General features: G+C 46.0%; 55 protein-coding genes (1 of these 55 running past the window's edge). 27 read left to right on the top strand and 28 right to left on the bottom strand.

Going from position 1 to position 57,671, the window contains the following annotated elements; all coding sequences use genetic code 11:
• The 4 genes from Q1Q15_RS15480 to Q1Q15_RS15465 all read left to right on the top strand — a co-directional run.
• Positions 1 to 907, top strand: partial view of an AarF/UbiB family protein gene (locus Q1Q15_RS15480; RefSeq protein WP_300461835.1) — the 3' portion only. Its footprint begins 794 nt before the window's first position; only the last 907 of its 1,701 coding nucleotides appear in the window; its start codon lies beyond the left edge, outside the window; it ends in the stop codon at positions 905 to 907.
• Between the two features lie 184 nt (positions 908 to 1,091).
• Positions 1,092 to 2,501: a GAF domain-containing SpoIIE family protein phosphatase gene (locus Q1Q15_RS15475; RefSeq protein WP_300461832.1), complete on the top strand. Its 1,410-nt coding sequence runs from the start codon at positions 1,092 to 1,094 to the stop codon at positions 2,499 to 2,501.
• Positions 2,464 to 3,822: a GAF domain-containing protein gene (locus Q1Q15_RS15470; RefSeq protein WP_300461829.1), complete on the top strand. Its 1,359-nt coding sequence runs from the start codon at positions 2,464 to 2,466 to the stop codon at positions 3,820 to 3,822. Before Q1Q15_RS15475 ends, Q1Q15_RS15470 begins: the two co-directional genes overlap by 38 nt.
• 213 nt (positions 3,823 to 4,035) lie before the next feature.
• Complete coding sequence (locus Q1Q15_RS15465) at positions 4,036 to 10,743, top strand: Ig-like domain-containing protein (RefSeq protein ID WP_300461826.1); 6,708 nt, start codon at positions 4,036 to 4,038, stop codon at positions 10,741 to 10,743.
• A gap of 45 nt (positions 10,744 to 10,788) precedes the next feature.
• Here Q1Q15_RS15465 and Q1Q15_RS15460 read toward each other — a convergent pair whose 3' ends face one another.
• The 4 genes from Q1Q15_RS15460 to Q1Q15_RS15445 are packed head-to-tail and all read right to left on the bottom strand — an operon-like array spanning position 10,789 to position 16,359.
• Positions 10,789 to 12,015 carry a glycosyltransferase gene (locus tag Q1Q15_RS15460; RefSeq protein WP_300461824.1) on the bottom strand — a complete coding sequence of 409 codons (1,227 nt, stop codon included), beginning with the start codon at positions 12,013 to 12,015 and terminating at the stop codon, positions 10,789 to 10,791.
• 2 nt (positions 12,016 to 12,017) lie between these two features.
• On the bottom strand, positions 12,018 to 13,301 hold the full coding sequence (locus Q1Q15_RS15455) for an HlyD family type I secretion periplasmic adaptor subunit (protein ID WP_300461821.1): 1,284 nt from the start codon (positions 13,299 to 13,301) through the stop codon (positions 12,018 to 12,020).
• Positions 13,302 to 13,306: 5 nt separating this feature from the next.
• Positions 13,307 to 14,977, bottom strand: coding sequence for an ATP-binding cassette domain-containing protein (locus Q1Q15_RS15450; RefSeq protein WP_300461819.1), 1,671 nt, complete (start codon positions 14,975 to 14,977; stop codon positions 13,307 to 13,309).
• A gap of 50 nt (positions 14,978 to 15,027) precedes the next feature.
• Entirely contained in the window at positions 15,028 to 16,359 is a 1,332-nt protein-coding gene (locus tag Q1Q15_RS15445) for a TolC family protein (protein ID WP_300461817.1), read from the bottom strand.
• 175 nt (positions 16,360 to 16,534) lie between these two features.
• Here Q1Q15_RS15445 and Q1Q15_RS15440 point away from each other — a divergent pair, with 175 nt between their 5' ends.
• Both Q1Q15_RS15440 and Q1Q15_RS15435 read left to right on the top strand, forming a co-directional pair.
• A complete protein-coding gene (locus Q1Q15_RS15440; RefSeq protein WP_300461815.1) occupies positions 16,535 to 18,769 on the top strand; it encodes an adenylate/guanylate cyclase domain-containing protein in 2,235 nt (744 codons plus the stop codon).
• 176 nt (positions 18,770 to 18,945) lie between these two features.
• A complete protein-coding gene (locus Q1Q15_RS15435) occupies positions 18,946 to 19,539 on the top strand; it encodes a hypothetical protein (RefSeq protein WP_300461812.1) in 594 nt (197 codons plus the stop codon).
• Between the two features lie 12 nt (positions 19,540 to 19,551).
• Here the strand turns inward: Q1Q15_RS15435 and nth are convergent, their stop codons facing one another.
• On the bottom strand, positions 19,552 to 20,157 hold the full coding sequence (gene nth, locus Q1Q15_RS15430) for an endonuclease III (RefSeq protein WP_363320995.1): 606 nt from the start codon (positions 20,155 to 20,157) through the stop codon (positions 19,552 to 19,554).
• A gap of 43 nt (positions 20,158 to 20,200) precedes the next feature.
• On the opposite strand from nth, the gene Q1Q15_RS15425 reads away from it, so the two are divergent.
• The gene (locus tag Q1Q15_RS15425) at positions 20,201 to 21,202 is read left to right on the top strand and encodes a tRNA 4-thiouridine(8) synthase ThiI (RefSeq protein ID WP_300461769.1); all 1,002 of its coding nucleotides are present in this window, start codon (positions 20,201 to 20,203) and stop codon (positions 21,200 to 21,202) included.
• 63 nt (positions 21,203 to 21,265) lie between these two features.
• Here the strand turns inward: Q1Q15_RS15425 and Q1Q15_RS15420 are convergent, their stop codons facing one another.
• Complete coding sequence (locus Q1Q15_RS15420) at positions 21,266 to 21,751, bottom strand: response regulator (RefSeq protein WP_300461767.1); 486 nt, start codon at positions 21,749 to 21,751, stop codon at positions 21,266 to 21,268.
• Between the two features lie 122 nt (positions 21,752 to 21,873).
• Positions 21,874 to 22,914: a 23S rRNA (adenine(2503)-C(2))-methyltransferase RlmN gene (gene rlmN / locus Q1Q15_RS15415; RefSeq protein ID WP_300461765.1), complete on the bottom strand. Its 1,041-nt coding sequence runs from the start codon at positions 22,912 to 22,914 to the stop codon at positions 21,874 to 21,876.
• A gap of 108 nt (positions 22,915 to 23,022) precedes the next feature.
• On the opposite strand from rlmN, the gene ffh reads away from it, so the two are divergent.
• The 11 genes from ffh to Q1Q15_RS15360 all read left to right on the top strand — a co-directional run bounded on the left by ffh (position 23,023) and on the right by Q1Q15_RS15360 (position 31,466).
• A complete protein-coding gene (ffh, locus tag Q1Q15_RS15410; RefSeq protein ID WP_300461764.1) occupies positions 23,023 to 24,348 on the top strand; it encodes a signal recognition particle protein in 1,326 nt (441 codons plus the stop codon).
• A gap of 16 nt (positions 24,349 to 24,364) precedes the next feature.
• Positions 24,365 to 24,613, top strand: a complete 249-nt coding sequence (gene rpsP, locus Q1Q15_RS15405) for a 30S ribosomal protein S16 (protein WP_300461761.1) — start codon at positions 24,365 to 24,367, stop codon at positions 24,611 to 24,613.
• A 64-nt stretch (positions 24,614 to 24,677) separates the two neighbouring features.
• Positions 24,678 to 24,908, top strand: coding sequence for a KH domain-containing protein (locus Q1Q15_RS15400; RefSeq protein WP_300461759.1), 231 nt, complete (start codon positions 24,678 to 24,680; stop codon positions 24,906 to 24,908).
• A gap of 9 nt (positions 24,909 to 24,917) precedes the next feature.
• Positions 24,918 to 25,430 (top strand): ribosome maturation factor RimM, encoded by a 513-nt coding sequence (gene rimM / locus Q1Q15_RS15395; protein WP_300461756.1) that lies wholly within the window; start codon positions 24,918 to 24,920, stop codon positions 25,428 to 25,430.
• Positions 25,430 to 26,182, top strand: coding sequence for a tRNA (guanosine(37)-N1)-methyltransferase TrmD (trmD, locus tag Q1Q15_RS15390; RefSeq protein WP_300461754.1), 753 nt, complete (start codon positions 25,430 to 25,432; stop codon positions 26,180 to 26,182). The genes rimM and trmD overlap by 1 nt, the downstream gene beginning before the upstream one ends.
• Entirely contained in the window at positions 26,169 to 26,732 is a 564-nt protein-coding gene (locus Q1Q15_RS15385) for an RNA methyltransferase (protein WP_300461752.1), read from the top strand. Before trmD ends, Q1Q15_RS15385 begins: the two co-directional genes overlap by 14 nt.
• Before the next feature lie 46 nt (positions 26,733 to 26,778).
• Positions 26,779 to 27,129, top strand: coding sequence for a 50S ribosomal protein L19 (gene rplS / locus Q1Q15_RS15380; RefSeq protein WP_300461749.1), 351 nt, complete (start codon positions 26,779 to 26,781; stop codon positions 27,127 to 27,129).
• A gap of 21 nt (positions 27,130 to 27,150) precedes the next feature.
• Positions 27,151 to 27,756: a ribonuclease HII gene (locus Q1Q15_RS15375; RefSeq protein ID WP_300461746.1), complete on the top strand. Its 606-nt coding sequence runs from the start codon at positions 27,151 to 27,153 to the stop codon at positions 27,754 to 27,756.
• Positions 27,746 to 28,120, top strand: a complete 375-nt coding sequence (locus Q1Q15_RS15370) for a YraN family protein (protein ID WP_300461743.1) — start codon at positions 27,746 to 27,748, stop codon at positions 28,118 to 28,120. The genes Q1Q15_RS15375 and Q1Q15_RS15370 overlap by 11 nt, the downstream gene beginning before the upstream one ends.
• A complete protein-coding gene (gene rsmI, locus Q1Q15_RS15365; RefSeq protein ID WP_300461741.1) occupies positions 28,113 to 28,979 on the top strand; it encodes a 16S rRNA (cytidine(1402)-2'-O)-methyltransferase in 867 nt (288 codons plus the stop codon). Before Q1Q15_RS15370 ends, rsmI begins: the two co-directional genes overlap by 8 nt.
• Before the next feature lie 234 nt (positions 28,980 to 29,213).
• Positions 29,214 to 31,466 carry an inorganic phosphate transporter gene (locus Q1Q15_RS15360; protein WP_300461739.1) on the top strand — a complete coding sequence of 751 codons (2,253 nt, stop codon included), beginning with the start codon at positions 29,214 to 29,216 and terminating at the stop codon, positions 31,464 to 31,466.
• Positions 31,467 to 31,771: 305 nt separating this feature from the next.
• On the opposite strand, the gene sat is transcribed toward Q1Q15_RS15360, so the two are convergent.
• The 15 genes from sat to rpmF all read right to left on the bottom strand — a co-directional run bounded on the left by sat (position 31,772) and on the right by rpmF (position 42,422).
• Positions 31,772 to 33,049, bottom strand: a complete 1,278-nt coding sequence (sat, locus tag Q1Q15_RS15355; protein ID WP_300461736.1) for a sulfate adenylyltransferase — start codon at positions 33,047 to 33,049, stop codon at positions 31,772 to 31,774.
• Positions 33,050 to 33,173: 124 nt separating this feature from the next.
• The gene (locus tag Q1Q15_RS15350; protein ID WP_300461734.1) at positions 33,174 to 33,803 is read right to left on the bottom strand and encodes an HAD family hydrolase; all 630 of its coding nucleotides are present in this window, start codon (positions 33,801 to 33,803) and stop codon (positions 33,174 to 33,176) included.
• 36 nt (positions 33,804 to 33,839) lie between these two features.
• Positions 33,840 to 34,538 carry a DUF1573 domain-containing protein gene (locus tag Q1Q15_RS15345; protein WP_300461732.1) on the bottom strand — a complete coding sequence of 233 codons (699 nt, stop codon included), beginning with the start codon at positions 34,536 to 34,538 and terminating at the stop codon, positions 33,840 to 33,842.
• 121 nt (positions 34,539 to 34,659) lie between these two features.
• Entirely contained in the window at positions 34,660 to 35,280 is a 621-nt protein-coding gene (locus tag Q1Q15_RS15340) for an MBL fold metallo-hydrolase (protein ID WP_300461729.1), read from the bottom strand.
• A 9-nt stretch (positions 35,281 to 35,289) separates the two neighbouring features.
• On the bottom strand, positions 35,290 to 35,721 hold the full coding sequence (gene nusB / locus Q1Q15_RS15335) for a transcription antitermination factor NusB (protein ID WP_300461727.1): 432 nt from the start codon (positions 35,719 to 35,721) through the stop codon (positions 35,290 to 35,292).
• Positions 35,722 to 35,725: 4 nt separating this feature from the next.
• Positions 35,726 to 36,202 (bottom strand): 6,7-dimethyl-8-ribityllumazine synthase, encoded by a 477-nt coding sequence (gene ribE, locus Q1Q15_RS15330; RefSeq protein WP_300461724.1) that lies wholly within the window; start codon positions 36,200 to 36,202, stop codon positions 35,726 to 35,728.
• 48 nt (positions 36,203 to 36,250) lie between these two features.
• A complete protein-coding gene (locus Q1Q15_RS15325; RefSeq protein WP_300461721.1) occupies positions 36,251 to 37,453 on the bottom strand; it encodes a bifunctional 3,4-dihydroxy-2-butanone-4-phosphate synthase/GTP cyclohydrolase II in 1,203 nt (400 codons plus the stop codon).
• A gap of 16 nt (positions 37,454 to 37,469) precedes the next feature.
• Entirely contained in the window at positions 37,470 to 38,135 is a 666-nt protein-coding gene (locus Q1Q15_RS15320) for a riboflavin synthase (RefSeq protein ID WP_300461719.1), read from the bottom strand.
• Between the two features lie 56 nt (positions 38,136 to 38,191).
• Positions 38,192 to 39,292, bottom strand: a complete 1,101-nt coding sequence (ribD, locus tag Q1Q15_RS15315) for a bifunctional diaminohydroxyphosphoribosylaminopyrimidine deaminase/5-amino-6-(5-phosphoribosylamino)uracil reductase RibD (protein WP_300461716.1) — start codon at positions 39,290 to 39,292, stop codon at positions 38,192 to 38,194.
• Positions 39,279 to 39,785 (bottom strand): transcriptional regulator NrdR, encoded by a 507-nt coding sequence (gene nrdR, locus Q1Q15_RS15310; RefSeq protein WP_300461713.1) that lies wholly within the window; start codon positions 39,783 to 39,785, stop codon positions 39,279 to 39,281. The genes ribD and nrdR overlap by 14 nt, the downstream gene beginning before the upstream one ends.
• Before the next feature lie 15 nt (positions 39,786 to 39,800).
• Positions 39,801 to 40,265 carry a cytidine/deoxycytidylate deaminase family protein gene (locus Q1Q15_RS15305; RefSeq protein WP_300461710.1) on the bottom strand — a complete coding sequence of 155 codons (465 nt, stop codon included), beginning with the start codon at positions 40,263 to 40,265 and terminating at the stop codon, positions 39,801 to 39,803.
• On the bottom strand, positions 40,258 to 41,502 hold the full coding sequence (gene glyA, locus Q1Q15_RS15300) for a serine hydroxymethyltransferase (protein WP_300461707.1): 1,245 nt from the start codon (positions 41,500 to 41,502) through the stop codon (positions 40,258 to 40,260). Before glyA ends, Q1Q15_RS15305 begins: the two co-directional genes overlap by 8 nt.
• Positions 41,503 to 41,525: 23 nt before the next feature.
• Complete coding sequence (gene rpiB / locus Q1Q15_RS15295) at positions 41,526 to 41,966, bottom strand: ribose 5-phosphate isomerase B (protein WP_300461704.1); 441 nt, start codon at positions 41,964 to 41,966, stop codon at positions 41,526 to 41,528.
• Between the two features lie 15 nt (positions 41,967 to 41,981).
• Entirely contained in the window at positions 41,982 to 42,215 is a 234-nt protein-coding gene (gene acpP, locus Q1Q15_RS15290; RefSeq protein WP_300461701.1) for an acyl carrier protein, read from the bottom strand.
• 21 nt (positions 42,216 to 42,236) lie between these two features.
• Positions 42,237 to 42,422 (bottom strand): 50S ribosomal protein L32, encoded by a 186-nt coding sequence (gene rpmF / locus Q1Q15_RS15285; protein WP_300461699.1) that lies wholly within the window; start codon positions 42,420 to 42,422, stop codon positions 42,237 to 42,239.
• A 200-nt stretch (positions 42,423 to 42,622) separates the two neighbouring features.
• Between rpmF and gltX the strand changes: the two genes are divergently transcribed.
• On the top strand, positions 42,623 to 44,026 hold the full coding sequence (gltX, locus tag Q1Q15_RS15280) for a glutamate--tRNA ligase (RefSeq protein ID WP_300461696.1): 1,404 nt from the start codon (positions 42,623 to 42,625) through the stop codon (positions 44,024 to 44,026).
• Here the strand turns inward: gltX and amrB are convergent.
• From amrB to Q1Q15_RS15250, 6 genes are all read right to left on the bottom strand, one after another.
• A complete protein-coding gene (gene amrB, locus Q1Q15_RS15275) occupies positions 44,011 to 44,865 on the bottom strand; it encodes an AmmeMemoRadiSam system protein B (protein WP_300461694.1) in 855 nt (284 codons plus the stop codon). The genes gltX and amrB overlap by 16 nt on opposite strands.
• A 171-nt stretch (positions 44,866 to 45,036) precedes the next feature.
• Positions 45,037 to 45,711, bottom strand: a complete 675-nt coding sequence (gene hypB, locus Q1Q15_RS15270) for a hydrogenase nickel incorporation protein HypB (protein ID WP_300461691.1) — start codon at positions 45,709 to 45,711, stop codon at positions 45,037 to 45,039.
• 37 nt (positions 45,712 to 45,748) lie between these two features.
• Positions 45,749 to 46,096 (bottom strand): hydrogenase maturation nickel metallochaperone HypA, encoded by a 348-nt coding sequence (locus tag Q1Q15_RS15265; RefSeq protein WP_300461688.1) that lies wholly within the window; start codon positions 46,094 to 46,096, stop codon positions 45,749 to 45,751.
• 12 nt (positions 46,097 to 46,108) lie between these two features.
• Positions 46,109 to 47,239: a tRNA guanosine(34) transglycosylase Tgt gene (gene tgt, locus Q1Q15_RS15260; protein ID WP_300461685.1), complete on the bottom strand. Its 1,131-nt coding sequence runs from the start codon at positions 47,237 to 47,239 to the stop codon at positions 46,109 to 46,111.
• 8 nt (positions 47,240 to 47,247) lie between these two features.
• The gene (queA, locus tag Q1Q15_RS15255; protein WP_300461682.1) at positions 47,248 to 48,309 is read right to left on the bottom strand and encodes a tRNA preQ1(34) S-adenosylmethionine ribosyltransferase-isomerase QueA; all 1,062 of its coding nucleotides are present in this window, start codon (positions 48,307 to 48,309) and stop codon (positions 47,248 to 47,250) included.
• Positions 48,309 to 48,500 carry a DUF2065 domain-containing protein gene (locus Q1Q15_RS15250; RefSeq protein WP_300461680.1) on the bottom strand — a complete coding sequence of 64 codons (192 nt, stop codon included), beginning with the start codon at positions 48,498 to 48,500 and terminating at the stop codon, positions 48,309 to 48,311. Before Q1Q15_RS15250 ends, queA begins: the two co-directional genes overlap by 1 nt.
• A gap of 171 nt (positions 48,501 to 48,671) precedes the next feature.
• Between Q1Q15_RS15250 and gatB the strand changes: the two genes are divergently transcribed.
• The 8 genes from gatB to Q1Q15_RS15210 all read left to right on the top strand — a co-directional run.
• Positions 48,672 to 50,099, top strand: a complete 1,428-nt coding sequence (gene gatB, locus Q1Q15_RS15245; protein WP_300461677.1) for an Asp-tRNA(Asn)/Glu-tRNA(Gln) amidotransferase subunit GatB — start codon at positions 48,672 to 48,674, stop codon at positions 50,097 to 50,099.
• 13 nt (positions 50,100 to 50,112) lie between these two features.
• A complete protein-coding gene (locus Q1Q15_RS15240) occupies positions 50,113 to 50,754 on the top strand; it encodes a hypothetical protein (protein WP_300461675.1) in 642 nt (213 codons plus the stop codon).
• A 235-nt stretch (positions 50,755 to 50,989) separates the two neighbouring features.
• Entirely contained in the window at positions 50,990 to 52,345 is a 1,356-nt protein-coding gene (locus Q1Q15_RS15235; protein ID WP_300461672.1) for a hypothetical protein, read from the top strand.
• Between the two features lie 420 nt (positions 52,346 to 52,765).
• The gene (ald, locus tag Q1Q15_RS15230) at positions 52,766 to 53,872 is read left to right on the top strand and encodes an alanine dehydrogenase (RefSeq protein WP_300461670.1); all 1,107 of its coding nucleotides are present in this window, start codon (positions 52,766 to 52,768) and stop codon (positions 53,870 to 53,872) included.
• A gap of 95 nt (positions 53,873 to 53,967) precedes the next feature.
• Positions 53,968 to 55,677, top strand: coding sequence for an aldehyde ferredoxin oxidoreductase C-terminal domain-containing protein (locus Q1Q15_RS15225; RefSeq protein ID WP_300461667.1), 1,710 nt, complete (start codon positions 53,968 to 53,970; stop codon positions 55,675 to 55,677).
• Between the two features lie 35 nt (positions 55,678 to 55,712).
• Complete coding sequence (locus Q1Q15_RS15220; RefSeq protein ID WP_300461664.1) at positions 55,713 to 57,134, top strand: aspartate aminotransferase family protein; 1,422 nt, start codon at positions 55,713 to 55,715, stop codon at positions 57,132 to 57,134.
• A complete protein-coding gene (locus Q1Q15_RS15215) occupies positions 57,135 to 57,380 on the top strand; it encodes a MoaD/ThiS family protein (protein ID WP_300461661.1) in 246 nt (81 codons plus the stop codon). It abuts the gene before it with no gap.
• 79 nt (positions 57,381 to 57,459) lie between these two features.
• The coding region (locus Q1Q15_RS15210) for a hypothetical protein (RefSeq protein WP_300461658.1) at positions 57,460 to 57,671 on the top strand (212 nt) is incomplete at its 3' end.

Below are 57,671 nucleotides of genomic sequence, written 5' to 3'. Positions count from 1 at the left end.
GGATGCCATTAAATCGGCCGGACTTGACAGAAAACTGATCACACGACGGGGGGCTGATTTCATCATGAAGCAGGTGTTCGAACATGGATTTTTTCATGCAGATCCCCATCCCGGAAATATCTTTGTCATGGAAAAAAACTGTATCTGCCCCGTGGACTTTGGGATGACAGGCTTTGTGGATCAACTCACCCGGGAGATATTTGTGGATCTGATCCACAGTATTGCCACAAACAACTTTAAACTTACCGCAAGACTGTTATGCGAACTGGCTGAATACGATATCCAGCCAGACCTTCCACGCCTTGAAAAGGACGTGTCTCTATTTGTATCCCTGCACCTTTCAAAGGTATTAAAAGAGATTAAAACGGCAAAAATGGTGACCCAGTTTCTTGAACTGTGTTCAACCCATAACCTGAAAATACCACCGGATTTTTTTTTAATGATAAAAGCCTTTATCTCCATTGAGGGCGTCGCTAAAAAACTGGATCCTGATTTTGATATGATTTCCCATGCCGTCCCCTATGTGACAGCTGCCAAATACAGGAAATTCACGGTGTCAAGGATTGTGGAAGAATTGATGGGCATGGCAAGGGAGTCCTATAAATTACTTCAGATCTTCCCGACAGATGCTGTTGAGATCATGCGCCTGGTTAAATCCGGACGACTCTCTTTCAACATAAAAATTGACGGGCTTGATAAATTGTTGCATACCCAGGATCAGACCAGCAACCGCATTTCTTTTTCCATCATTATCGCGGCATTGATATTGGGGTCGGCCATCCTCATTAATACCAAGGTTCCCCCCATGCTTTTCGGGGTGTCCGTGATCGGTATTGCAGGGTTTATTGCTGCTGCTGTGATGGGATTCTGGCTGCTGTTCGCCATTATTAAGAAAGGACGACTGTGACCCTTTCATCGATGGCTTGAATTTGGTTATCCGGCAGCGGGATAACGCTGCCGGGACCGGCAATAATAGCAGGGATATCTGTTAATTCGCTTGACATGATTTAAGGATTCATCTTACAACAAAAAAGTATTCAGGAGATTCTCAAACTTTGATGCAACCACCTTCAAAACATTAAGGGATATGAATGGAGTTAAAACAACTTCAGAAAGAAATTGCTGTTCTCCGGCATGAAAAAAAAATTCACGATGCCCAGAACCGGATGTTTGAAACATTCATCACCATGGCAAGATCGTCCAAAGAAGAACGGATGCTGAATGTTACCATGCAAAATGCCCTGGATATTGCAGCCCAGATTTCAGGTGCCGAAAAAGCCAGCCTGTTCCTAATGGATAAAGATGGTGTAGTAACAGACAGCATTCTTACCCGGGACCAGGTCAGTCAAAAAAAACGATCCAGCCTGATCGGTAAAGTCATAGACAAAGGTCTTGCCGGGTGGGTAAAACAGCATCTTTCAGTGGGACTGGTAACGGACACAACAACGGATGCCAGGTGGATTACCCTGCCCGGGCAATCCTATATCGTCCGTTCTGCTTTAGCCGTGCCTGTTTTACGACATGATACCTTGTTCGGTATTCTCACTTTAATGCACTCTTTGCCGTCACATTTTGATCAGGCCGCGGTGGACATTGTCCAGAATGCGGCCAATCAAATGGCGTTAATCATTGAAAATGCCCAGTTATATAAAAAACTTGAACAATCAAAAGTCTCCCTTGAAAAGGCCAAACAAGCGATTGAAAAATATTCCACGGCACTGAATGATGAGCTGGAAAAAGGCAAAAAAATTCAAAAAGATTTTCTGCCCCCCTATCTGCCGGAAGTGAAAGACTGTAACGTTTCATCCTATTTTCATTCTGCCCTGCAATTGTCTGGTGATTTTTATGATATGTTCACATTGCCGGATCATCATATTGGCTTTGTTGTGGGAGATGTCAGTGGTAAGGGCGTTGGATCGGCACTTTTCATGGCATTGACCCGAAGTCTTTTGCGTATTTTTTCAGGGTCGTTCACCACCAGCAGCCGTTTAAACAATTGGGCAAATGGCAGTGCTGTTTTTTTACCGGATTATGCGATGAAAACGATTTCTCTGATCAATGAATATATTGCCAAAGAACATGGTGAGCATGGTATGTTTGTGACCCTTTTCTTTGGTATTATTGATCAATTGACCGGTAAGGTGGTTTATATTAACGGGGGGCATGAACCGGCATTTGTTGTGGGAAAAAACAACATAAAACATGTTCTAAAATCAAGCGGTCCGGCACTGGGCCCCATCCAGGGCGCAACCTACGACATCAACACCCTGCAGCTTGAACCGGGGGATATCCTTTTCAGCTATACGGATGGGGTAACGGAAGCAAGATCAGAAACAAGGGAGTTTTATACCCGCGGCCGGATTGAAACGATCATCAAAAATGGATTTGATGATTCTGCAGAAGCGCTTTTGGAAACCATTAAATCAGATTTATTTGCGTTTATCGGAAAGGCACAGCAGACTGATGATATCACAATGCTGGCCATCAAGTGGCATTCATGATCAACCCCATCAAAAAATTGACGGGTATTCGGTAGTTGAGATGATGCAGACAGATATGAAAAGAAATATCGGCCGAAGAATGGAAGATTTTATCGTCAGAAAAGAAATCAAACGATTTCACAAATTATGTGACGTCGGCAAAATAATCACGGCTGAAATTGATATATCCGTCTTATTCCCCCTGGTGATGGATCTGACCAACACCATCATGGGATCCCAGAGAAGTTCGGTATTCCTGCATGATAAAAAGACCGATGAACTCTGGTCGCTGGTTGCCACTGGAATGAAGAAACAGGAAATCAGAATTCCGTCCAATACAGGTGTTGCCGGCTGGGTATTTAACCATAAAGAAGCGCTGGTGATTAATGACGCGTATAGGGACCCAAGGTTTAATGTTGACATTGACTGCAAATCCGGTTTTAAAACAAAAAACATCCTCTGTGTTCCTTTGATTAATACTCAGGGCAACTGTATTGGTGTGCTCCAGGCGTTGAACAATAGCAAAGGCGAATTTACGGATAGCGACAATCTGTTTTTAGCGGCCATATCAGACTATGTTGCCATTGCCCTTGACAATGCCAGATTGTATGATGATGTAAAAAACTACTCGGAGAACCTCCAGGAACAGATTATCATCAATGAATCCCTTGTCAAATTGAAAAATCAGCTGACAAAATTTGTTCCCCAGAGTGTGGCGAACCTGGCTGAAACAGATCCGGAAAAACTGTCCTGCGAAAAAATACCCATGGCAGTATCTGTTTTGTTTGTTGATATCCATAATTTTACGGGTATGACTGAAAATTATGAGCAGCGAATGGTCAATCACATGGTTGAAAACCATTTTTCGAACTATCTCCGGTGTATTTATCACCACGGCGGGGAAATAAACGAGACCTCCGGTGATGGGATCATGGTCATATTCAAGAGTGATACCATTGAAGACTACGCACTTGAAGCGGTCTCAGCAGCCCTTGAAATTATAGAAGAAAATAAGCGGCTCAATCAACAATACACCTATCCCTGGGGAGAAATTCATCTGCACATGGGTATCGGTACAGGTGAAGCCTATGTGGGAACGACACGGATGGAAAGTGCCCTTGGTGAGAGATGGACGTATACGGCATCAGGGCTTGTCACCATTCTGGCATCCAGAATCGGTGCCTTATCTGAACAGAGCAGGCTGTATATCGGGGCTGACACCCACAAAAGAATTCATGAAAAAATTGATTGTGACTTTCTGGGCCATTACAAACTTAAAAATATTTCAGAGAAAGTACCCATTTATCACGTTACCAAGCTCATCTCTTCTGATTGTACATAACGGCAGTTGGTCATAATTGATACCACTTTGTTGAGGATAACACTGCCGTTAAATTGATTTTGAAAAAATAGTACTTTCCATGACAGTTTAACTATGCTATGCCAAAATAAATATTCTGGGCTTAAGAATTTCAATAAAGTGGTGCTACTATTGCTGATACTCCCTGTCGTTAAGCGATATTAGCAAATCAACATCTTTATTAAAGGATCCGTAATGACAGATAATACCGTATCAGGAAAAAGCGTCGGCGTTGTGGTCAGCATTCAGGGACATGTTCAAGCGATTTCAGCGGATGGAATCCGGGAATTGTCAACTGGAAGTGAAATTTTTCAGGGTGAAAGACTTGTTACCCAGGCAGACGGGCAGATCGAAGTTAAATTTATAGACAATACCAGTTTATCCCAGGGCGGGAACAGTGAAGTAAGCATTGATGCCTATGTGTATGATCCTGACGAAGGGTCTAACTCAAATTTGCTGTTACAAATGACCAAAGGTGTTTTCCGAACGGTGACAGGTGAGATTGCCAAACAAAATCCTGACAACTTTAATTTAAAATCCCCCTTGGCCCTCATCGGTATCAGAGGGACTACCGTGCTGGGTGAAGTTTCAGAGGATTCAGAGCGCTGGGGCGTTGAAGAGATCGGAAAAGGCCATGTGCTGGTGGTGCAGGATTCGTTTGGGAATATTCAATTTATCAGCGAACCGACGTTAATCATCGATTTTCTGAAAAATCAACCGATCCAGCCGGCCCGGCCGTTGACGTCGGAAGAATTGAATTTTTTTCAAAAATCGGCGCCTATCTCACCATCGGAGAACAATCAAGGCGACAATGGCCAGGAGGATACAGAAGATGAAGATGGAGACCCCGGGCAGAACCAAGATGGGGATGATGACGGCCAGGGAACCTCAGAACCGGATTCGGAAACAGGAGATACCCAAGGAGATGGCCCTGAACCGCCAACACCCGAACCTCAGATACTTGGATTGATCGATTATACGGATCCGGATGACCCATCTTTTTACAGTGTCATTGAGCCGGACCTGGAACCATCCAATGGAAACACTGACGGGTTGTTTGGTTCCGACACATTGGGAGAAGAAGGGAACGAAGAAGAAATACCACCGGTACCGCCAGTCGTTACGCCTTTAAACAATGAGCCTGTGGCTGAAGATGACCTGAATATATCCACGTATGAAGACCAAAGCATCATCATTGATGTTCTTGAAAATGATACAGATCCGGACGGGGATGCCCTGACCATTGACAGTATTACCCAGGGCGCCAACGGAAGGATTACCATAAATTCAGACAACACACTTACCTATACCCCCGATACAGACTTTAACGGATCCGACACGTTTACCTATACGGTCAGTGACGGAAAGGGCGGGGAAGATACCGCTGCTGTCACTGTCAGTATCACGCCAAACAATCCTCCGGTAGCTGAAGATGACCTGTATATTGACGTCAATGAAGATGACAGTGTCACTATTGATGTCCTTGGAAATGACACGGATCCGGACGGGGATGCCCTGACCATTGGCAGCATTACCCAGGGCGAAAGCGGCACGGTGTCGGACAATGGAGAGGGTTCCCTTGTCTATACCCCTGATACGGACTTTAACGGATCCGACGATTTTACCTATACGGTCAGCGACGGAAAGGGCGGGGAAGACACCGCTACGGTTACGGTCAATGTGGCCCCCGTAAATGATGACCCAGTGGCTGGAGATGATTTGAATATTGACGTCAATGAAGATGACAGTGTCTCCATTGATGTCCTTGACAATGACACGGATCCGGACGGGGATACCCTGAATATTGCCGGTGTTACTCAAGGTGCCAACGGAAGCGTCAGCATCAATTCAGACGACACACTTACCTATACCCCCGAGTTAGACTTTAACGGGCAGGACACGTTTTCCTATACGGTCAGCGACGGCAATGACGGGGAAGACACCGCTACGGTTACGGTCAATGTGGCCCCCGTAAATGATGACCCAGTGGCTGAAGATGACCTGAATGTGTCTACCAATGAAGATGAAAGCATCATTATTGATGTCCTTGACAATGACACGGATCCGGACGGGGATACTCTGAATATTGCCGGTGTTACTCAAGGTGCCAACGGAAGCGTCAGCATCAATTCAGACGATACACTTACCTATTCCCCCGAGTTAGACTTTAACGGGCAGGACACATTTTCCTATACGGTCAGCGACGGCATTGGCGGGGAAGACACCGCTACGGTTACGGTCAATGTGGCCCCCGTAAATGATGACCCAGTGGCTGGAGATGATTTGAATATTGACGTCAATGAAGATGGCAGTGTCTCCTTTCAGGTCCTTGATAATGACACTGATATTGATGGCGATACCCTGAATATTGCCAGCGTTACCCAAGGTACCAACGGAAGCGTCAGCATCAATTCAGACGACACACTTACCTATTCCCCCGAGTCAGACTTTAACGGGCAGGACACATTTTCCTATACGGTCAGCGACGGCAATGGCGGGGAAGACACCGCTACGGTTACGGTCAATGTGGCCCCCGTACCTGATCCTCCAGTGGCTGAAGACGACCTGAATGTGTCTACCAATGAAGATGAAAGCATCATTATTGATGTCCTTGCAAATGACACGGATATTGATGGCGATACCCTGAATATTGCCGGTGTCACTCAAGGTGCCAACGGAAGCGTCAGCATCAATTCAGACGATACGCTTACCTATTCCCCCGAGTTAGACTTTAACGGGCAGGACACGTTTTCCTATACGGTCAGCGACGGCAATGGCGGGGAAGACACGGCTACAGTTACGGTCAATGTGGACCACGCACCTGATCCTCCAGTGGCTGAAGACGACCTGAATGTGTCCACCAATGAAGATGAAAGCATCATTATTGATGTCCTTGTAAATGACATGGATCCGGATGGCGATACCCTGAATATTGCCAGCGTTACCCAAGGTGCCAACGGAAGCGTCAGCATCAATTCAGACGATACACTTACCTATACCCCCGAGTTAGATTTTAACGGGCAGGACACATTTTCCTATACGGTCAGCGACGGCAATGGCGGGGAAGACACCGCTACGGTTACGGTCAATGTGGCCCCCGTAAATGATGACCCCGTGGCTGAAGATGACCTGGGTATTACCACGAATGAAAATGAAAGCATCATTATTCATGTCCTTGATAATGATACCGATATTGAAGGGAATCCGCTGAATATTGCCAGCATTACCCAAGGTGCCAACGGAAGTGTCAGCATCAATTCAGACGACACCCTTACCTATTCCCCCGATTCAGACTTTAGCGGACTGGATACGTTTTCCTATACGGTCAGCGACGGCAATGGCGGGGAAGACACCGCTACGGTTACGGTCAATGTGGACGCTGTAAATGATCCTCCAGTGGCTGAAGATGACTTTGAAATGGCTCGGATGAATGAAAGTACAGACATTTATGTTCTCGACAATGACCATGATCTGGAGGGGGATGATATTTCCATATCCTCGATAGATTTGACCGCTGATGGTAGTTTAGAAATTGATTCCAGCAATTCTTATCTTATCTATACCCCTTACAACTTTGATCCGCTTTTCCCTGTTCATACCTTTGACTATACGATCACTGATGGTGAAAATTTTGATTCAGCTACCGTACAGGTAGAAGTTCATGGACAAATCATCACTGGCGATGATCTTGATAATGTCCTTACCGGCACTATGGCAGATGATGAAATATATGGCAAGGGAGGTGATGATACGCTCTTTGGTAAAGAGAGTGATGATCTTCTCTTTGGTGACAGCGGTAATGACACGTTGTTTGGATACAAAGGCAATGATTTTCTTGAAGGGGGATCCGGTAATGATTTATTAGATGGCGGCGAGGGCCTTCTTGATCAGGCCGATTACCACAATGATCCTAGTGGCATCACCGTTACCATGGATACATCTGACCTAGTGGTCCTAACGGACGGATATGGGTTCACAGACCTCCTGTATGATATTGAATGGATCCGGGGTACGGATAATAGTGATGTCTTTACCGGGGACGGCCGATTCATGATTTATGAAGGCGGAGCCGGCAGTGATACCATCAATGCCGGGGTTGATCCGGATGAAGATGATGGCGGGGTGTCCTTTTGGTATGATCCCTTCCCTGTGAATGACCAGGGGGTTGTCATTGACCTGACGCCAGATCAACTAGGTGTGGTGGAAGTGCTTGATGGCTGGGGGGATACCGATACCCTTCAAAATATCAACGGCGTCGCGGGTTCCCAGGCGAATGACATCTTCCGGGGAATAGATGACACCCATTCCTGGTTTTCGGGTGGCCAGGGAAATGATATCCTCCATGGCGGCAATCTGAGTATGGCGAGTGAGGAGTGGGGTAATATGGCTGTTTATCTGATGGATACGGACGGTATTGACGCCACATTAGCGTATGACGGCACAGATATCACCGGATCGGTTGTTGACGGATGGCAGACGATGGATACGCTTACCAATATTACGGAAATATGGGGATCAAACTTCGATGATGTCATGACCATTCAAAGTGATGGAAGCTTTTGGGGTGAATGGAGATTTGAAGGGGGCGCCGGCGATGACATTTTGAGGGGTCAGGCAAATGAAGATACTATTGCCCGGTATGACGCAGACATCGACGGTGTGTTTGTGGATTTGTTTGACGAAGGCAGCATCAATCCCGGAAACGGATATGCCATCGACGGCTGGGGCGATACCGACATGCTCTTCGACATTCATCATGTTGAAGGATCCGATTTTGATGACACATTGATCGGAAATGACCAGGACAACGCCCTGTTGGGTGGCAACGGAGAGGATACATTTGTCGGCAATGCCGGTGATGATTATATGGATGGCGGTGATTTTGAAGGCAATTATCCGCGGAATACGGCAGATTACCAGGATGACCCGATAAATAGCGCTGATGACTGGAATGGGATTGAAGCCGTTATCCATTATACCCCGGCAAATGATCTTGATACGTTTAACGGCTCCCAGGTTGTGGACGGATGGGGTGATACAGACACACTGAAAAACATTTCCATTATTAAGGGGTCTAACTTTGATGACAGCATTACCCTCACCATAGAGGATCCAAACGATCTCTCAGATGTCAGATGGGAATTATGGGGCATGAACGGCGCGGATGACATTACCGGTACGGACGGAGAACGCGTCAGGGTCATGTATCTGGATGACCCGGATCTAAACGGGGATGGCATCGGTGTCACGGTTGATTTGTCAACGGGAACCGCCGTGGATGGATGGGGAAAAACAGACACGTTAACCCATATCCAGGCGGTCAGTGGGTCTGATTATATTGACACCCTTTTGGGATCGGACAATGATGACGGCTTTATCGGAACCCTTGGGGATGACAGTATAGATGGTTCTATCGGCCGGGATTGGGTCTCCTATAGCTGGATGGACGACAACGGGGATTTTAATGGGGTCAGTATTGACCTGGCTGATAATTATGCCGCAGGCTTTGATTCCCTTGGAAATTCCCTGTTCCAGGATGCTTTACTGAATCTTGAAATAGCCGAAGGATCGATGTTCTCAGATACCCTCCAGGGAAATGCCGAAAACAACTGGCTGGGCGGATGGGAAGGAGATGACACGCTCATTGGCGGTGAAGGGTATGATCGTCTGGCAGGTTCCCAGGGAAATGACGCACTGATCGGCGCAGAAATCGTCGGTACAAGGGGAAGCACATATGCGGTTTACGACAGTGACCCCGATGGCATTGATGCCCATATCAGCTATGATTCTTCCGGGTCTTTTGAAGGGTCCAGTGTCAAGGACGGGTGGGGCGATACAGACAGCTTGTCCAATATTACCCGGATCGTAGGTTCCGATCATGATGACAGCATTTCTTTCGACATCAATGATTATGACGGGACATCAAATATTTACTGGTACGTCTGGGGTATGGAAGGCAATGACGAAATCACTGGTACGGCGGGTGAACGAGTCCGGGCCCTTTATTTTGACGACCCGGATGATGTCGTCATAAATCTTGAAGCAGGAACGGCTCAGGACGGCTGGGGCAATACGGACCTTCTCATTGATATCCAGGCAGTGAGCGGGTCAAACTCTGGAGACGATACCCTCCAGGGAAGACTGATTGATTCCAGTGGATTCTTAGGCTCACTTGGAGACGATACAATTATCGGCGGCACGGGATGGGACTGGTTAGGCTATGGCTGGATGGACCATCTGGATGAGTTTAATGGGGTGAAGATTGACTTGGAGAACAATGATGTCACTGGATATGATGACAATGGCCAGGAGACATTTCATGATGCACTCTTCAGCATTGAAGAAGCCTGGGGATCCGGTTTTGATGACGTGATCCTTGGCACTCAAACCGATAACTGGCTTGCCGGTCAGGCCGGTTCTGATACATTGACCGGAAATTTGGGAAATGATACCTTTTTGTTTACCACGGCCCCGGATTCTGTGGACACAATTTTAGATTTTACAGCCGATGGGGCAAGCGGTGAAAATGATATCCTTCGATTTGAAGAGGGTCGGGATTTAGGATTTTCTGCTAAAGGAGACAATGAATACACGGTGTTTGATGGGACAAACAAGGCGGATCCCACTGCATACCAGATCATCGGTGTAACGGGCGTGGTAGCCAGCGACTGGACGGATGCGGCATCCATTCTTGACGCGGCCGTTGATGCCACCCCAGGGGATGGCACCAATGATGATACCTATTTTGTTCTCAGCAATGGCACAGATGCCCGGGTGTATTATTGGGAAGGGGATGCCAATACCGATAATATGGTGAATGATGCTGAGTTGACCCATTTTGCTGACCTGGATGGATTCAATGATATCTCAACATTGGGTGAAGAAAACTTTCAAATTGTCTAGCCCGTTTTTTCCCATTCTCGTGTGGTATGGGTAAGCAAGCCTTTATCAACCAAACAGGTTGCCCTGTTTGTCCTGATGAATCATTTTTTTAATGATGTCCAGTTGCCGGGGAAGCGTTTTTTCAATGGCATATGTTTTAACAATCGTCTGCCGTGCTTTTTGTTTGACTGCTGTCATAAAAGAGGGATAATCCAGGCAGGCTGAAATCTTTTCACTGATTTTATCCGGGGAAGAAAAATCGGTTATGATCCCGTTCACTCCATCGGTGATCACTTCCTTAACCGGCAACATATCCGGTGCAAGCACCAGGCATTCACAGGACATCGCTTCCAGCAAGGATGGTGAAACCATCAGGGGGGAGTCAAGATAAACATGAACCCTAGACGACTGGAGAAGCATTTTATACGCTTCATGGGCCAGACCATCAATGAAATGAACCCGATGGGGATCCAGTTTAACTTTTTCAAAAATCAATGACTTATACGATGTTTTATTGCCGGATGCATCACCAAAGGATACACGATCTGCACCCACAATGACGGCATGGGCATCTGGTTGTTGTTCTAAAACCGCGGGCAAAGAAGCGATAAACTGTTGAAACCCCTTATAAGGGGCCAACACCGCTGTCGTGTAGGTGATCAATTGTTTAATGTGGGACAAATCCAGGACATCTGTTTTGAATGTTTGATCTGTCGAGGGTTGGAATGCACGGGTGTTGACGCCGTTATGCACGACACTCAATTTTTGATGAAACTCTTTTGGAAATTGTCTTTTTTGCCAGCCGGTGGGACAGATGCCATGATCACAGGCCCACAGGTCAGATAAGATGGACAGGTTTTTGTTTCTCAAGTTCATACGGATGTTCAGGTCGGGTCCGGAAATAGCCGTACTATCATCATGAGGGTTTTCCAGGCTGTGGAACCAGTTAAAAAAGCCCAGGAAAGGAGTATTGGGATAGATATCTTTCACGTAAAAAGATGTGCCGGTACCGGAATGACCGACGATCAAATCAGGCGTATACGCTTGTTTTTTTAGTCCCGCAAGGATATTGGCCACAGCCAGACCAGGGGGATTTTTGGAATGAGGATCATTCTTTTCCCTCCCCGGCAATTGTTCAGAAAAAACAATTTTCTGCACCCCGGGAATCTGACGGTTTTTGTTTGCCGTTGCAGAAGTGAGAAAAAGAATTTTATTGTCCTTATCTTTACCCAAGCTTTCTGCCAAAAATCCAAATTGACCCGGGAAATCGGGATGAATGAACAAAATATTCATACTTAACGCTCCTGCAGAGAAAAACTGAGTGTGTTCATAAAAGGGTCTACAAGATAGTCCAAAACCGTTCGTTTGCTGATATGGATATAGGCAAGCAGGACCATTCCAGGGTATAATTTATATTTTTGGTCGCCGGATTGAAAATAATTTTTTTCCGATTCAATGCGGACATTATAAAACGTCCGTCCATTTTTGTCGGTAAATGTATCCGGACTGATGTTGACAACCCGTCCAGGCAGTTTGTCATATTTGCGGGCATCAGACGTTGGCAATTGTAACAATGCCGTTTGACCTTTTTGAACATATCCGACATCGGATATGGACAGATGGGCCTCAATGATGAGGATTTCTTCCGAGGGGACAATATCGGCGATGGTGTCGCCGGGTTTGAGCACGCCCCCCCTTGTGACCAAATATATTTTTTTTATCACCCCGTTAATGGGCGAGCGAATAATGGTTCGTTTCATGCTGTCTTCAAATTTTTTCAATCGGACAGAGAATTCATTCAGCTCCTGTTTTGCCTGCTTGAGTTTTTCTTCTGTTCTTTCCTTAAACGCGTATGCCACCTCTTTTAAATTCGCCTGGGTTTCCTTCAGGGCATGATTTGCCTCCAACAAGGCAGACAAGTCGTTTTGGATACCCCCTTCAATTTCTTTGGTTTTACGCATGATTTCAAGGTGCTTGTAACGGGTTGTCAAATTTTCATTCAACAGGTCTTGGGACAAGGCAAGCTGCTCTTCAAGTAATGGCAGTTGTTGTCGTTTGCTTTCCAGATGAGATTCAATGGTTTTGATGCGCTGCCGCTTTTGGTCCACAAGCTTGCTCAGTGTTTCAATCTTGCTTTGTACGCTGTTTTTGTGGGCAGCAAACAGACTCCGGGCATCTTTTACCAGGTGGGGATATTTTCGTTCACTGTCTGGAGGAAAGGCAATGGTTTGCTTATCCTTTATCACGGCGGTATACCGTATAATATCCACGGTTAAGGCATCCATTCTCATTTGAATCTCTTCAAGGCTTGCCCCGCTCCTGATTTGCTCAAGCTCAACCAGGGCCTGACCTTTTGTCACCGCATCTCCTTCCCGAATATTTATTTTCCGGATAATACCGCCTTCAAGATGCTGCACATGCTTTATTTTTCCCGTTGGCACCACCTGCCCATCCGCAACACTGACAATATCCAACTCTCCGTGATAGGCCCAATAGATAAAACTGATGCACATCAAGGCCATCAAAACAAAAAAAAGGTGGGTGACACGACTCAGTTTCCTGGCGGTTGTATCGGGCATAAGAATCAGTCTCTTTTTAAGGCTGGCATGGCTGGTATTGTCAATTCAGGTTTGGGTTTAACGTTTAAATTCAAAATCAATGATGCCCCTTTTAATATTTTAGGATCATTGGAAAACACAATGATGGTCTTGTTTGCTTTCATCAGGTCATTCATGATCTGATAAACCGCCTGGATCCCTTTTTCATCCATGGCATCCGTGGGTTCATCCAGTATCACCAACCGGCCATTGGTGACAAGGCCCCGGGCCAGCGACAACCGACGTCGGATACCCAAGGGCAAATTTTTCCCATTATCCGTCATGGGCGTGTCCAGCCCATTTGGGGTCATGTCAAGGAATGACTTTAAATCTACTGCCCTGAGAATATTATTTAACACCGACTCCTCCAGGTCAGGATTTAACAAAAGGATATTTTCTCTTATGGTGCCATTGATGAATGACGGTTCCTGGGGCATATAAATAATTTGTCTTCTCCACCAGGGTGCTGCCAGCTGTTGAAGGTTGACATCATCGGCCAGTATACTCCCTCTTCTTGGCTCCAAAAGACCCACCAGCAGTTTTGCCAAAGTTGTTTTACCCGTACCATTCCGTCCGTAAACGGCCATGGCTTTCCCCGAAGCCATCGTGAGTGTCACAGATTCAAAAACCGGATGGGAGGTATTGGGAAAGGCAAACCCCACATCTTGAAATTCGATCTGCCCGGTATACTCTCTTAGAGACGACCCGGTGGCAGACTCCAGGGGTAACCTTTTCAGCAAGGCAATCTGTTTAAACGCTTCTTTTGCTTTGCCCAGCAGGTAGCTGACCTGGACCAGCCGGGTAATGTTCTGATAGGCCCTTCCCACAAGAATATTGGCACCAATCAACGCCCCCACAGTTAAGTCACCCTGAACCACGATGGTTGCCCCCACCGCATAAATCAATACACTGGTTAAAGAACTACCGGACAGTGTCAGTGTCTGGGACAGCTCTTTTGTATCCGTCATTTTCTCCCGCAACCGACTGATGGTTGACAGCTGGCTCTGCCACATATGTTGAAGAAACCCCCCGGCACTGAAAGCCCGGACAGTATCAAGGGCATTAACGGCAGAATAATTCAGGTTGCGATGGGTTGCGCTTTCGATTAACAGCTGTTCTGAGTTCTGCTGAGACTTCCTGATGCTCAGCCATCCAGTAACCAGGCCGATCATGATGCCCATTACGGCAACCCCGGCCAACGCAGGACTCAACAGATAGGTTGCCCCGATAAAGAGCAGGGAAAAAGGGGCATCAATAAGCGTATTCAACGTTTGAGCGTCATAGGTGCTCTGAAGGGTCTGAATACTATTAAGGACTTCCTGTATCCTTGATCGTGAAAACAGATCAAGGGGCTCTGCCTTTGCCTGGGTAACAATGGTCAGGACATCCAGGGATAACTGGTCATTGACGTCCTGGTTGACCACACTTGCCATCTTTGTTCGCAATATCCTGAACCCGAACTGCAGCAAGATCGCCAGCAACATCCCTGTGGTCAGGGTAATAAGTGTGCCATGGAAGCCATAGCTGACATACCGGTTTAATATCTGTATGACATACAGCGGCATGGCAAGCGCCAGAACAGTTATAAAAAAACTGGCAATAAGAATTTCCATGGCCAGTAACGGTTTTCGGAAAACCCGACGGAGGATTTCTTTCATAGTAAAATTAGCACCCATCACCCCCAGGCATCATCGTTTGGCTGATCCCCTTACTCAAACAGTTGCAGATGGATACTGCCCATTGAAAACAAAAGGTTGTAGGCAGCCATCTTCGTGTCCTGGCGGGCGGCAATGGCGGTGGCAGTGGCATTGATATAATTAATTTCACCGTTAAGCACATCTAAAAGGGACCGTGTTCCCATTTTACGCTCTTTTTTGGCCAGCAATAAAAAATTTTTCACAATCTCTGCCTGCTGGTCTAAAAGTTCACTTTTTTGTTTTAAAATTGATAACTGGTCCCAGCTGTTGCTGACCTGTTCCTGGATGATTCTCTGAACATACTCGGTATGATATGAGGTCGCTTTTCGATTTGCCAATGCCGATTTTAATGCGGCTTTGTCCCCTCCCCCATTGAAAAAATTATAGCTGAGTTCCATACCTGCAGAGGCTTCATTTCTATAACCGATAATACCATCCTCATTGTCTTTTGCCACGGCTTCGGCAAAGAGATTCACTTTTGGATAAAATGCTGTTTTGGCAATATCAATATCTTTTTGGGCCATTTGGGTCGTGTACCGTGTAATCAGCAGCTCAGGGTTTTGCTGCCGGGCTGTGGTAACGGCATCTTCAAGCATAGCCGGCAACTGATTGTCCGGAAACTCAATATCCTCGAGAAATTCGATTTCCCGGGTGCTGGGGGATCGAAAAAAAATGGCCTGGAAGCGATTTATGGCAAAGTTGAGTTCTCCCTGGGCTTCAACTCTCAAGGCCATTGCGCCGGCCAGTTGTGATTTTGCCTGGAGAACATCTGAAGAAAGGCCTGCCCCTTTTTCCACCAGGGTTTTTTCAATTCCTGTTAATTCCTTGATGCGTGCTTCAGACTGTTGGGCGGATTTAAGTCGTTCCCTAGCCCGGATAACATTGATATATGCATGAATACCTTCCAGCATCAACTGCTGACGGCTTGACTCCAAACGGGCTTTGGCCTGTTCAAGCAGCACAGCAGATCTGTCAACGATCCCTTTTGTTTTTCCAAAATCTGTTATCAGTTGACGGGCCCTTAATGTAACATTGTATCGGTTCTCATTTGTATCATTGCTGAACTCCTGATCTATATCTTGTCTGCCACCGTCAGCCATCAGATCCAGGGTTGGATAATAAAGCCCTTTACTCTGAAGATATTGTGCCTGGGCCTGTTCAACCTGACTTTGAAAATTTTTAATTTCTTCGTGATTTTCCTGGAGCTGCATCAACAAATGATGAAGGTTCAATTCAGATGCTAAATTTTTTGTTTTTTGCAACCCATCACTAGCATACCCATTCAATGAAACAAGGGCGATAAATAAAAAAATGACAAAACACTTTAAAATAACTTTATGCATTTTACCTCCTTAGTATTATTTTATCGTAATAATGTTTTTTTATTGAAATAACATTGGGATCAAAATACTATAAATCCCAGCGCATTAAGTTTGTCAAGAACTATCTTTTTTTGACACTATCAGATACCATCGACAAAAGGCAGTATTATTTTTAAAAGGAGAAAATAGAAACTTAGTGATACAAATTGCCCAGCACATATCCCGGTTTTTCAAACAGGCCCACTGGACCGTCATGGCTTTGGGACTTGCTATAACACTGCTGACTGCGGGGATATATATCTTCAAACCGGCATATCTCAACCTTTTGGAATATAAACTCTATGATGTTTTTTTTCAAAAAGTCTATTCAAATGACAAAACACAATCTGTTGCTATTGTTGATATTGATGAATACAGCCTTGAAAAATTCGGGCAATGGCCGTGGCCCCGTTATCGTGTGGCCCTTTTGTTACAGAAAATCCATATGGCCGGCGCCCTTGCAGTGGGAGCGGATATTCTTTTTGCAGAGCCTGACGGGACATCACCGGTTGTGCTGCAAAAAGCACTTAAACGAGATCTCCATATTGATATCCAGTTTTCAGGAATACCGGAGGGACTTCTGGATAACGATCAGCTGTTTGCTAATGTATTGCAAAAAGGACCGTATGTTCTGGGATATTCTTTTGGTTTTGAAAAAAATGGATCTCCTTCCTCGGCACTGTTACCACCACCGGCTTTGAAAGTGGTTGAAATCAAGGCACCAGGCGCAAAACCGGCTCACAACTATCTGTTTAAAGCGTCACATCTGATTTCTCCCCTGCCTGTTTTTTTAGAAAGCGGCAATAATGCCGGTTTTATGAACACCTTAACCGATAAAGATGGGGTGCTCAGAAGAACACCGTTGTTTATTTCCTGGCAAAAAAAAATATATCCACAGTTATCCCTGGCAACCCTAATGACTGCTTTTAAAGACAAACTGCCGGATCCGGTCATCCGGGTAACCCGGGGCGGCATTGAATCCATAAAAATCGGCACCACCGTTATTCCTTTGCAACCCAACGGCGCCATGCTGTTAAATTACCGGGGACCCAGCAATACCTTCCCCTATATTTCTGCCGGGGAAATCCTGGAAGACACGGCAGATAAACAGGCGCTGCAGGGAAAAATCATCTTTTTGGGGACTTCGGCAGCCGGGCTGAAAGATATGCGGGTCTCTCCCCTGGACCAGGTATTCCCCGGTGTTGAGGTTCATGCCACCATTGTGGACAATATCCTGCGGAATGATTTCATCCACAGACCGGACTGGATACCCGGCCTGGAACTTGCCTGCATCCTGTTGTGGGGGGTGATCACCACCCTGCTGATCGGTTGGGCCAGTGCCTTTTTAACCCTGCTCATCACGCTGATACTTGGTTTGGGGGCATGGTATGGTGGTCTATGGAGCCTTGACCGGTTTAATATCTGGGTATCTCCTTTTTTCCCATTAATGGTGCTGATTGAAAATTTTTCAATTTTAACCCTGCAAAAATTCTGGTTTTCCGAAAAAAAAAAGAAATTTTTCCGCAGTGCATTCAGCAAATACGTATCCAAGGCTGTGGTGGATCAACTGGCTGAAAATCCGGAAAAATTGAGCCTTGAAGGGGAAGAGAAACCCATCAGCATTCTGTTTTCCGATATTCGAGGGTTTACCTCACTTTCTGAACGCCTTTCACCGTCACAAGTCACCCTATTGCTGCATGATTATTTTACCCCTGTTACGCGCATTATTATCAACAATCATGGCACCCATGACAAATTTATCGGCGATGCGGTCATGTGTTTCTGGAATGCGCCGGTGGATGTGAAGCATCATGAGGCGTTTGCCGTTAAAACAGCGTTAGAGATCCTGGATGCATTGCCCGATTTGAACAAGGGGTTTGAAAAAAAATTTGGTATTCATCTGGCCATCGGTATTGGATTGCATTCCGGTCGATGCAGGGTTGGGAATATGGGGTCAGCCGATATTTTTGATTATACCATTATCGGTGACAATGTGAACCTGGCTTCCCGATTGGAAAGCCTGACAAAATTTTACGGGGTTCAGCTGATTGTCAGCGAGACCCTTCTCAAGAAATGCCCCCGGGATATTGTCGTCCAGGAATTGGACCTGGTAAGGGTCAAGGGAAAAAACGAGCCGGTTCGCATCTATACGGTTTATTCGTGGCTGAAGGATACCACACCCCAGCGTAAACAAGAGATTGATGCTTACACCGAGGGGTTAAACCTATACAAAAACAAGTCCTTTGTTAAGGGAGAACACTATTTTAGAGACCTTGTCCGTCAATATCCTGAACAAAAACTATATAAGATATATCAAGACAGGTGTGCTTTTTTTAAAACAAATCCACCCGATATAAACTGGGAGGGTGTTTTTACCCATACCAGCAAATAAAGGGTATGCCCATCGTCATTGCGGGTGATGCTATGGACCTGTTTTAAGACGGCTGTTTGTTTTTTCATTGTAATGGTGATAAATTATTTTATAATACAAACGGTCGGGGCATGATAAAGGTATCAACCCCCGTGATGCACGGCGAAGCATATCTATCATTTTAAAAGGAGTCTTCGATGAAAATTACTGACCCGGATGTTATCAAAAACAGTGAAAAGGATCTGATCAAGGCTGTAAGAAATGACCTTGACTTGGAAGTGGTCAAGGAAATTTTAAAAAAAAGGATGGCCGCGGCAGCCCTTTCATCCAAAGGAGGTGAAATCGTTGTTCATCAGAATGAAATTGCCTTTAGACTGGATTTTGATATTCAGTTGAGCGGCAGCCTCATGTTTGACAGGCAAGGCAATTATATTCCAGAGTCAAATGAGACCCGTGATCCTGAAACCCGCATATCAGAAAACCTTGACCTGGTTGATATACCGGACAATACCCCCCCGGAAGAAGACCTTGATAAGGATCTCCTGGATTATGCCCTTGATGATACAGTGGATGGACCCTCCATAAAAATTGAACAGAAGGAAACCTCACAAACAGGCCCTGAAGAAATTGAAGCGATTGAAATTGATATGCTTGATCAACCGGCAGATGCGTCTGAATTGGACCCTGAAACAGGAACAGATGATTTTATCCCGGACGATCTAGTCGATGATGATATCAATGATATCCTCAAGGAAAGCCGTGAATTCTGGGAGTTCAAAAAAGATGAGTAACAGATGAAGATCTTATTTTTTCCCTTTTGCCAGGCAGATCTTAAACAAAGGACACGCTTCACAAAGCGGTTTTTTTGCATCACAGATTTCCCTGCCAAAGTAGATCAATTGCAAGGACAGATCACTCCAGGAATTTTCGGGTATGATCTCCATTAATTCATACTCAATTTTTGTGGGATCTGTTTTATCTGTCAGACCCAATCGCTTTGAAATTCTTAGCACATGGGTATCCACAACGATGGCCTGATGACCAAAAGCTGCTGACAGCACCACGTTGGCAGTTTTCCTCCCCACGCCCGGCAATGTGACAAGCTTGCTGATATCTTCCGGAACGACACTGTCATACCGGTTAAAGATATCAAGGGCACAGGCTTTAATATTTTTAGCTTTATTATTATAAAAGCCGGTGGAATAGATGATTCGTTTGATGTCCCCCAATGCCGCATGACCCAGCCCCTTTGGGTCAGGGTATTTTTCAAACAGCTTTTTTGAGACCTTATTGACTTGTTTATCTGTGCACTGGGCAGACAGTATCGTGGCAATGAGCAATTGAAAAGGCGTGTCATGATCAAGCTGGGTCTTGACAACAGGATACCGTTTCCTTAATATTTTAAGCAATGCGGTTATTTTTGATGCCGTTAAACCCATAGCGTGGATATATATGAAAATTGATCAAACTTCAATACCGATTAAGGGCCTTGGCCTGTGTTCCGGGGGGCTGGACAGCATCCTTTCCGCCCTGGTGCTTCAACGCCAGGGAATTGATGTCACCTGGATTTGCTTTGAAACCCCTTTCTTTTCATCCGAGTCCGCCAGAAAAGCATCCTGTCACACCGGCATTCCGCTGATAACACTTGATATCACAGATGACTATATGGAAATGATGAAAGCCCCTAAGGCCGGGTTTGGAAAAAACATGAACCCCTGTATGGACTGTCACGCATTGATGTTTTCCAAGGCAGGTGACGTTCTAAAAAAACAAGGGTTTCATTTTCTGTTCAGCGGAGAAGTGATAGGGCAAAGGCCCAAATCCCAAAATAAAAATTCATTGCGGTATGTGGAAAAAAATTCTGGTTTTGATGGTCAGATATTGAGACCGTTGTGTGCAAAATTGTTACCCGAAACCCTTGTTGAACAAAAAGGTCTGGTTGACCGGGACCAGCTTTTGGATATCTCCGGCAGATCAAGAAAAATTCAACTGCAGATGGCCCGGGAGTTTGGCATTAAAGACTACCCGTCTCCCGCCGGTGGCTGTCTTTTAACGGACAAAGCCTTTTCTGGCAGACTAAAGGACCTGATGAATGTTCAAAAACTTTTTGATAAAAGAGAGTTGTACTTTTTAAAATATGGCAGACACTTCAGACTTGACTCAAGAACAAAGGTCATTGCAGGACGGTCTGAACAAGACAACACTCATCTGCTCAATTCCTTTGACCAAACCAAGGATGTTTTATTGAAACATGTCAAACTGCCGGGCCCTGATGTAATCCTGACAGGCAGCAATACCTCAGAAAACATCCGGACAGCCGGGATCATCTGTGCAAGCTATACCAAGTCAAAACCAGGAGACCCTGCCGATATAAGGGTCCTGGAAAACGGAACACAAACCGTGATCCGTGTCTCAGCCGTGGAACCCCTGGAATTTAAACATCTGATAATTTAGCCATCCCTTAAGACACCCTTAAAAGAGATGGCCAGGCGTTATTTGAATACCTTGATGGGGGATTTAATAATAAATCATCTTTTCCCAGAACTCTTTCTCGTCCTTGTCCCAGTCCGGCCCGAATTTTTTTTCACAAAATGATCCAAGCCTTTTGTACCAGCTCGTCCATGGATTTTCCCCTTTCTCTTTAGCTGTCAGCACATCAACAAGAAAGGTTTCAATATTGATCATTTCTTCTTTGGGTATATACGAACAGGCACCACCACGATAGGATTTTTTGATATTATCCGGGCTCAGGGCGTGGGCGGTGAGCATAACCGCTACCACATTTTTCTTATTTGCGGTTTCCAGCAACTGGTAGCCGTCAACACCCATGATATCAAGAATTGCAATATCAAAATCCTCGGTCTCAAGAAGGTGATTTGCTTCCTCAAAACTTGTTGCCCTGACGGTGGTACTCATATCGAGTAGTTCTTCCAGGGAATCAAGGACATCCGGTTCATCATCAACAATTAGGATTTTTTTATTTTCAAGGCTGATAGTTGACATTTTTTCTTCCAATCAGTTAAGGGTTACGAACAATAGGTGAACGCATCTTGCGATCCCCTTAAGTATAAATCATATCCCAAAAGATTCAATACTCAAATTTGACTTTATAACTCCATCCGAAACTAAGGCAGCAATTTTGCTTTCAATTGTCCACAGGCCGCCAAGATGTCATCTCCTTTGCTCTTTCTTGTGATCGCTGTTAAATTTCGGTCAAGTAAAATCTGCAAAAAATCGCTGACGGCGTTCTTGGATGGCCGTTTAAAATCACTTCTGCCATGTTCGTTGAAGGGGATCAGGTTCACCTTTGCTTTTATGGGCAACAAAAGCTTCACCAGTCTCAGGGCATCTGTTCGTGTATCATTCACACCTTTCATTAAAATATATTCAAAGGTGATCTTATTTCTGGGCTTCATGGCAAACGTCTGACAGGCGGCCAGCAACACAGGTAATGGATACGTTTTATTAATGGGCATTAATTCGGACCGCATCTCATCGGTGGTTGCATTTAAAGAAACCGCCAGGTTCACATCGGTATCAAGGCCCAGCTGTGTCATTTTCGGGACCAGGCCGGAGGTTGAGACCGTTACCCGCCGGGATGAAAATTTGAGACCATAATCACTGTCGGTTATGATGAATAACGCCTTGATCAGGTTTTTATAATTGGCAAGGGGCTCCCCCATTCCCATAAATACGATATTGGAAAGTTTCAAGGGGTCGACATCCTTTTCAAGCAGGTAATATCGTGCATCCCTCACCTGGGAAATAATCTCAGCGACACTAAGATTCCTGACAAACCCGCCCTTGGCAGTCAGACAAAACTGACACGCCTGGGCACATCCAACCTGGGAAGACACACAGAGCGTGAAATGATCCTTTTCAGGAATCAGGACCGATTCGATATGCTGCCCGTCTGCCAGTCGGAGCAGAAACTTTTCCGTTCCATCAACAGAAACCTGGCGTTCATCAAGGATGAGGCGGTTAACGAAAAAGCAATCCGCAAGTGTCTTGCGCAGCGCTTTAGAAAGATCCGTCATCTGTTCGAATGCATCGACCTGTCGGATATAGAGCCACTTGAATATCTGTCCGGCCCTGAACGGGCGAATGTCTCTGCTCTCAAGCCATACAGCGAGATCATCCCTTGTAAAATCCAATATGTTTTCCATGGTTTTCCCAAATATTTTAATCGGCTAAAATTTATTATTTTCTTGACATACCACGGAATCTATACTAATTTCAATGATTTGATTTGATATTTCGAGGTTGATCTTTTTATGTTTGAAAATTTGAGTGACAGGCTTGATTCGGTCTTTAAAAAGTTAAAAGGTCACGGCACCCTGAATGAAAAGAACATTGATGATGCTCTCAAGCAGGTTCGGATGGCGCTGCTTGAGGCGGACGTCAATTATAAGGTTGCAAAATCCGTTATTTCAGATATAAAAGAGCGTGCTCTGGGCCAGGATGTCATGCAAAGCCTTACCCCGGGTCAGCAGGTCATAAAAATTGTAAACGATGAATTTACCAGAATGATGGGATCTGAACATCAAGGCCTGAATTTTGATGGAAGGTCTCTGGGGTCCATTATGCTCATTGGACTGCAAGGTTCTGGTAAAACCACTACGGCAGGAAAACTGGCACACTATCTTCGAAAAGAAGGCCGAAAGCCATTTCTGGTACCAGTGGATGTATACAGGCCTGCAGCCATTGATCAGTTAAAAAAAATTGGGCAGCAACTGGATGTTCCGGTATTTCAGTCTTCAACTGACATGAAGCCTTTAACTATTTGTCAGGAGGCACAATTAGCCGCCAGGGAACAGGGGTGTGACACACTGATTCTGGATACAGCCGGACGATTGCATCTTGATGAAACCTTAATGGCTGAGCTCAAAGACATTAAAAAAGGCATCAACCCATCAGAGATCCTTCTGGTGGCGGATGCCATGACCGGTCAAGATGCGGTGAACATTGCGGCATCATTTGACAAAGCCCTTGATTTGGACGGTGTTGTGCTAACAAAAATGGATGGTGACGCTCGCGGTGGTGCAGCACTTTCCATAAAAGCCGTTACCGGTAAGCCGTTAAAATTCATTGGGGTCGGTGAAAAATCAACCGCTTTGGAAGCATTTCATCCGGACAGGATGGCCTCCAGAATTCTGGGAATGGGAGACACGCTTTCCTTTATTGAAAAGGCACAGGAAGCCGTTGACCAGAAAGAAGCCAAGGCACTTGAAAAAAAATTAAGAAAAAATGCCTTTACCCTGGAAGATTTCCGGAACCAGATGAAATCTGTACGGAAAATGGGGTCCATTAAAGATCTGATAGGGATGTTGCCGGGTGTAAATAAAAAGCAGTTGAAAGGCTTAAATATAAGCGACAAGGAATTTGTCAGGATTGAAGCGATTATCAACTCAATGACGTCTGAAGAAAGGCGATTATACACCATCATTAAAGGGTCAAGAAAAAAAAGAATTGCCAGGGGAAGCGGGACAACGGTTCAGGATGTCAACAAACTGCTGAAAAGCTATTCCCAGTCCATGAAAATGATAAAGAAATTTAATAAAGGCGGTATGCGTTCATTGAAAAACATGCTGCCATTCTAAGGAGAAAAAAAAGAATATGTCCGTAAGAATCAGATTGACCAGACAAGGCACAAAGAAAAAACCGTTCTACAGAATAGTGGCTGCTGACATTGAAAGCCCGAGAGACGGAAGATTTTTGGAACTTTTAGGCACGTATAATCCAATGATTGAGCCGGCTGCCATTACCCTGAAAGAGGACAGAATAAAATATTGGCTGGACGAAGGTGCCAAACCCTCAACCACTGTCCAGAGCTTATTAAAACGGCAGGGAATCCCCCAGGCATAAGTATGCATGCTGTTTAACAGGCACTCCCGGTATTCTCAATACCCCGTTAAAAGGAGATCTAATTATGAAAGAGTTGGTAGAATACATTGCAAAAGCACTGGTTGATAATCCTGATCAGGTTCAGGTATCCGAAGTGGTTGGAGATCAAACGTCTGTTCTGGAACTTAAAGTGGCAAAGGAAGATCTGGGAAAGGTTATTGGGAAGCAGGGCAGATCGGCAAGAGCCATGAGAACCATTTTAAGCGCAGCATCCACCAAACTTAAAAAACGAACGGTTCTTGAAATCATTGAGTAGGGAAACCACATGAACGATAATGCCGATCTGTTAACCATAGGTCAAGTAACCGGCGTTCATGGGCTTGGTGGCAACATTAAGGTTCGATCTTTTGCAGAATCAGTGGATACTTTCTGCCCGGGCAGAAGCGTGCTGTTAACCGCTGAAGATGACACGGGACAACGATACACGATTCTCAAGGCAATCCCCCAGCGAAAGGGGATTCTTCTGTTGCTTGAAGGGATTGATAACCGGGAACTTGCCGAGGATCTGGTGGGAAAAAAAATTCTCATCGACCGGGCTCAATTGCCGGAACCGGAAGAAGACACCTGGTATTGGCAGGACCTTTTGGGGCTGGATGTGTTTGATGATCAAAAAGGGTATATCGGCAAAATAACCGATATTATTCCCACCGGTGCAAATGATGTGTTGGTGGTAACCGGCAAAATCCGGGAAACACTGGTACCGATGCACAAGCACTTTATCGACTCGGTGGACATTGAAGCAGGGACCGTGAGGACGACATTACCCGAGGATTATTAATGGACTTTACTGTACTCACCCTGTTTCCCGACCTCATCGGACCCTTTTTTGATCATGGTATGATCTCAAGGGGTATTGAGAAAAATCTCATAAAAGGACAGTGTATCAATATCCGGGATTTTTCAACAGACCGCCATAAGACAGTGGATGACCGGCCCTATGGCGGGGGAAGCGGCATGATCATGAAACCGGAACCCCTGCAGGCCGCAGTGGAATACGCCCAAAAAAAAAGCCCTGAATCACGGGTGATATTGATGACCCCCCAGGGGACCCGATTCAGCCAGGAAAAAGCCCAGGAACTTGCATCTCAAAAAACCGGACTTATTTTTGTCTGTGGCCGTTATGAAGGACTTGATGAACGGATAACCACATTGCTGGTGGATGAAGAAATTTCCATCGGGGATTATGTTATGACAGGCGGGGAATTGGCCGCCATGGTGATCATTGATGCCGTCGCCAGGTTAATCCCAGGTGTCCTGGGCAGTTGTGACTCTTCGAAATCGGATTCATTTACAGATGACCGACTGGAATATGCACAATACACAAGGCCGGAAGAATTTAACGGATTAGGGGTTCCCGGGGTATTATTATCCGGAAACCATGAAAAAATAAGGCAGTGGAGAAGAACCTCTTCCCTTCAGAGAACGTTTCTGAAACGACCGGATCTTTTCAGGAAAAGCACACTGACAACGGAAGAAAAAAACATATTAATGCAATGGCGTCGGGAGTTGGGAACCTTTGTTAGCGAGTAACCTTTACGTGGCATTGATCCATTTTCCGGTGATGAACAAACTGGATCAATCCATAGGATCATCCCTGACAACCATTGATTTGCATGATATTGCAAGGGCATCCATCACCTTTGGGGTAAAAGGATTTTACGTCGTAACCCCTTATGACGACCAGGCAACGCTGGCCAAAGAGGTGATTGAACACTGGACAAACGGAGTGGGCGGCAAGCTCAATCCGTTCAGGAAAGCAGCTCTTGAACTTATTCGTGTGACCGCAACCCTTGAAGATGCGGTCACATCGATAGAAACAGAAAGAAAGGAACCAGTGGTCACCATTGCCACCAGTGCAAAAAAAACCGCCGGTTCAATAACAACAAAGGCGTTACAGCTAAAACTTGAGAATAAAGCATCCCATGTGCTTGTTTTTGGAACGGCATGGGGACTGGCAGACGAATTGATTGACACGTGTGATTTTATTTTAGACCCGATTGATGGGGGCTCAGATTACAATCACCTTTCTGTCAGGTCTGCCGTATCAATATATTTGGACAGAATCATTAATGGCAGATAAGATACGTATCCGTTTACCAAAAGGGAAGGATCTTAGGAGAAACAAAATGAGTAATGTAATCGAAAAAATAGAAAAAGAACAATTGCGACTTGATATCCCTGAATTTGATTCAGGAGATACTGTAAAAGTACATGTAAAAATCAGAGAAGGTGAGAAGGAACGTATCCAGATATTCCAGGGGGTGGTGATTAAAAAAACCAAAGGGTATGCCAGCGCTCGTTTTACCGTAAGAAAAATATCCGGTGGTATTGGTGTTGAAAGAATTTTTCCGCTGTATTCCCCTATCCTTGACAAGATAGAAGTCGTTACAAGGGGGCGCGTCAGACGATCCAAGCTTTACTACCTTAGAAACCTTAGAGGGAAAGCTGCCAGGATCAAAGAAAAACGGTTTGCATAACAGCCCCTTAAGGTTTCGCTGATGTGGCAATTTGAACACGAAGCAACTGCCCGGGGATTTAACAGCATAGCAGGTATAGACGAGGCCGGCAGGGGACCCCTTGCCGGTCCTGTGGTTTCTGCTGCAGTGATCTTGCCTCTGGATTTTTTCTGTGAAGGAATTGATGATTCCAAACGGCTGTCAGAAAAAAAAAGAGCCGCGTTTTTTCCTGTAATCAAAGAACAGGCCATTGCTGTTGCCACTGGTATCGCCACCCACAAGGAGATAGATCAGATCAATATTCTCCAGGCCACTTTGCTTTCCATGAAGCGGGCCGTTGAAAATCTATCCCACCCGCCGAATTTCCTTCTCATCGATGGCAAATTTACCCTGGACATGGACATAGATCAGTCTGCTATTATCAAAGGAGATTCGAAAAGCATTTCCATTGCTGCAGCTTCCATCATCGCCAAAGTCACCCGGGATGCCATCATGAAAGACCTTCATGAAACCTATCCAGACTATAATTTTCTCCAGCACAAGGGCTATCCCACCAAAGCCCACAAGCAAGCCATTTTCACGCATGGCCCCTGCCCGGTTCACAGGCGGTCCTTCAAGGGAGTCAGGCAGGTTTTCAATGACCGATGATGGAAAAACACTGGGCCACGCCGGTGAAACAGCAGCGGCTGCTTTTCTCCGGAGTCAAGGGTTTGCCATTCTGGAGACCAACTATCGAACCAAGACTTCTGAAATCGATATTATTGCCCGGGATAAAGAGTATCTCTGCTTTGTTGAGGTCAAGACCCGGCGCAGTTTAAAAAAAGGACTGCCAAGAGAAGCCGTCACCCGATCAAAACAAAAAAAAATTATCCTGGGTGCCTTATTTTATCTTAAACACACCCATCAAATGGACATAAGGGTTCGGTTCGATGTGGTGGAAGTGTATGAAAATAAAGACGGGTTTTCCTTTTATTTAATGAAAAATGCATTTCAGGGCCATCAAAATGGATGACCCAACTTCCTTTGGCACTTTATATGTGATTGCGACTCCGGTGGGGAATCTGGAAGACATCACCTTCCGCGCGGTTAAGGTGTTAAAACAGGTTGACCTGATTGCAGCAGAAGATACCCGGCACTCGAAAAAACTATTGTCCCACTATGACATCAAAACAAAACTTGTTTCCTGCCATGAGCACAATGAGGTCAACAAAATCCCCCATTTCATCACTCACTTGAAAAACGGTCTCAACATTGCCCTGATTTCCGATGCCGGGACACCGACCATTTCAGATCCGGGATACAAACTTGTCACTGCCGTGGCTGGCGAACACATCAAGGTGATCCCCATTCCCGGATGCAGTGCTGCCATTGCCGGATTAAGCGTATCCGGGCTTCCCACGGATTCGTTTCTTTTTTTGGGATTTCTGCCCAAGAAGCACCAGAAACGACACCAGGCAATTGAAGCTGTAAAAAATCAAAGCGCTACCCTCATCTTTTATGAATCTCCGAAACGGATTAAACCCCTTAGTGACGCGATGATGCTTGTTTTAGGGGATCGAAGGGCATGTCTGGCAAGGGAAATCACCAAGCTCCACGAGGAGTACATCAGGGGAACATTGTCGGTAATTATCCAGCAATTAAACCAGAAAGAGACCATTAAAGGAGAATGTGTGTTATTCGTCCAGGGGTGTTCACCTGAAAAGCCTCCGGACAAAGAACGACTGGCAGAAATTATCCTTGCAAGACTGTCCACAACGGATCTGAGCACATCCGGTCTGGCCAGGCAGATTTCAAAGGAAACCCATCTGCCGAAAAAACAGATCTATGAAACCATCCTTACCCTTCAACATCTAAAAAAAACATCCTGTTAATTTTATACTCGCATGCACCTCATTTCCCATTCATCACTTTTCCAATTGTTAGAATTATGTTAGACTTGTCTCAACCTCTTGTAAAATAGGATTAAAAGGGTTATTAGGCTTGAACGCTTAGAATTCAATTAGGTTTATATTAGTCGTTAATTTAACAAATCACTAAATAAAGGCATCTAATCCCACTATCCGGGAAACTATTTTGCCTATTATAACTTCAAAAGAGAGAATATTATGGGTCTTCAATTGTGCTATATCATTATCGGCATGCTGGTCTTATTTGCGATATTTGACCTGATTGTCGGCGTTACCAATGACGCAGTCAACTTTTTAAATTCTGCCATCGGGTCCAAGGCAGCACCGTTTGTTGTCATCATGGCCATCGCCAGCCTGGGCATCCTGGCCGGAGTGACCTTTTCCGGCGGCATGATGGAAGTTGCCAGAAAGGGCATTTTCCATCCCCAACTGTTTACCATGCCGGAGCTGCTGACGATTTTCCTTTCGGTCATGATCGCGGACATTCTCCTGCTGGATCTGTTCAACACCCATGGGCTGCCGACGTCCACAACAGTATCCATTGTCTTTGAACTGCTGGGAGCAGCTGTGGCGGTTTCCATGATCAAAATTATAGCCGCCACTGATGCGTCCATGGAATTATGGGACTATATCAATACCGCCAAGGCCATGGCCATTGCGGGCGGCATTCTGTTATCCATTGTGGTGGCCTTTTTCTCGGGTGCGGTGATGCAGTTTGTTTCCCGGCTGATTTTCACATTTGACTATCAGGATCGGTTAAGAAAATACGGCGCGCTATGGGGAGGCTTTGCCATGACGGCCATCACCTTTTTTATTCTTGTCAAAGGCTCAAAAGGGGCAACCTTTATGGATGCCGGGACAATCACCTGGATCAAGACCCATTCCTTCACCATCATGTTCGGGATCTTTATGGTCTCGGGCACCATTTTCCAGTTTTTGATATCCATTTTTAAGATCAATATTTTAAAACCCATTGTCCTCATCGGTACTTTTGCCCTGGCCATGGCATTTGCAGCCAACGATCTGGTAAATTTTATCGGCGTTCCCCTGGCTGGTCTGAATGCCTTTCAAAATGCCATTGCCTCCAGTGACCCGTTAACTATTCCCATGGTTGCATTAAGCAAAAAAGTCCAGTCCCAGACCTATATCATGCTGGGGGCAGGCCTTATCATGGTGGTCACTCTGTGGCTCTCCAAAAAGGCCAGAACCGTAACAGAAACAGAAATCCGCCTGGGCCAGCAGGATGAGGGCACAGAAAAATTTGAATCTATCTGGCTGTCCAGAAAAATCGTCAACATGTTTGATGGATTATTCGGCACCATAAAACACCTGACACCCCTGCCCTTGAGGAACACCATTTCCCGGCGCCTTGCCCCGATGGCAGAACGAAAAGGGGTTTCCCAGTCGGGAGAACCCTCCTTTGACCTGGTTCGTGCCTCTGTCAACCTGATGGTGGCCAGTGCGGTGGTGTCGTTTGCCACCTCTTTGAAACTGCCCTTATCCACCACCTATGTTACGTTCATGGTAGCCATGGGAAGCAGCTTTTCGGATCAGGCCTGGGGCCGGGAGAGTGCTGTGTACAGGGTCACTGGTGTATTAACGGTCATTGGCGGCTGGTTTATGACCGCTTTCATTGCCTTTGTGGCCGCGTTTATTTTTGCCAATATCTTATCCTATTTAAAAGTCCCCGGATTTTTTATTCTCTTCGCGTTTGCCGGATATATGATCCGAAAAAATCACCACAAACATAAAGAACATGAAAAAGACAAGGAAGAAACCAGTATATATAACCTGCACAATGTTAATGATTTTCAAACATCCGTCTCCCAGACCTTTGATCATCTGGCCGTTCTTCTTAAAGGTATCAGAGAATCCTTTGACATCGTTTTTAATGCGCTCTTTGAGGAAGACCTCGATAAATTGCGGCAGGAAAGGATGCGGGTCAAGCACTTCCAGAACAGCACCAATATTATCATTGCCAATATTTTCAAAGTATTGAGGTTGCTCTCCAAAGAAGACCAGGACACCTCCTATAATTACTACCAGATCATCCGACGGCTTCAAAAATTAACAGATGGCCACCGGGATACGGTGATCCGGTCCAGCATGCACGTCAGTAATCGCCACAAGGGACTGTTGGAAGTCCAGATCATTGAATTAAAAGAGATCCAACGGGTTTTTTTGAATATCTTTGCCCTTGTGGAGACCGCTTTCCGGGACAAGGAAATTGTGGACTGTCAGCAAGCCGTAGAACAATTTCACTACTTGAGGGAACTGGTGGATGATTTTAATGAAAACCAGATTGAAAGGATCAGAAATGATTCCTCAAAGACGCGACTGAGCATCCTTTTTTATGCCATAAGTGGAAATTGTGTCATGATGTCCAAACAGAATGTAAAACTATTGGATATCTTCAATGAATCGTTTAAGTTGAACCAGAAATGTTCATAAATTTGGGACTCAACTTTCGGAACGGGTCATTTTACAGGGGTCACGCTTTTCTTATGGTACATTACCTGTCTGATCATGAAACAATGATAAAAGCGCATTAGAAAAGCCGGACCCCATCCATTAATTAAAGCCAGGGACCCCAGATAAAATAAGGTAAGCAGAAATTCAGCTTATAAAATTTGCGGTCCTAAAGATCGAAAATATCAGTTAGGGACTCGGAAATAAAAAAAGGGGGTCTTTCCTTTTACAAGGAAAGACCCCCTTTGTATGTTTAAAATGGGGTTGCCCTTAACAGAAAGGACAAATTACATTTTAGATCCTTCTGCATGACTCTGAAGTTTAACTTCAACTTTCTCAGTCAAGGACGCATAGTATTTTCTCAGGATAACCAGAACTTCCTCCCGGCCAAAGTGATCCACAACTTCTTCGTTGTTGGACAGGGCATGACGCAATTTGGTTCCGGAAAGGATAACCCTGTCATCTTTACCGTGGGGGCAGGTTCTCATGGAAGCCATGCCGTCACATTTATGGCAGTAGAATGTCCAGTCAATTTTCAACGGTTCGCAAAGCAGTGCTTTTCCGGGTTCTGACGGGGTCGGGATCGTGTCAAAAATTTCCTGGGCCTCAAACAATGTATAGAAGTCACCAACACCTGCATGGTCACGACCGATGATCATTCTGTTCACCCCATAGTTCTGACGGAAAGTGGCGTGGAGAAGGCCTTCTCTTGGACCGGCATAACGCATGTCAAGGGGATATCCACCATTGACGACATGTTCCGGGACAAAAAACCCTTTGATCAATGTGTCAATACATTCAATACGAACGTCTGCCGGAATATCACCGGGTTTGAGATTACCAATCAAAGAATGGATCAAAACACCATCACATACGTCAAGGGCAATTTTGCAAAGATGCTCATGGGATCTGTGCATGGGGTTTCTCAACTGCATTGAAGCAACGTTTGCCCAGCCTCTTTCATCAAAAATAGCCCGGGTTTCAGTTGGCGTCAGATAAACCCCTTTAAATTTTTCCGGGAATTCGCCTTCAGAAAGGACTTTTACAGGACCGGCAAGACAAAATTCTTTTCTGGCCATAACCATCTGAACACCTGGGTGATCTTCCATGGCAATTTTCCAGAACACATCATCCGCAGATTCTTCGCCATGACCTTTATAGACTTTTTCACATTCCCATTTTTTCTCGTCTTCGGACATTTCAAATTTTTCTTCTATTTTCATGGTGGCAAAAATTTCGCCTTTTCTTTCCAGGGCAATTTCATCACCAACATTGATCTGGGCGGCATCATCTTTGGCTGCATCCAACATCACCGGTACAGGCCAGAAGGTACCGTCAGCCAGAAGGAAGTCTGAACAAACACCTTTCCAGTCCGCTTTGGTCATAAACCCGTTAAGCGGGCTGAATCCACCGATTCCCAGCATGATCAAATCGCCTTTAACCTGGGAAGAAATCTCAATTTTTTTGAGACCTGCGGCTTTTTTAAGTTCTGCTTCTAGTTCTGCGCCTTCAAGCTTACAAATTACGAGACCTTTTCCACCGTGCGGTGCTACTAATTTCGACATATTCTTCATTCTCCTTGTTTATGTTTTACTTGTAATAAATGTTTATCCAAACATTTATCTTGAATTCTAAACTGAAAAATCTTGTATCATGTAATGATGATGGATGAATTTGTCAAGAATTTTATTAATTTATCTGTAAAATCTTAGCAATTTCATCCATTGAATTCACATTAACATCTGCCGGTAATGCCGGATTTTTAAATGCGGCAAACCATACCTTTGCATTGACAGCCGCCTGCTGGTCATATTCAGAATCCCCCACAAAAAGGATCTCAACCGGTTTCAGATTAAATTTTTCCATGATAAGCAGCAATTGCTCAGGATCAGGCTTGGGATGTTTAACCGTTTGTGCCGTGACCACAACTTCGAAATAATCTTCCAGGTGAAAGTCTTCCAGCACCTTTTCCATGGTGTTGGTCCGGTTGGTGCCGATTCCCCTGATATACCCGTTATCTTTCAGGGATATGAGCAGTTCTTTCAACCCTTTCTCCATGGTCATATACTGGATGAATTTAGGGTATCCAATGTGTTTAAGGCACTCATAAACACGTGTAAGGTCCTTCATTTCAGAAAAAAGATAGCCAATCGCATCAGTGACCGTCATCATATGCACATTGACAAACTGATCTTCAGTCAAAGAGGGTTTGCCAAAGGCCTGCAACACCTCGTCATAAAATTTTCTGTTGGCAACGGCCGTATCAAACATGACACCGTCACAGTCAAAGACCACTGCTTTTATTTTTGAAATATCCATATTTTTTTTGGGGAGGGGATTAAGGGTTCAATACGCTTAAGAACGGGGTTCCTTTTTTTTAATAAAAATGGCATAGACCCTGATGGTCAGATTTGGTTTGTACGGACTGTCTGTTTTAAGGGTCAGCACATCATACAGATCGCCGGCCGTATCTGACGTACTTTTAATTTTAACCTGCCAGGATTTTTTATCGCCGTTGAGTTCTATCAGCTGGGCTTTAATTCTAGTATTGATCTTCTGTTTCATTTCCAGAATTGAAAAAGGATATTTTTCCGCCGGGGTAATATTGACAACAGCATCCAGAGTGTCACCTGGGTTTCCATTCAGGTAAACCGATCTGGGGCTGATATCCACAACTTTTTCCACCGGTCCTGTGACCGTCAGGTTGAACTTTTTTTTATCCGGATCATTCGTCTTGACCAGGATATTTTTCCTCATGGTCTTTCCACCGTATCCACTGGTTTTAAAGCTCACCATTATCTTGCCTTCCCCGCCCGGGGGAATGTCCCTGTCAAAGGAATGTTTATCACACCCTCAGGGCGGCAAAACATTGTCGATATGAAGCGCGGTATCCCCGATATTTTTAACGTTAAACACATGGGCAATAGGAACCCCTTCGGGCACCGATTCAAACGTAAAAACAGGAACATCAACCAAAACTATGGGTTGCGCCATTCCCTGTTGAACCATACAAAATACGGCAATTGCAATGACGATGATGATTTTCTTTTTCATGGCAAGTCACTTTAGCCTAATCAATTAATATTAAAATCTGTAAGACACGGTATATTGATTTAAAAAAAAAATCAAGTTTGATGGTTTAAGGAAAAACGGGTCCCACCCCTCTTTTGGTCTTTCATCTTAAAAACGGATTCATTCTCCGTTCATTGCCAATGGTTGTTTCCGGGCCATGACCGGTGTACACGAGGGTGTTCTCGTCAAGGGACAGCAGTCGATTTTTGATACTTGAAATCAAGGTATCATAGTCGCCACCTTCCAGATCTGTCCTGCCGATGGACCCGGCAAACAAGGTATCCCCGGCAAACAGGTGACCTGCAGTATACAGGCAGACACCGCCTTTTGAATGACCTGGCGTGTGAATCACTTTCAGGGTGATGTCACCAAATGTAATTTCATCCCCGTCTTTTAAAAGAATATCAGCAGGGGGGGAATCCTCCACAGACATCCCAAACATTAACGCAGACTTTGACAGTTGATTCAACATGGGCTCATCATCCGGATGAATGGCCAGCTGCGCCCCGGTCACTTCTTTCATTCTTTTATTGGCCCCCACATGATCGAAATGACCGTGGGTATTAATCAGGTATTTCACCCGTAATTCGGCTTTTGACAATTCCATCAGGATTCGATCCGCATCATCTCCCGGATCAATAACCACCGCTTCTTTTGTAGATTCACATCCTAAAATATAACAATTGGCCATAATTGGGCCCACTTCAAGTTTCTTTATAAACAAAACAACCTCCTAAGATTTATCCGCTATTTCCAATCCTTCAAGGGATTTGATTCGATCCAGAACGCCATTGATAAATGCGCCGGAATCCCTAGTGCCATATTTTTTTCCGATTTCAACTGCTTCATTTATGGTAACGGAGCAGGGAATATCCGTGCGTTTTAAAAATTCAAAGATGGCAATTCTCATAATATTTCTGTCCACCACAGGCATCCTGGAAATTTTCCAGTTTTTTGAATACCGGTTTAACAGGGCATCAATTTGAGATTCATTCTCCTTTACCCCTTTTACCAGATCCAGGAAAAACGGTTTGACTCCCTGGGTAAGACTTTCTTCATTATTGGCACAGAACGCCGCCATACGTTCATCTGGGTCTGATGCGTCCAGATCAAAAGAAAACAAGGCTTGAAGGGCAAGTTCCCTTGCCTGCCTGCGGTCCCCCATAATTTTATTGTGCCTTTTTCAGACTATCGGAAAGATTTGCCATTTCCACGGCACCCAGAGCGACGTCAAACCCTTTATTTCCGGCTTTTGTTCCTGCCCTTTCAATGGCCTGCTCAATGGTTTCCGTGGTAAGGATACCAAACATCACCGGTACGTCGGCCTCCAGGCTGACCGTTGCAATGCCCTTGGATACTTCAGCGCACACATAATCATAATGGGTTGTGGCCCCCCGGATGACGGCGCCAATACAGATAATGGCATCATAGGATCCATGGTTCAGCATTTTTTTTGCAGCCAGAGGAATTTCAAAGGCGCCGGGAACTTTTAAAACCGTGATATCCTTATCTTCGGCGCCGCTTCTGATGAGGGCATCCAGTGCCCCTTCCAAGAGCCGTCCGGTAATAAAATCATTAAAACGGGAAGCAATGATTCCAAACTTTTTACCCTGGGCCTGTAAGCCTGCTTCGATAATTTTGGGCATGTTTATATCCTTTTATTCTTCATATTAATCACACGTTAAAATAACCCCTTACATGTGGAGCAAATGTCCCATCTTCGCCTGTTTACATTTTAAATATCCCTGGTTGTAACAATTGGGCTCAACTTGAATGGGAACCTGCTCAACAACCGTTAATCCATAGCCTTCCAGGCCGATCATTTTTTTGGGGTTGTTGGTTAAAAGGCGCATTTTCTTGACCCCCAGATCCACCAGCATCTGGGCGCCCACACCATAATCTCTCATGTCTGCATCAAAGCCGAGTTTTTCATTGGCTTCAACCGTATCCAGACCCTGGCGCTGGTATTCATAGGCTTTTAATTTGTTGACAAGCCCGATGCCCCGGCCTTCCTGGCGAAGGTATAACAGCACGCCACACCCTTCTTCTTCCATCATGGCCATGGCCCTGTGGAGCTGGTCCTGGCAGTCACATCGAAGGGATGAAAAAATATCCCCGGTCATGCATTCTGAATGAACCCTTACCAGAATTTCCTTTTCAGGATCAATTTCCCCTTTTACCAGGGCAATGTGGGTCAAATCATCGAGATCGTTTTCATACGCAATGATCCTGAACTCTCCCCCCACCTTTGTGGGAATAACCGTCTCCGCGGCCTTTTTAACGAAACTTTCCGTTTTAAGCCGGTATTTCACCAGGTCCGCAACCGTGCAGATACCGATACCATGTTTTTTTGCAAATTTTTCCAGGGACGGCATCCGTGCCATGGTGCCGTCATCGTCCATAATTTCACAAATCACCCCGGCAGGTTTCATGCCCGCCAGCCGAGCCAGATCAACCGATCCTTCTGTCTGGCCGATCCGGACCATGACACCGCCGTCCCTGGCCCGCAACGGGAAAATATGTCCGGGTCTGGCAATATCATTGGGGGTGGTGTCATCGGCCACAGCCGTCAGAACAGTTGTGGCACGGTCTGCTGCGGAAATCCCTGTGGTGACTCCCATTTTAGCCTCAATGGACACGGTAAATCCCGTGCCGTATTGTGAGGTATTATTGTCCACCATCATGGGCAGGTCCAACCGGTCTGCAATCGTTGAATCAAGGGAAAGACAGATCAATCCCCTTCCATGGGTGGCCATAAAATTAATGGCTTCAGGTGTTACCGCTTCTGCTGCCATGGTCAAATCACCCTCGTTTTCACGATCTTCATCATCCACGAGAATAACCATTTTACTGTTTTTAATATCTTCAATCGCCTGTTCAATTGTTAAATGCGGCATATCTAAATCCTTAAGGTTATAAAAATCCGTTCCTTGCGAGAAGTTCCATGCTGACCTCTTTTTTTTGGCCGGACAAGGCATCGTTTTTTGAAAAACTTCCCATTAACATCTTTTTTACATATTTTCCGATCATATCGGTTTCGATATTGACCTCATCACCGACCCGTTTTAACCCGATGGTCGTGATATCGGCAGTATGAGGAATAATACTGATTTCAAAATCTTTGTCCGTACACCTGTTGATGGTCAAGCTGATTCCCTCAATGGCAACAGATCCTTTTTCAATCATATCCGCAGACAGCTTCAGGGGAACATTAATTTTGATAATCAGGGCATTGCTCTTTCGGACGATGGAAGAAATGATGCCCGTGCCGTCAATATGACCAGAAACCAGATGGCCATCAATTCGATCCGACAATTTTAATGCCCGCTCGATATTGACCCGGGACCCCATCGTTAGATTCTTAAACGTTGTCCGTTCCACCGTCTCAGGTGCCATATCCACCTTAAACGCATGTTTTTCTAAACTGACCGCCGTCAGGCAGGCACCGTTTACAGCAAAAGAATCTCCGACTCGGCTCCCGGACAAATCCAGATCACAACCGATATGAAGCACCTTTCCCTCGCCACTGGACGTAATGCGGTTGATGGTTCCAAAACTTTCAATGATACCTGTAAACACTGTCTTTATTTCCCAAGCACTTGCCGCGTTTCAATCCTGTGCACCCCATTGGTACCCTATATGTCTATATATCCCTGTACCAGGATATCCGTGTCAAATCGAGTCACTGTCAACCGTTTAAGCTCAAACGCATCTTTTATCAGATCCGGACCTTTTCCTTCAAACATGGGAATTCCGTCACTGGATCCTAAAAATTTAGGCGCTAAAAAAAACAGCATTTTGTTTACGATTCCCGCCTTGAGCGCTGATCCTGCCACCCGACTGCCGCCTTCTATCAATACGCTTAAAATTGACATCTGCCCTAATTTAATCATCAGTTCATTTAAATCAAGTTTTTCTTCCTTTAGCGGTACGTCAATGATCCAGGCACCTTTTTGTTCTATTAACGCTCTTTTCTCTTCTGATACATCCGGGCCTGTCACAATAATGGTTTTGGCAGTGGATGTCTGGGTCAGCACCCGGGCATCTTCTTTAATCGTTAAATGGGTATCCAGAATAATTCTGGCCGGATCTTTTGTTTGAACACCGGCAATTCTTGACGTCAGAGACGGGTTATCGGCATGTAAGGTTCCCGACCCCACCAGTATGGCATCCACTTCATGACGGATCTGATGAGCAAATGCCCGGGACGCTTCATTGGTAATCCATTTTGAATCCCCGGCAGCCGTTGCGATTCTTCCATCCAGAGTGGATGCACATTTCATGATCACAAAAGGGGTTTTATGATGTTGAGTATACCAGATAAACGCTTCGATCAGGATTTGGGCCTCTTTTTCCAAAACACCGGAAATCACTTCAATCCCGTTGTCTTGAAGGTATTGTATCCCCCCACCACTGACGAAAGGGTTGGGGTCTTTACAGCCCACAACCACTTTTTTTATTTTTGCCTTGATTATTTTATGGGTGCATGGCGGTGTTTTTCCAAAATGATTGCACGGTTCCAGGGTCACATAGAGGGTTGCCCCCCCTGCCCTGGGGCCGGCATTATCAAGGGCTTCCACTTCAGCATGGGCACATCCCGCAGCCCTGTGAAACCCTTGCCCGACCACTTCCCCATTCTTAACAACAACCGCTCCCACACAAGGATTAGGGGAGGTAAATCCCATTGCTTTTCGTGCAAGGATAAGCGCCTGCCGCATAAAATCATGATCTGTCATCAACCGGATCCGACATCTTATCAAATTCTAGGGGCAAACAGTCTTTGGGCATGATTTTTTTGAGTTCCTGGATGAAATCGGCCACATCTTTGAACTCTCTGTAAACAGATGCAAACCGGACATAAGCCACATCATCGAGTTGCTTTAACGCCTGAATAATTTTTTCCCCCACAATGGTTGAAGAAATCTCCCGGTCATTAGTTTCCCTTAAATCCCGCTCAATGGCATCCACAACCGCCTCAATCTGATCAATGCTGATGGCTCTTTTTTCACAGGCTTTTTTAATCCCCGTCAGCACCTTTTCCCGATTAAATTCTTCCCTGCGGTTATCCTTTTTAACAATCATGATGGGAACCTGCTCAACCCGCTCATAAGTGGTAAATCGCTGGGCACAGTCCTGACATTCTCTGCGTCGACGCACTTCAAACTCAATTTTGCCCGGACGCGAATCAACGACTCTTGTGTTCAGGTTTCCACAAAATGGGCATTTCATGTTGGGCCTCTTTATTTATGGCATCTCAAACCGGACAAGTTTTACCTTGGCCTGGTCAAACATCTCAACGGTTAGCGGGTCATCATACCCCTCTTTATAGTAGACGATTTTGATGCCGGCATTAATGATCATTTTTGCACAGATGGAACAGGGTTGATGGGTACAGTAAAGATGTGCCCCGCTCACCGGTATACCGTGATAGGCCGCCTGGATAATGGCATTCTGTTCGGCATGGACCCCCCGGCACAATTCATGTTTTTCCCCGGACGGGACATTCAATTGAGCCCTTAAGCATCCGACTTCCCGGCAGTGGGGCACCTTTGACGGGGCCCCATTATACCCTGAGCAAAGAATTCTTTTTTCCTTCACCAGAACCGCGCCGACTTTTCTTCTGATACAGGTAGACCGGCTGGAAACCAGATCACAGATTCCCATAAAGTATGCATGCCATGAAGGTCTGTCAGACGCAGGCTCAGTCATGGGAAAATTCCCCGGGATATAAGGGATATTGTCGGCAAAGATCTGTCACCCGTTTGGCCATGCGCTCAACATTGGCTTGATCATCCAGAACATCGCAGATAAAGGTCGCAATCTGTTTGCTGGCCGCTTCATCCATTCCTCTGGATGTAACAAGGGGCAACCCGATGCGGATACCACTGGTAACAAAGGGGCCGCGCTTTTCATTGGGAACTGTATTTTTGTTTACGGTGATGCCAGCCCTGCCAAGTCGTTCTTCGGCATCCTTCCCGGAAATTTCCCGTTGACTGAAATCAACCAATACCATGTGGTTGTCTGTTCCGCCGGAAACCAGTTGATAGCCTCTCTCCATCAGAACGGCGGCAAGGGCTGCCGTATTTTTGATCACCTGCCGCTGGTACTCGACGAAGGTGTCATCCAATGCTTCTTTAAAGGCCACTGCTTTTGCTGCGATCACATGCATTAATGGCCCCCCCTGAATACCGGGAAAAATCTGGCTGGCAATGGATTTGGCAAATTTTTCCGAAGACAGGATCAAACCGCCCCGGGGTCCTCTAAGGGTTTTGTGAGTGGTTGAGGTGATCACGTCTGCAAACCCCACCGGAGTGGGGTGAACACCCGCCGCCACAAGACCGGCAATATGGGCCATATCCACCATAAAAAGTGCGCCCACAGATTTAGCGATATCAGCAAATCCTTTAAAATCGATAATTCTGGGATAAGCGCTGGCACCGGCCACAATCAGCTTTGGGTGATGTTTTTTTGCAAGGTCTTCCACCTGGTTCAGGTCAATCCGCTGGGTCTGGGGGGAGAGTCCGTAATGGGCAAAATCAAATAGCCTGCCGGAAAAACTGACGGCAGCGCCATGGGTCAGGTGACCGCCATGGGAAAGATCCATGGCAAGAATTCTGTCCCCGGGGTTCAACACGGCAAAATACACCGCCATATTGGCCTGGGAGCCGGAATGGGGCTGAACGTTTGCATATTCGACGTTGAACAATTGCTTGGCCCGTTGAATGGCCAGATCCTCTGCCTGGTCCACATATTCACAACCGCCATAATACCGCCGGGAAGGATACCCTTCAGCATACTTATTGGTCAAAATGGACCCCTGTGCTTCCATAACAGAACGGCTCACCGTATTTTCAGAAGCAATCAGATTCAATTCATATTCTTGGCGGTGTGCTTCCTGTTTAATAATCTTTGCAATTTCAAAATCCGTCTGATCAAGATACCCCATTTCCTCTACCCCTTCCCGTACATCTAATTATCGATACTTTGAATCCGTTCAAGATGACGTCCGCCTTCAAACGCCGTATCCAACCATGTTTGAACCAGTGCAAATGCCAGAACATCCCCCACAATACGCCCCCCGAGAACCAGCACATTGGCATCATTATGAATCCGGCTCATCCGTGCGGAGAACACATCAGAACAAAGAGCGGCCCTTACATGGGGAAACCGGTTGGCAACCATGGACATCCCCAACCCGGTACCGCAAAGCAAAATTCCCTTTGAATATTGCCCGCTTGAAACAGCGCCGGCAACCTTTTTACCAAACACCACATAATTTACCGATGCTTCATTGTGGGTCCCGGCGTCTTCAACCGAATATCCTTTGTCCGACAGATATGCCTTGATTTTTTCTTTCAATTCATAGGCGGCATGGTCACTTCCAATGATAATGGACGTGGTTTTATCCATTTTAATTACCCTTGTTTAAAATTTTGATTTGATAAAATCAATGGTATCCTGAACCGTGTGCAGTTTTTCAGCATCCTCATCATCAATTTCAATCTCGAATATTTCTTCCATTGACATGACCAGTTCAACAATGGTCAAAGAATCCGCACCCAAATCTTCAATCAGGGAGGCTTCCGGAACAATATCCTCAATATCAATCCCTGAAATCTTTTCAGCGATCGCTTTTTTCACTTTTGTTTCAACCGTCATGGATTAGACTGACTCCTTACACTATTCGTCGTCGACCAGGTCGTTTACATTTCTTCCTTTATATGCACCGCACTCAGGACAGGCGGTATGGGGAAGTTTGGGCTCTTGACATTCAGGGCAGACGCTCACTGTGGGAGCGCTTGTTTTGTAATGTGTCCGTCTTTTTCTGCCTCTTGCTTTAGAACTCTTTTGCTTTGGGACTGCCATTGATCTCTCCTAACTATATTATTTTATTTGAGTTTCTATTGCTATGGTCCAATATAATAAAACACACATTTTTACATCAATTAACAAAAAGTGTCAAGAAATTTAAACTGAAGTATTTTAAGTCCCCACACTTGAATGAAATCAGGTCTTGTGGTAGGTAACGTCTTAATTTTCTGCAATATTTATTTTATGGAGAACAAATGGAACCAATTGTCACACGATTTCCCCCCTCCCCCACCGGCGCCCTTCACATTGGCGGGGCAAGAACAGCGCTCTTTAACTGGCTGTATGCACGGAAAAAAAAAGGGAAATTTATTTTAAGAATTGAAGATACCGATACGGTAAGATCCACAAAAGAATCTGTGGGGGCTATTTTGGAATCGTTAACATGGCTCGGCATTGACTGGGATGAAGGCCCGTATTTTCAAACCGAAAGAGCCACTATTTACACTGAATACATAGAACGACTGGTCGAATCAGGGTCTGCCTACTATTGTTCCTGTACCCCGGAAGAGGTCAATGCCATGAGAGAAGCGGCCAAGGCCAATGGATTAAAACCCATGTACAACGGCAGGTGCCGGAAAAAAAATCTTGGCCCCGGCGACAACACGGTGGTCCGCCTGAAAACGCCCCAAACAGGCGTTACCATTGTTCAGGACATCGTAAAGGGTGACACGGCATTTCAAAATTCTGAAATGGATGACTTTATTATCCAGAGAAGTGACGGATCTGCCATGTATAACCTGGCGGTTGTCATTGATGACCTGACCATGGGGATTAATACCATTATCCGGGGAGATGACCATTTGATCAATACCCCGAAACAAATGCTGATATACCAGGCCCTGGGCGCAGACATGCCGAGTTTCGGTCATGTTCCCATGGTCCTGGGAGCTGACAAATCCCGCCTGAGCAAGCGGCACGGTGCCATGTCCGTGGGGGAATATAAGCATTTAGGATTCCTGCCCGATGCCATGATCAATTATCTGGTGCGGTTGGGATGGTCCCATGGGGACCAGGAATTCTTTGAAAGGAATGACCTCATTGAAAAATTTGACCTGGAACATCTAGGCCGATCCGCTTCCATGTTTGACAATGATAAACTTTTGGCCCTGAATGCCAAACACATTCAAAGCAAACGCCCGGAGATACTGGCAGATCATTTCCTGTTTCACCTGAAAAATTTAGGCATTGATGCCCAAAATGATGCCTTCACCCAGGGGGTTATTGAAACCCTTCAGTCCAGAAGTAAAACCCTTGTGGAGATGGCAAAGGGCGCTGCTTTTTATTATCAGGAAGATGTTCAATTTGATGAAAAGGCCGCTCATAAATTTTTAAACCCCGACTGTCTGGATATGCTGCAAACCATTGCAGACGATATTGAAGGCCTTGAAGCGTATACCCAGGCGACCCTTGAACACGTATTCAAGAAAATCATGGATCAAACCCATCTCAAATTCGGAAAAATTGCCCAGCCCATAAGGGTTGCCATTACGGGCACAACGGTGAGTCCGGGTATTTTTGAAATGCTGCTGGCCCTGGGTCAGGAAAAAACCGTTCAACGGATTAAAACCGCTATCCGGCTGATTCAGGATACGGCATAAAGAAGCCCTGAATATCCCACAAAACTTTCGGCGGCGGATTTCTCAAAACTGGTGGCGTAGTCAAGCTCAACGGCCTTGACCGCGCCCAGGTTTTTACAGGCTGCCGCTGTGGCAGCTGCAGCACCGGCACAACACATATTCTGATGATCCAGCCCTTCAGCGACAATCGTTGACGGATCCATTTCCATCATTGCCTGGATGGCGGCCCTGTCATTTTCGGTTGTCACCCATTCCACGGCCCGGTTACCGGTTCCGGCCGGTGTAAATCCAAAATCAGGCCCATAGTGGGTCATGTCCGTGGAACCGATCACCCTGATATTTTTTGACAATTGTTGCGCTTCTGCAACGACCATACTGCCGATAATTCCGGCAAAAAAGGACGGTGCAACACCGCAGACCACAATTTTTACATCCGGGTAAAAATATTTAATAAACGGATATTGAAGCTCAAGGGTATTATCATCCGGAAATTTGTGGGGCGGTCTCTGGCGGATACTGATACCCCCACAAATCTTATCTGCCAGTTCCCTGTCCACCTCCATATCCCCAAAGGGTGTTTCAATGGCACCATGGGACAGGATAAAGGGTTCGGACTGCCTGTGCATATGTGCACCGAATAAAACAATGGTATCAATTTTATCATCAGACTGAAGAGAAGCAATCACCCGGCAGGCAATAGACCCGGAATAGTACCAACCTGCATGGGGGACAATCCCCCCCATAAAACGACCCGCCAGGGGCCCGTTCTTTTCTTTTAAAAACCCTTGTATGGAAGCCTCACACGCATCAGCGGCTGCAGGATACCATGAACCGGCAAATGCCATTCGTTTCTTTTCCATAATGTTCTCTCCCTTTTTATCTTTTCCCTTACACCGTGTTCAGCCAACCATGAGACTTAAGTGCCGGCAGACAGGGGTCAGGTGAAATATGTGTCCTTTGATGCAACGCAGAAGACGAGTTGAAAGACAATCAAGATCGGGGAATTATTTATTTCTGTGCCCCTAAAGCGGTCAAAGGCCTTTTCCTGTTTTTTCAAACACCTTTATGTTCAGCCATTCAAGCCAGGGTGAAAAGCCTTCTTCAGTTTTAGCAGAGATCTCAAACACCGGCAGGTGGGGATGCACTTGTTGTATATTGTCCTTTGCCAACCGGATATCCACATCAAGGTATGGCAGCAAATCAATCTTGTTTAAAATGGCAACGTCTGCCACCCTGAACATCAACGGGTATTTCAATGGTTTGTCTTCCCCTTCGGTTACGCTTAACATCACGGCCCTTGCATCCTCACCAATATCAAACTCAGCCGGACAGACCAGGTTCCCGATATTTTCCACAATGAGAAGATCAAGGTCCTCACACCCCAACTGCCTGGCCGAAGAAAAAATCAGGTGTGCTGCCAGGTGGCAATCCCCCCCAAACTGATCCGTATTGATCTGGGTCACTTTGGCACCGGTTACATCCAGCCGGTCAGCGTCGTTGGTGGTGCAGATATCTCCCACAATCACGCCCACGCGAATCCGGGGCATCAGCCGTACAAGGGTTTTACAAAGGGTCTCGGTTTTTCCCGAGCCGGGTGAGGACATCAAGTTCAGCACAAACACATTCTGGTCCTTGAAAAACATTCTGTTCGTATCGGCTTGTGTTTCGTTTGCTTCAAGCACTCTTTTTTGAATATTTATTTCCATGGTTTTTGCCTGCTTTTTAAAATTGATCTGTTTTTACTTACTCTGCCAGTTCCAGGGAGGTGATCTCTATTTCTCTTCCGGTGAGCATTTGGACATCCCCCTCTTTACAGAAAGGACATGTGAACACCGGCCCTGTCACCTCCCAGGTGTTGTCACAGGACTGACACCGAACCGTCACCGGAACAACGTCAATCTTAAGCCGGGCATTCTCCAGCGGCGTATCTTTTGTAATGATCTCAAAACAAAACGTAAGGCTATGTTCGACCACAGATGCAAGCCGCCCGATTTTCAGATTTACGATTTCAACCACTGGATGTTCCATGTCTTCAGGAATTGCATCCAGGGCGATGTTAACCAATTGTTCGGCAATCCCCATCTCGTGCATCGGTTGATTTCCTTAGGTCTGTCTTTTCGCATAAAATTCAGTCTTAAACGCCAGGAATCGATCGTCCCTGATGGCCGCCCTCATTTTCTCCATCAGATCAAGATAATAATAAATATTATGCATGGTGTTCAATCGGTAAGACAACAATTCCCTTGATTTGTACAAATGCCGTAAATACCCCCGGGAATAGTTCTGACAGGTATAACAGTTACAATCCGTATCAATGGGCCCTTTGTCAAGCCTGAATTTTGCATTGGAAATATTGAGGGTCCCAGTGGAGGTAAACAGCTGGCCGTTTCTGGCATTTCGGGTGGGCATGACACAGTCGAACATATCACACCCCATGCCCACCAGTTCAACCAGGTCTTCCGGGGTGCCCACCCCCATAATATATCGGGGTTTGTGCACCGGCAGCAACGGCAGGGTATGGTCTGCCATTTCATACATGAGGGCCTTGGGTTCCCCGACGCTCAACCCCCCCAGGGCAAACCCGGGAAAATCAATCCGGGTCAACTGCTCGGCGGACAGGGTGCGAAGCGGCTTGTACATCCCGCCTTGTACGATGCCGAACAGGTTATTCACCGCCCCTTTTTCCTGCCAGAAATCAAACCCCCGTTTTGCCCACAGGCTTGTCTTGTTCACCGCTTCCAGGGTCTGGCGTTCGCTGGCCGGATACCCCATGCACCAGTCCAGGGACATCATGATATCCGATCCCAGGATCATTTGAATTTCAACGGCTTTTTCCGGGGAAAACACATGCCTTGATCCGTCAATATGGGATTGAAACGCAACCCCTGCATCGGTAAATTTAGCCAGCTTTGCCAGGGAAAAAAACTGGAAACCACCGGAATCGGTCAACATGGGTTTGTTCCAGCCAATAAACGAATGAAGGCCGTCCATATGGTCAATCACCTCACACCCCGGTCTTAGATAAAGGTGATAGGTATTGCCAAGAATAATCTGGACCTTGCAATGATCCAGGTCTTCAACACTGACAGACTTCACTGACCCCCGGGTGCCCACGGGCATAAAAATGGGGGTGTCAATCACCCCATGATCGGTGGTAATGGTTCCCAGTCGTGCCCGGGACGGTGTTGATCCCCCTGTTTCTTCTGATGTTTTTAATATTTCAAATGTTAACATAGGCCTTCTTATTGGATGAGCATGGCATCGCCATAGCTGAAAAATCGATAGTCGCTGTTGATGGCTTCCTGGTAGGCCGCCAATATGCTTTCCCGATTGTAAAATGCCGACACCAGCATCAACAAGGTGGATTCAGGAAGGTGGAAATTGGTGATCATGGCATCCACGCATTTAAAGGTATACCCGGGATAGATAAACAGATCACAAAATCCGTTTTGCGCGGTGACGTGGCCGGCGGCATCGGAAAGAAACTCCAGGGTTCTTACACTGGTGGTTCCCACCGCAACAATCCGGCGATGTTGCTGTTTGGCAGTATTGATTTTGTCTGCGGTTTTCCTGGACAGGGAGAAATACTCGGAATGAATCTGATGATCCCTGATATCCGACACCCTTACCGGCACAAACGTGCCATATCCGACATGAAGGGTAATGGGGGCAAAATCAATCCCTTTTGCCTTGAGATCATCCATTAAGGGATGGGTAAAATGAAGTCCGGCTGTGGGCGCGGCAACCGCCCCCTCCTGGGCCGCATAAACCGTCTGGTAATCGTCCGGGTCATTCTGGCCGGAACCGGGGTCCGCCCTCTTGATATACGGGGGCAAGGGAATTTTACCGGATCGTTTGAGAAATTCTATAAAGTTGTGCCCGTTTAAAAATCTGACCTCAAAAACCCCTTCCTTTATGGCTTCAACCCTTGCCTCAACTGTATCTGATAACAAAAGCCGGGCCCCTTTTTTCGGGCTTTTTGAGGCTTTAATCAAACAGTCACACTGGAAAAAACCGGTCCTCTCAAGGTGTTTCATTCCAGTGGCATAATCAACGATCAATACTTCAATTTTACCACCTGTCTCTTTTTTTCCCAACAGCCTTGCCGGAACCACCTTTGTTGTATTGATCACCAAAAGATCATCCGCCCTGAGCAATGTGGGCAGATCCCTGAACCTTTGATGGGAAAGAATTTTTGTTTTTCTATCCAGATGCAGTAGCTTTGATTCAGTTCTGTTTTTGCACGGTGTCTGGGCAATCTTTTCCGCTGGCAAATCATAGGCATAATCGGACAATTGAAACATCAGAGGCTTTCCATACCCATATAAACAAGGCAAAGCCCTATCAGCATCAAACCGAACCCGAATTTTCTCAGATGGGTGTCTTCCAGCCGAATGATCATTTGAACCATTTCCTTCATTTTGCCGGGGACGGCAAAGTATGGCACCCCCTCAACAATCATGACCATGCCAATGACACACAAGAAAAACTGCATACGCCCCCTTTATTTGTTTCCAACGGTAATCATCATCATTCGGTATCTCTTTTATAGTTTTCCCTGTTTTTATGCAATGAAAATTATATTGATTAATGGAAATTTCAAGGTTATATAAGAAGGTTATTGTTAAACGATATTAGTGATAACCCATAAGAGGAATAATTATTCATGCAGTTTGAACCTGTCATCGGTCTTGAAGTCCATGCACAATTGAAAACAAAAACAAAGATTTTCTGTGGATGCTCCACCGCCTTCGGGAAATCACCCAATGCCAATACCTGCCCTGTTTGTACGGGAATGCCCGGTGTGTTGCCGGTCCTGAACAAACAAGTGGTTTCCTTTGCCATCAAAGCCGCCCTTGCCACCCATTGCAACATCAACAGGGAAAGTCGGTTTGACCGGAAAAACTATTTTTACCCGGATCTTCCCAAAGGATATCAGATTTCCCAATATGCCCTTCCCATTGCCGAACATGGATACCTTGATATTGAAACAGACCCCTCCGGCGTTCAGAGAATCGGCATTACCCGGATTCACATGGAAGAGGATGCCGGAAAACTCATCCATGATCCGGCCAGGGCCAAAAGCATGGTGGATCTGAACCGGACCGGGGTTCCCCTGATCGAGATTGTCAGTGAACCGGACATCCGGACACCCGGACAAGCCGGTGCCTACTTGAGGAAATTGCATGGGATTTTAAAATATATTGACGTATGTGACGGTAACATGGAAGAGGGCAGTTTCAGATGTGATGCCAATATCTCCCTGCGGCCGAAAGGCCAGGCAGCATTCGGCACCAGAACCGAACTGAAAAACCTCAACTCCTTTAAACATGTTGAAAAGGCCATTGCTTATGAAATTGACCGTCAGACCTATGTGTTAGAAGCAGGACAACCGGTCATCCAGGAAACGCGGCTGTGGGACCCTTCCAGGAACAAAACAAGTGCCATGCGGGGCAAAGAAGAAGCCCATGATTACCGGTATTTTCCAGACCCGGACCTGGTCCCCCTCATTGTTGACGATGCATGGATCCAGGCAGTTGCCAAAGAAATCCCGGAACTGCCCGAGGAAAAACAGTCCCGATTCATCCGTGACTATGACCTGGCAACCCCTGATGCCATCGTGTTGACTTCCTCCATCGCACTGGCGGATTTTTTCGAAGAAACCGCCCGGTTAGTCCAGGACAAAAAACGGGCTGCCAACTGGATTCTGACCACCCTGCTGGGTCTGCTCAACACAAAGGGGATCAGCATCACCGACTCCCCGGTCACTGCAGGGGATTTTTCAAAATTGCTGTTGCTTATGGAACAGGGAGCCATCACTGTTGCTGCCGGGAAAACCGTATTTGAAGAAATGGTAGTATCCTCAAAATCCCCAGACCGCATTGTACGGGAAAAAGGGCTTGAACAGGTGTCGGACCACTCCCAACTGGACACCCTTGTCCAGTCGGTCATCCGGGATAACCCAGCGGAAGTGACGGCCTACAGGGAGGGTAAAACCAAATTGTTCAGCTTTTTCATGGGACAGATCATGAAAAAAACCCGGGGCAAAGCAGACCCGGCCATCATCACCCAATTATTGAAAACCAACCTGTAACATGGAGCGTATTGTGACCCCTTTGATCCGTTTAATACAATTGACCCGTTCAATCAAACAGGGCTTTTTATGGTTACCCCTTTTCATTGTTCTTCCTTTGGGAGCCGGCCATGCCGACACAAAAAACATTAAAACCCTTGCGGTTATCCCCTTTGAAACCAATTCACAGACTGATATCTCCTATATCACATCCGGGGTGTTGACCATGCTCCACTCCAGGCTGTCCTGGAAAGGCCACGTGGAGATGGTTCAAAAAAGCCGGGTGGATGAAACGCTTTCCGACCTTCAGCAAACCGGTCAAGTCCGCCGGGTCATGGCAGTGGGGGAAAAAACAGGGGCTGATTATGTTATCACGGGTATTATCACGGAATTTTCCGGTGCCTATAGTATTGACACCCGGGTCTATGACTTGACCGACAAATCTTACATGACCTTTTACGGGCAGTCGAAAACCATTGACCGGGTAATCCCTGAAGTAGATATCATGTCGGCTAAAATCAATAAAAAGGTTTTTGATCGAACAACCCTGTCCTATGAAAAATTTGAGCGGGAACACATTATCACCCAGGAACAATTAAGACGGATCAATCCCGAACGGATGATGCCCCTGCCCGCCATGGATGAAGAGGCAAAACCCTGGTGGAAAATCTGGTAACCTGTTTTTTCAGTTTTTTTTACTCAAACACACAAAAACAACATTTTTCCATTGACTATTGCCCGGGTTTATGATTTATCATGCAAAGCATTAATCTCAAAAGAAAGGAGGGATGCCTGGAAATCAAGGCTCGTACCGTTTTTGAAAGATTAGGCACAATTAAACTTTTTTTTATTGTATTTAAAAGGAGTACAATAAAAAAATTCACTTAACTTTTTTTTAAAAGGAAAAAAAGATGAAAAAATTAGCATTGATCCTGGCCATTGCCATGATTGCATCGTTTGCTGCCGTGCCTGCCATGGCAGATCTGGACATTGGCGGTTCTTACCGTGCTGTTGGAACCAGTAATGATCTAGGGTTTAAAGGCGTCGGCTTGGACCCACCCAATGAAACATGGGTAGACCAGAGAATGAGGGTTGCTTTTAACTGGGGCGTTAATGACAATGTAGCGGTACAACTTCGCGGTGACTTTGCAGAGATGACATGGGGTGACGGTTACAGACCTGAGCAGGGTACTGATACCCTCATGATAGACCGGGCGTTTGTCACAATCAAACAAGGCCCCCTTACACTGACCGTTGGTCAGCAGGCCAATGGCTGGGGCCAGGGTCTTCTCTGGAGTGATCAGTTCCAGGGCATCCATGCCGACCTTGATTTTGCGCCGTTTAACGTTAAAGCCCTTTGGTCAAAAGAATCTGAAGGTGGATTGGCCGGTACTGTCAATGTAACGAACGCTGCTGGTGCTGTTATTGGAACGGTTCCTGGTGCAGCGGCTGGCAATGCAATCACTGACAACAGTGTAAACGACGATACAGATATTTATGGCCTCCAGCTCGGTTATGCAGCAGATACGTTTACGGCTGCTTTAACCTATGTGACCATGATTAATGATGCTGCAAATGCTACCGTTTTCGGTGCTGACGCTGCCACACTCAGTGGGTATTCCGGAACTGTTACCGGCGCTTTCGGGGATGTAAGCCTGGGCGCTGAAATCGCGCTTTTTGATGGCGACAATGGCTTAAACGGTGCCGCCCAAATTGACTTCGAAGGAACCCAGCTCATGGCCTTCGCCAGAACTGCTTTTACCGAACAATTCAAAGCCGGTGCAATGGTTATCTGGGCCGATGATGTCGCCAATGCCACCACCGCACAGGCTACTGTTATCGTTGATGATACCGGTTTCAACCCCTTTGATTATGCCGGTGCCCTGGGTTATGACAACGGTGTTAGATTAATGCCGGCCACAAATACCCCGACCTCCTTGTTTGATATTGCCCAATCCGGCGCAGGTGTATTGGGACTTATTCTGGATGCGTCTTTTGCTGCAACCGAATCCCTTACCTTCTATGGAAAACTCATGTATGCTGAACCCTCTGATGATGTTCCCGTTACTCTTGTTAATCCTGGTCTTGACAGTGCTTTTGGTGCCATCGCCAATGTTGACTATGCCTGGATGCCTGCAGTAACGCTTTCCGCTGGTATGATGTACATTGCCCCCGATTACGATGCCACAGACGCTCAACTTACAGCAATGGGCATGACAGATGATGCTGCTCTTCAACTGGTCGTAAGACTGGGTGTGACTTTCTAATGACACTTTTTTTGTAATTGTTTTTAGATAGACAACGCTTTGGGGTTTGCTTTTTTAAAAGCAAACCCCATTTTTTTTCCACCAGAGGCCAGGCCTCTCCTTTACCCCCCCAATATTCGGACTGGAAAATAAACCCAATTGAGTTAACATGAACCCATTATGGGTCTTTTTTGACCCAATCCCCGAAACACCTTCCCCATCATTCCCTGCACAGGCAGATTACCATCCTGGGACATTTATGACCCGAATCGCAACGCCCTCCATGGATTCATTTCCGTTGCCATATATCACATAACCACCTGAAATAAAATCATTTAGCTGAAATCTTGCTGGTCGGGCACGATTGTTGCTTTGAATTCAGACAAACATACAATCCATTGTGTTCAAAAATTCATTCTATATGAACAAAGGAGAAGGAAAATGAAAGTCGGTATATTAAAAGAAATCAAATCCGCTGAAAATCGCGTTTCCATGACGCCTTCCGGCGTTGAGGTCATGGTACGGAACGGACATGACATACTGGTTGAAAAAGATGCAGGCATTGGCAGTGGGTTTGAGGATGCCAGGTTCATTGCTGCCGGGGCAACCATTGTCAACACCCCGGAACAGATTTTTGAAACCGCTGAAATGGTCATGCATGTCAAAGAGCCACTGCCCGCTGAATACCATCTGATAAGAGAAAATCAAATTGTCTTCACCTATCTTCACCTGGCTGCGGCAAAAGAGTTGACCGGGGCCCTGATGAAAAGCAAGTCGGTGTGCATTGCCTATGAAACCATTGAAAAACAGGACAGGTCTCTTCCCCTGCTGACCCCCATGAGTGAAGTGGCCGGCAGGATGGCCATTCAGCAGGGGGCTAAATATCTTGAAATGGCCCAGGGAGGAAACGGGGTCCTTTTAGGGGGTGTCCCCGGTGTAGAACCTGGAACGGTGGTGGTCATCGGCGGTGGTGTTGTCGGCACCAATGCCGCTAAAATGGCCTGCGGATTAGGCGCAAAAGTCTATCTGCTGGATATGAATCTGGATCGACTGCGATATCTCAGTGACATTATGCCGGCAAACTGCATTGCCATGATGTCAAGCCCTGCGGCCATCCGGAAACTGATCAAAGAGGCGGATGTGGTGGTGGGTGCTGTTCTTGTTGCCGGGACAAAGGCCCCCCGGCTGGTGACAAAAGAAGACCTGAAGACCATGAAAAAAGGGGCCGTTTTAGTGGATGTAGCCATTGACCAGGGCGGGTGTTTTGAAACCTCAAAAGCAACCACCCATTCTGATCCTGTTTATACCATTGACGGCGTCATTCATTATTGTGTGGCAAACATGCCGGGTGCCGTGGCGAAAACATCAACCCTGGCCCTGACAAACGCCACCCTTCCCTATGCGGTTGCCATTGCCAACAAGGGCTGGAAACGAGCCATGCAGGAAGATTTGTCCCTGAAAAAAGGATTGAATATCCAGAATGGCAAGCTTGTTTACAAACCGGTTGCCGAGGCAACCGGGTATGAATATTCGCCTGTTGATTTTTAATATTTTTCGTTACCGTTTAGTGATTCCCCCAAAAGGATGATGGGGCGGGAGATCATTAATTTGCCAGATTTTAAACCATATTTAGGAGGGTCATTGTGTTAAAATTACTTAGGATTGATGTGGAGAAACAACATTTTCTTTTTGAGGAATTATCCCCGGAATATGCCCGACTGGGCGGCAGAGCATTGAGCTCATCTATTATCAACCGGGAAGTACCTCCCGACGTTGATGCGTTAGATCCAAAGAACAAATTGATTTTTGCGGCCGGAATTCTTGCCGGGACCGGCTTTGCCAACAGCAGTAGATTATCCGTGGGATCCAAGAGCCCTTTAACCGGCGGTATCAAAGAGGCCAATGCCGGTGGAAATGCCGCATCCAACCTGGCTAAATTGGGGATTCAAGCCGTTGTTCTTGAGGGGCGGGCAACGGGGTTAACTACCTTAAAAATTGATGCTGACGGCGTGTCGTTTGTTGATGCAGGCCCGATAAAGGGATTGGGCAATTATCAGGTGATTGAAGATTTAAAAAAAGCGCATGGTGACAAGGTATCTATTGTCTCCATTGGACCTGCAGGGGAACGTCAATTAAAAGCGGCCTCCGTTTCAGTGACATCACCTGATTTTTATCCCAGGATGGCTGCAAGGGGAGGACTGGGTGCAGTGATGGGGTCTAAAAATGTAAAAGCACTGGTCATCGACAGCAAAGGTGCTAAAGGGGTTGAAATAAAGGACAAACCCCTGTTCAAAGCCGCAGCCTCAAAATTTACCAAAGGGGTACTTGCCTATCCAATGATTGAAGGCTTGAATGCATTAGGGACTCCGATTCTTGTCAACATGATCAATGGCATGGGATGCCTTCCGACCCGTAATTATTCCGTTGGTCAATTTGACAAAGCCCATCAGATCTCGGGTGAGCATATGGCTGAATTAATGTCAAAACGGCCGAATTCCGTTCCCGGCCATAAATGCATGACCGGATGTGTGATCGGATGTTCAAACGTCTTTACCGATGAAAAGGGCGAGGTGATTGTTTCCGGGCTTGAGTATGAAACCATTGTTCTGACCGGATCCAATTGCATGATTGATGACATTGATATGATCGCTAAAATTAATTGGGCCTGTAATGACATTGGTGTTGATACCATGGATGTCGGTGCTGCCATTGCCCTTGCCATGGAAGCAGATATATTGAAAATGGGGGATGCAACCGGCGCTTTAGCACTGGTCAGTGAAATCAGAGAAGGCACAGACAATGGCCTGCTTATTGGAAACGGATGCAAAGTCACCGGTGAACGACTGGGATCAAAAAGGATTCCCCATGTAAAGGGACAAAGCCTTGCCGCATATGACCCAAGAGGCCTTAAAGGGACCGGTACCAGCTATGCCACATCCGCAATGGGTGCGGATCATACCGTTGGAAATGCCATCCCCAATCCCTTGTCGCAGTATGACCCCGCCTCACCCAAGGGCCAGGCGGAAATGTCATCTTTCCTGCAAATTTATCATGCAGCCATAGACAGTCTTGGCATTTGTTTGTTCGCCTCTTTACCTGCACTTGATTTTGCAGATCTTCAGGGCCATATTGTGCAGGGCGTTGCCGCCCTTTATGGTGAAACCCTTGATCGAGATTATATTAAACAATTAGGGATTGCCACGTTAAAAGCGGAAAGAGAATTTAATACCAATGCCGGTTTTACAAAAGAAGATGATCGACTACCCCAATTTTTCAAGGACGAGCCATTGCTGCCTTCAGGAAATGTTTTTGATGTATCGGATGAAGATCTTGATCGTGTAAATGCTTTCTAAAGTAACCGTATAAATTTGAAATAAGGAGAAACTGAATGGCTTCTGAAGAATATTATGAAAAATTGTCCTTCCCGGATGCACCAAAAATTGTGACAAAAACGATACCCGGTCCCCAGACAAGGGCGCTGCTGGAAAAAGAACTGAGCAATGAAACCCCTACAAGAATTGCGCCCATCGGCATTCCCATTGCATGGGAAGAAGCATCTGGCGCAACGTTTAAAGACCCGGACGGCAATGTATTTATTGATCTGTCATCGGGTGTGGCGGTAAACAATGTGGGTCATTCTCATCCGGAAATTGTTGAGGTGATTAAAAACGAATGCGGGCGGTTGATGCATACGCCCGACGGTACCTGTAAAAACCGTCAAAGACTGGGTGCAATGCTCGCCGAGGCAGCACCGGGAAATCTTAAGAACAATGTAAGAATGGCATATGGATTGAGCGGCAGTTCTGCCAATGAAATTGCCATTAAATTTGCCCGGGCTTCCACCGGCAAGTCAATCATATTGGGGTTTCAAGGTGCCTACCATGGCTCCATTGGTACGACGCTTACATTAACCACTTCTCCCACCTTTCGCAGCCTGTACCGGCCGTTTATGCCGTTTGTTGAGCGCTTGGGGCCTTACCCCTATTGTTATCGCTGCCCCTATGATCTCACCCATCCTGAGTGCGATCTTCAGTGTGCCAAGTATGTGGAATTTCAATTAACCGATCCCTATGGTGGGATTGATGTGGGTGATGTTGCTGCCGTCATCCTTGAGCCCATGCAGGGGGAAGGCGGGTATGTCCCGCCGCCGCCGGGTTGGATGGAGTATATGTATAATTTGTTCAACCGCCTGGGAATCCTTATCATCGATGACGAAGTCCAGATGGGAATGGGCCGCACCGGAACCCTGTTTGCCGTAGAAAATTTTGGTGTTGAACCGGACATCATTACCATGGGAAAAGCCCTGGGAGGAGATCTACCGTTCAGTGCAGTACTGTGCCGGGCTGATCTGGTGAAGGACCTGGAACCCTTCAGTCATGTGCTTACTGCGGCGGGGAACTCCATGTCCTGTGCGGTTGCCTGCAAAAATCTGGAATTAATTCAGGATGGGTTGCTGGACAGATCCAAAGAAATGGGGGCCTATGCCAAGGGCCGTTTAAAAGAGTTGGCCAAAGAAAGAGAGGTAATTGGTGATGTGAGGGGTATGGGCTGGGGAATTGCTATAGAACTGGTGTGTAATAAAACGACCAAACAACCCCTTTCCATGGCCGAAGTGGTTCGAATCGTGTGGCACTTGAGAGATAAAGGGGTTTATGTCCTGCCATGCGGCCGGTTTGATAATATATTGCGTATGGTCCCCCCCCTGATGATCTCCAAAGATCTGGTTGACAAAAGCATTGATATTATAGCAGATGTGCTCGAAACAGCGGATATGGCTAGATACAGTCTTAATTGGACCATGGGGTCATAAATGACCATACGGGTGACCATCCGGCTGTTTGGCACATTAAGTTTAAAAGTGCCGGATTACGAGCATAAAAAGGGATTGATTGTCCATCTGCCGGATGATGCCACCCCGGAAGACCTGTTGAAGCGCTTGCAGCTGCCGCCGTCCCACGTCGGCCTTATCAGCCATGAAAACCAGGCGATTCAACGAAACACCCGTCTTAAAGATGGAATGACCATTGGTCTTTTTTCACCGGTTTATGGAGGGTAACCGGATAACCATCGGTTTGAAATAATAAAATGAATACCGCATCAAGGTTTAATTAATTTAACACCGTAAGGAGAAAAAAATGACAGGAAAAACAATTTTAAAGAAATTGGCACTCATTTCAATGGTTTTACTCGTTTGTAGTGTGTTTACGATTGGTTCTTCACTTGCCGGGGACAAAGTATACCGATGGAAACTTCAATCCGGGTATCCCCATGGCGATCTTTCGTTTGAGCTGTTAAAGGGATTTGCTGCAGATGTAAAAAAATTCAGTAACGGCAAACTTGTGATCTC

The sequence above is a fragment of the Desulfobacula sp. genome (assembly GCF_030145145.1).
Classification (GTDB): Bacteria; Desulfobacterota; Desulfobacteria; order Desulfobacterales; family Desulfobacteraceae; genus Desulfobacula.
Note: the sequence above shows the minus strand (reverse complement) of the source record. Positions and strands in the feature narration are given on the sequence as shown.

What these genes read in the sequence shown, in the direction of transcription:
- Q1Q15_RS15475 (WP_300461832.1), top strand. Translation starts at nt 1,092, where the DNA reads ATGGAGTTAAAACAACTTCAGAAAGAAATTGCTGTTCTCCGGCATGAA.
- Q1Q15_RS15470 (WP_300461829.1), top strand. Translation starts at nt 2,464, where the DNA reads ATGATATCACAATGCTGGCCATCAAGTGGCATTCATGATCAACCCCAT.
- Q1Q15_RS15465 (WP_300461826.1), top strand. Translation starts at nt 4,036, where the DNA reads ATGACAGATAATACCGTATCAGGAAAAAGCGTCGGCGTTGTGGTCAGC.
- Q1Q15_RS15460 (WP_300461824.1), bottom strand. Translation starts at nt 12,015, where the DNA reads ATGAATATTTTGTTCATTCATCCCGATTTCCCGGGTCAATTTGGATTT.
- Q1Q15_RS15455 (WP_300461821.1), bottom strand. Translation starts at nt 13,301, where the DNA reads ATGCCCGATACAACCGCCAGGAAACTGAGTCGTGTCACCCACCTTTTT.
- Q1Q15_RS15450 (WP_300461819.1), bottom strand. Translation starts at nt 14,977, where the DNA reads ATGAAAGAAATCCTCCGTCGGGTTTTCCGAAAACCGTTACTGGCCATG.
- Q1Q15_RS15445 (WP_300461817.1), bottom strand. Translation starts at nt 16,359, where the DNA reads ATGCATAAAGTTATTTTAAAGTGTTTTGTCATTTTTTTATTTATCGCC.
- Q1Q15_RS15435 (WP_300461812.1), top strand. Translation starts at nt 18,946, where the DNA reads ATGAAAATTACTGACCCGGATGTTATCAAAAACAGTGAAAAGGATCTG.
- Q1Q15_RS15425 (WP_300461769.1), top strand. Translation starts at nt 20,201, where the DNA reads ATGAAAATTGATCAAACTTCAATACCGATTAAGGGCCTTGGCCTGTGT.
- Q1Q15_RS15420 (WP_300461767.1), bottom strand. Translation starts at nt 21,751, where the DNA reads ATGTCAACTATCAGCCTTGAAAATAAAAAAATCCTAATTGTTGATGAT.
- rlmN (WP_300461765.1), bottom strand. Translation starts at nt 22,914, where the DNA reads ATGGAAAACATATTGGATTTTACAAGGGATGATCTCGCTGTATGGCTT.
- ffh (WP_300461764.1), top strand. Translation starts at nt 23,023, where the DNA reads ATGTTTGAAAATTTGAGTGACAGGCTTGATTCGGTCTTTAAAAAGTTA.
- rpsP (WP_300461761.1), top strand. Translation starts at nt 24,365, where the DNA reads ATGTCCGTAAGAATCAGATTGACCAGACAAGGCACAAAGAAAAAACCG.
- Q1Q15_RS15400 (WP_300461759.1), top strand. Translation starts at nt 24,678, where the DNA reads ATGAAAGAGTTGGTAGAATACATTGCAAAAGCACTGGTTGATAATCCT.
- rimM (WP_300461756.1), top strand. Translation starts at nt 24,918, where the DNA reads ATGAACGATAATGCCGATCTGTTAACCATAGGTCAAGTAACCGGCGTT.
- trmD (WP_300461754.1), top strand. Translation starts at nt 25,430, where the DNA reads ATGGACTTTACTGTACTCACCCTGTTTCCCGACCTCATCGGACCCTTT.
- rplS (WP_300461749.1), top strand. Translation starts at nt 26,779, where the DNA reads ATGAGTAATGTAATCGAAAAAATAGAAAAAGAACAATTGCGACTTGAT.
- Q1Q15_RS15375 (WP_300461746.1), top strand. Translation starts at nt 27,151, where the DNA reads ATGTGGCAATTTGAACACGAAGCAACTGCCCGGGGATTTAACAGCATA.
- Q1Q15_RS15370 (WP_300461743.1), top strand. Translation starts at nt 27,746, where the DNA reads ATGACCGATGATGGAAAAACACTGGGCCACGCCGGTGAAACAGCAGCG.
- rsmI (WP_300461741.1), top strand. Translation starts at nt 28,113, where the DNA reads ATGGATGACCCAACTTCCTTTGGCACTTTATATGTGATTGCGACTCCG.
- Q1Q15_RS15360 (WP_300461739.1), top strand. Translation starts at nt 29,214, where the DNA reads ATGGGTCTTCAATTGTGCTATATCATTATCGGCATGCTGGTCTTATTT.
- sat (WP_300461736.1), bottom strand. Translation starts at nt 33,049, where the DNA reads ATGTCGAAATTAGTAGCACCGCACGGTGGAAAAGGTCTCGTAATTTGT.
- Q1Q15_RS15350 (WP_300461734.1), bottom strand. Translation starts at nt 33,803, where the DNA reads ATGGATATTTCAAAAATAAAAGCAGTGGTCTTTGACTGTGACGGTGTC.
- nusB (WP_300461727.1), bottom strand. Translation starts at nt 35,721, where the DNA reads ATGGGGGACCGCAGGCAGGCAAGGGAACTTGCCCTTCAAGCCTTGTTT.
- ribE (WP_300461724.1), bottom strand. Translation starts at nt 36,202, where the DNA reads ATGCCCAAAATTATCGAAGCAGGCTTACAGGCCCAGGGTAAAAAGTTT.
- Q1Q15_RS15325 (WP_300461721.1), bottom strand. Translation starts at nt 37,453, where the DNA reads ATGCCGCATTTAACAATTGAACAGGCGATTGAAGATATTAAAAACAGT.
- ribD (WP_300461716.1), bottom strand. Translation starts at nt 39,292, where the DNA reads ATGACAGATCATGATTTTATGCGGCAGGCGCTTATCCTTGCACGAAAA.
- nrdR (WP_300461713.1), bottom strand. Translation starts at nt 39,785, where the DNA reads ATGAAATGCCCATTTTGTGGAAACCTGAACACAAGAGTCGTTGATTCG.
- Q1Q15_RS15305 (WP_300461710.1), bottom strand. Translation starts at nt 40,265, where the DNA reads ATGACTGAGCCTGCGTCTGACAGACCTTCATGGCATGCATACTTTATG.
- glyA (WP_300461707.1), bottom strand. Translation starts at nt 41,502, where the DNA reads ATGGGGTATCTTGATCAGACGGATTTTGAAATTGCAAAGATTATTAAA.
- rpiB (WP_300461704.1), bottom strand. Translation starts at nt 41,966, where the DNA reads ATGGATAAAACCACGTCCATTATCATTGGAAGTGACCATGCCGCCTAT.
- acpP (WP_300461701.1), bottom strand. Translation starts at nt 42,215, where the DNA reads ATGACGGTTGAAACAAAAGTGAAAAAAGCGATCGCTGAAAAGATTTCA.
- rpmF (WP_300461699.1), bottom strand. Translation starts at nt 42,422, where the DNA reads ATGGCAGTCCCAAAGCAAAAGAGTTCTAAAGCAAGAGGCAGAAAAAGA.
- gltX (WP_300461696.1), top strand. Translation starts at nt 42,623, where the DNA reads ATGGAACCAATTGTCACACGATTTCCCCCCTCCCCCACCGGCGCCCTT.
- amrB (WP_300461694.1), bottom strand. Translation starts at nt 44,865, where the DNA reads ATGGAAAAGAAACGAATGGCATTTGCCGGTTCATGGTATCCTGCAGCC.
- hypB (WP_300461691.1), bottom strand. Translation starts at nt 45,711, where the DNA reads ATGGAAATAAATATTCAAAAAAGAGTGCTTGAAGCAAACGAAACACAA.
- Q1Q15_RS15265 (WP_300461688.1), bottom strand. Translation starts at nt 46,096, where the DNA reads ATGCACGAGATGGGGATTGCCGAACAATTGGTTAACATCGCCCTGGAT.
- tgt (WP_300461685.1), bottom strand. Translation starts at nt 47,239, where the DNA reads ATGTTAACATTTGAAATATTAAAAACATCAGAAGAAACAGGGGGATCA.
- queA (WP_300461682.1), bottom strand. Translation starts at nt 48,309, where the DNA reads ATGTTTCAATTGTCCGATTATGCCTATGATTTGCCAGCGGAAAAGATT.
- Q1Q15_RS15250 (WP_300461680.1), bottom strand. Translation starts at nt 48,500, where the DNA reads ATGCAGTTTTTCTTGTGTGTCATTGGCATGGTCATGATTGTTGAGGGG.
- gatB (WP_300461677.1), top strand. Translation starts at nt 48,672, where the DNA reads ATGCAGTTTGAACCTGTCATCGGTCTTGAAGTCCATGCACAATTGAAA.
- Q1Q15_RS15235 (WP_300461672.1), top strand. Translation starts at nt 50,990, where the DNA reads ATGAAAAAATTAGCATTGATCCTGGCCATTGCCATGATTGCATCGTTT.
- ald (WP_300461670.1), top strand. Translation starts at nt 52,766, where the DNA reads ATGAAAGTCGGTATATTAAAAGAAATCAAATCCGCTGAAAATCGCGTT.
- Q1Q15_RS15220 (WP_300461664.1), top strand. Translation starts at nt 55,713, where the DNA reads ATGGCTTCTGAAGAATATTATGAAAAATTGTCCTTCCCGGATGCACCA.
- Q1Q15_RS15215 (WP_300461661.1), top strand. Translation starts at nt 57,135, where the DNA reads ATGACCATACGGGTGACCATCCGGCTGTTTGGCACATTAAGTTTAAAA.